Below are 51,398 nucleotides of genomic sequence, written 5' to 3' on the forward strand. Positions count from 1 at the left end.
AGTCTTTTTGTTTCTCAAATCTCATATTTCTTCATTATAGGAATGCTGCCCGTTAGTTTAACGCCACTGCCCTGGTCTACAACTTTATTTTTACGGTCTAATACTTTTCTCAAGACAGGAAGTCCGTCAGGAAGTCCGTCAATTAAGCATTGCATAATGGTAAAAAAATAACCCCGATACGTAAAAGTACCGGAGTTATTCGTTATGGTTCATGGAACGGTTCTGGCGGCAAAAGGAGTTTACTGGGCGGTTGCCCGATCCAGCATATGCTCCAGTCGTGAACATAGCTCGTCCTCTTCTTCCATATGAGACCAATACAGCTTCATTTCATTGCGCATCCGATCGATTTCATCAGATCGCAGCCGCAGCTCGCTAAAAAAGCGGAACGATGGAATGATTTCACGGTACATCGAAAACCGGCTCGGACGGATCAATATATCTGTGCCACTCCATTCTGCCGCCTTCTTATGGGCGGGTATGCTGAACGTATTCTTTCGAATCGTTAATTGCGCTGAATAGGAGAGCAAATAGTCGACTAACGTCTTGGCCGCTTCCTTCGCTTTCGATTTCCGGCCAACCATAAGTCCAATCGCGAGCAGCAATGTTTTCGCTTCGTTCAAATAAGGCAGCGGCGCCACATCGAACGAGAACTGGACGTCTTTCAGATGGTTCAAGCTAAAATAGGTCGACATAATCATCGAGACCTTCCCTTGCCGGAAGAGCTCCTCCGCATCCGCGTCGCTCTCTGACATATAGTTGGGAAAAATATGCTGGTGACCCAATAAGTCACGTGACAATCGTATCCCTTCCATCAGCTTCGAATCACCCAGCTGCACTCGTCCTTGCTCGTCACGCTCCACCACCGAACCGCTCTGAAGCAAAAATACAGGCCAGCGATTATTAGACAGCAAATGAAAGTAAAATCCGTATCTGTCTTGCTCGTTGCCAAGCTGCGCGGCCGCCTCCATTAGATCGGACCAGCGCCAGCTACTGTCCGGCTCGGCAATATCTTTCTCTGCGAAATGATCCCGGTTATAGCAGAGGATGACCGGAGAGAAGATAAGAGGCAGCGCCAATATATGATTTTGATAGCTAAAAGAATCAGATATAAAAGGATACTGTCCGGAAGGACTCATGATCGGTTCGAGCAAATGATGATGCCCCTCATGAACAAACATTTGAAAATCGCTATAATTTACGGTCGCGATATCAAGCATGTCCCGTTCAATATACTCCGACACGGTATCACTATAATTTTCATAAGGAAGGGGAATCATCTGCACTCGGATATGCGGATACTGTTGTTGGAAGTCGGACAACAATTGTTCCATCGCCGCCTCTTCGACTACCGATTTATAGTATCCGAACCGAAGCTCTACGGTTCCTTCTCGCCCCGGGTTCAATACCCGGTTGCCGATACGCGGCACTTTTTCGATCAATTGCTCGGATACGAGTATATCCAAGCCTTTGCGCACAGAATTTTTACTCAATTGAAACTGTTCGCCCAATGCTAACTCGGAGGGCAAGTATTCCCCAATGATACGCTTGCCGGTCACAATCTCTTCCCTTAATACGGAGACCATTTCGTCCAGACGCTTTCTGAATGTGGTGCGGCTCGGTTTGCTTGTCATTCTATAATCCCCTTCACCCATAACTACTCCGCTCTAATCTAGTATATATCTAGTTTACATAATAATGATATCGACATATATAGGAAAAGTCAACGCTGCCTCAACGAACGAGACGGCTCAGAAATGACATCCGGTAAATTTGCCGCGGGCGGCCTTTATACCTGCCTTTCGTATCACCGACGACGTCCACCAGCCCTGCATCAGACCAAGCCAACAAGAAGCGATGCGCGCTTCGCACCGTCACACTCAACGTGTCAGCAAGCTCCTGCGCATAGAAGTCGATCTGCCCGCTCCGAGTAATATGCGCCACGAGACGGCTCAAATACACTGTCGTGCAGCCCGCCGCCGTCGCTTCTGCGAGAATGTCCGTATCGATTAGCGATAAATCGACCTCATGGGGCTGCGTCATCTCCAATGGTCCGATGACACTTCGATCCTCGCGAATGATGAACCCAATATTGCCGCCGGCGTCCTTCGCATGGCGAAGCGCCATACGAGCATGGATGCCTGCTTCATTCGCCGTCTTGCCGAACCCGATGCCGACACTCAACGTCAAGCCGAATTGCTGCTCCAATTCTTTTGCAAGCGGAAGCGTCTTGTACCCACCCGTCTGCTGTTCAAAAATCCCCCGTGTCGTCACGAACAAATACTCATCACCGCTAAACGGAGTTAAATACCCTTCCAATGATTCGACATAACCAAGCAGCGTGCGATGAATGTCCAGCTTCAAGCGCTGCACCTCATGATCCAGCATTTTGCTCTCCACCAGCCGCGCAAAACCGTCAAGATGAATCATGCCGACAACAATTTGCGCTTCTTTGCTTCGGCGCGTTTCGGTCGACAGCAGCGCGCGCTCCAATGCAACCACGACGTCTTGCTCGGTCGGTGCAATCAAGTGATTGGGGATGCCCGCCTCCGTAAGCGCTTCGGCAACCCCGTGAATCCCGGTCAAGGCCGCTGCAGCCAATCCCTGGTTGTAGTGGTAGCGATGAAATGCAATAACGCCCTCTAGCTCCGTTCCGATTGCTTCCTCGAAATACATCACCTCGACTGGCTGCTCGTTCAGCTCTACCTTGGTTTTCGCCATATCTTTCTCTGTGACAGAATCGACGGAAAGCGACGTCAAGCCGAATTGCTTATTAATATGATAAAAGGCCCGGTACAGCCCGCCTCTGGTAAGCGGGACGAAGTGCACCGGAATTGTAAAGCGCTGTTCCTCTGTCGCTATTTTAAAAGGGAGAGGACCGGAAAACAAAATCACTTCCACCCGGTTCAGACATTGTTCCACCAGCTTGGGCACTTCCGCCTCATTGCTGTACGTTGCGATTACCGGAACAAATGACGGAAAGCGCTTCACCGCTGTCTGCATAATTGGAATGACAGCTTCTGAACCGATTAAGCCAATCGGAATGCCTTTATCCAGTGTTCTCTGTGCCGTTTTCACCTCGAATGCCCCCTCCCGGAAATAAATCGTTCAAAACAGCAGCTATGGCTTATGGCTTCAGCCAAGTCGATACATGCCTGCTAACAAACTCGTCATCCGTCAAATGAGGATAGTCACGATAAATGCGGTCCAATTCTTCCGCCTGCCCCGGCGACAACCCTTCTTCCTCATTCAGACACCATATTCCGCCTAATAGGCCTTGTCTGTACAACACTTCATGGATACCAGCAATACAGCCTTTGAATCCATTCGCCGTGTCGAACAATGCTGCGTTAGAGTCGGTCACCTGCCCGTTCAGCGTAAGCCACTCGGCGGAAATCTGTTCGCTATCGCGCGCCTGCTTCACGCGCTCCAGCAATTCGACCGCCCGTTTCGTCCATACAGCCCAATGACCAAGCATCCCGCCGACGATCCGTTTCTCGACCGGCTTGCCGTCGACCGTAAACCGGTACACGGTCAGCAAGTCATTGACAATATTGTCGTCATTGCCGGTATATAGCGCAATCTCGTCCTTGCGCTGCGAATGACATACCGCGCGCACGACGTCGATTGTCTGATAACGGTTGAACGGCGCCATTTTAATAGCAACTACACCGGGGATATCTGCGAATTCCCGCCAGAAAGCATAACTGAACACCCGCCCGCCGACAGAAGGCTGCAAATAAAACCCGAATACAGGAATGATGTCCGCAATCGCCTTGATCCGTTCCAAATGCTCGGTTTCTGACCAACCCTTTAATCCGCCCATGCTCACTAAGCCGATATCATAGCCGAGGGATACAGCCACACGTGCTTCCGCGGTCGCTTGTTCCGTAGTTCCGCATATCCCCGCTATCTTAAGAAACGGATGTTCGAGAGTAGCCCGTTCCACTTCCTCCGCCGCCATCTGCAGCACCGGCTCATACAGACCGACATCGCGAATTTCGAATTGGGTCGAATGGACGCCGACCGCAATCCCTCCGGAGCCCGACGCCATGTAATACCGGGTGAGCGCCCGCTGTCTCATCTCATCAAGCTCGCGTTCCGCCGTGAGCGCCAGCGGATGAGCCGGAATGACGACGCCTTCATGCAGCGCCCGCCGTTTCGCGGCTGATAACGGTAGATAAGCAGTCATGCTAGTAATTCCCCTTTCTTTCTTGGAAGTGAGTCGGCTTATTCCATACTTCTCCGCCCTGCTTCAGCCACTCGGCAATCCAGTCGATCATTTGCATCAACGACACGCGAGGGTATCCGAACAGCTGGAACGACTTCGCCGCGTTGTTGAGCAGCGCCGTATCCGCTTCCTTGCCTTCGATGATCGGCGGCTGCCCGAACCGCATTCCGAATTGCTCTGCCACCCAGCGCAACGAAATCGTCTCCGGTCCGGTCACGTTAATAATGTTCGGGGGCGTGCTGCATGCCAGCAGCGAGCGAATGGCAATCTCATTGGCATCCCCCTGCCAAATGCAGTTCGCATGCCCCATGCTGATATCAATCGGACGGTGCTCCTGCACCGACTTCGCAATCTCAAGCAGAACGCCATAGCGCATATCAATAGCATAGTTCAGACGATAAATACTCATTGGAATGGAATACTCCTTCGAGTAATACTCGAATACCCGCTCCCGACCCAAGCAGGATTGCGCGTACTCCCCGACGGGTCCCGTATCCGACAGCTCGCTAGCACCGCCCTGGAGCACCGGAGTTAACGGATATACGTTCCCCGTCGAGAACACAACGATGCGGGAATTGCGGAACTTCTGCGCCACCTGTCCCGGCAAGTAGGTGTTCATCGCCCACGTAAACCCTTCGTTGCCTTTCGTCCCGAACTTGTTGCCCGCCATGTAGATGACGTTCTTCACATCCGGCAGCTGCTCTAGGTCATTCGGATTGAGCAGGTCGGCTGCAATCGTTTTCACGCCGTCGCGCTCCAATTCATCCTTCAGACTTGCAGAAGAGAATCTCGATGCGCCGTACACTTGCTTGTTGGCTCCGGCTTTCTGAATCGCATTCATCGCCAAGCGCGCCAGACTCGGCCCCATTTTTCCCCCGACGCCCAGCAGCATAATATCCCCTTCGATATTGGCCATATCCTGAACCAATGCATCTGACGGCTCCGCTAATTTCACTTCCAGCTCTTCAATTGTTCTCATCCCATTTCCCTTCCTTCTGCTTTAGTGGTGATGCACCGTTCCTAATTTCATGTTAGAAGAAGGGAAATGATTAAGACAAGGAGATTAAATTGTCTTTAAGTGCGGGCCCATAAAATAATTCCGTTAGATATAAACAAGTTATATACCAGATATACAATAACTTCGGCAAGATATCAACTTTTGTCAATTAACAAAACAAAAAAGAAACTTATTTATAGTAAATATATAAGGTATTATTAGGTTTAATCGTATTTAGGGACTTTTATATTCTGGTTCAAATCTAGTTTTTTAGACTGATGACCCCCGTATCAATCCCGAATATATAATAGTGATTACTTGGCAACTAGCTAGCCGACCACGCTCATGATGTCCTTCAATGGTACGTCCTTCCTTGTCAGCATCTCCTTCACTTTCTCCATCCGCTTCATGTCGACGTAACACATGAGTAATTGACCGGTTCACTCTTTGAATACGCGGGTGACATCGGATGGAGACAATAGCAAGTGGTTGGCAATGATCTCAAGCGAAATAGAGCTGTCCAGATAATGATCGGCGACATAGTCCATAATCTTGTCTGACAGTCCTATGTTCTAATAACTAATATGCTCATCCACTTAGTTGCACATCTCTTGGCACAGTCCTACAATTCGAAGCTTCCAATTCTTCCATCGTTTCATATTCAGTCGTGGCGAGCGGGAGTAATGTGCAAAGCGTAGCGCTTTGATTATATGGAATACGTCGTCGTGCTGCTCTATGTCGATGACTATGCCCGGTTCCAGCAGCTTCATTCTACCTCGAAGCATCATATTCTCAAGTGCAGTGTATCCAATATGTTGAAGTAGCTATCTCAAAAAAAAGTAGTAGTTGGATATAAAGTTGAGCTACCGAATAACCGCACCATTGCCTTGCTGCTTAATCAGGGAGATGTTACCCTTCATGAGCTTCTCCTTCTGATTTTCCCCGAATACCCATTCGCGAACACGGAAGCTGTTCTGTACTTACCATGACGTGTTTGATGGCTGAGAGCAGGATATTATCGTGAGACTCGTAAAGCGACCACACGTCTCGTTACAGAGTTCCACTAGGTGCTCTCGATTGCGGCGATAGAAGTCGGGAACCATGGATAAAAATAAAAGAACTCGCGATTGGCGAGTTCTTTACGGGCGTAACGTTTTTGCATTATCCATTGTCTATCAGCTTCCTCAACTCATCCGTGCTAAACGTTGACGTCACCGCTGTGCTGCACCTTATCCGGGAACATATCAAATGCCGACCTATCTTCTCCAGTGTCGCGTTGAGTTTAAAGGCTTCACCTTCCCAATTACGCTTTCTCAGAAATCACGGCCCCATCGGGCTTTAGCTCTATCACGTTCTGGTATCCAAATACGGGAACTGACTCACCATCAACAAATTCCATAGCCAACTTCACCGTGCACTGTCTGGAACGAAAGGTAGTGCTTGATATCCGCGAAACCACTCTTTGCCAGCTACTGTGAACGGTTTGTAGTTTGAATTCACTGTCGTACTTTTTCATCATGTTGGACACCTCGATTATTAATGCTTTTTATTGTTACACTGTCGTTCTCCGTGTCCAAGGTAAAGTCTAGCATTGGTGTTAACCTCTTATATTTCGTTCACTAGGCAATTCTAATACAAGTCCTGAAATATTTAACTTATCGTAATTAATGGAACTTATTTTCTTTTTTATTCTCAATTTTTCTATATATAGCCGCAATTACACCAATACATATCAATAAAGAACCACCTATAAATGTGTAATTAGTGATTGACCAAATGTAGCCTGGAACAAGAATAAATAAAGTATCCATTTTGCTACCAGCTTGATCAGCGAAGTTCAAATAGATGATAATTTTCTCTAAACCACTTAAAGCCATAAGTAAGATACCAAATATAATAAAAATCAATGGCAACTTAGATACCTCCTCATTGAAATAAATTAATATAGGATTGAGCAATTACTCAATCCTATATTATCAAATTAGTTTACATATGCTATTGCAAACTCTCCATCAACATGATCGCCGGCCACTTTTGCAGGAGAAGCTCCCCATACATCTGTCTTAGTGCCCATAGTCTGACATCCAGTCACAGGGTAACACCCCATATAAGTAATATTTCCTTTAGTAAAATTGTACCTAGGAGCAAAAGTTAAATATCCTGTTCTTCCGATTTTTACATAAAGAGTATAAGTTAGATTAGAAGCCGAAGATGTTGACCATTGAAAACTAGCATTTGCCTTAATATAAGATTTATCTCCCGCTGTTAATCCCGCGCCCCAATTTTCAGTTGATGTGATAGTTTCCCCTTAGAAATTGGACAAGGTAGTGCTGATCCAGTGCAGTTTAGATCCGCACTGGCTTTACGAGGAGTCATTAATTCAGACCATTTTTGTTTTTCAGAGTAATATGACATGTCAACAACATTTAGTGGATTGACAAGTTCTTCAGCGTCGGTGTTTTTGTAAAGATTACTTTTTGAGGAAATCTGGGCGGCTAAAATACGACCTTTTTTCAGACTTTCCATATATTTTTCCAAAGGAACGGGGGTGCCATCAGCCTTAAATACTTCATAGTATTTTACATTATCTTTTTCATCAATCAGAACCTTTTCTCCGTTTTCATAAATAATCTTCAAACCATAATCATCGTTTGAGGCTAATTTTTCTCGGGAATAATGTACCATATTTGATTTATTTTGTGTATATTTTCTCTTAAAACGAGAAATTAGTCCTACTCACAAGGTGAATATCAAAAAGTCGGATATTGTATGTATTCTCTATTTTTTACCAGTTTGATGTCGTATATTTTTTATCTATTTTCATGAGAGTGTTTTCCCTTGCGTTATTACCTCCAATCAAAGAGTTCCAGACTTACTTGTATGGATATATACAGTCCGAAACTACCGATTATCTCACCATTCTCTACAAAATAAAAAGCCACTGAATAAGCAGCGATTCAGTTATATTGATAAAGCGACACGCCTTTCACGTTCTGCCTTTTCTGAAAGTTGACAATGTAGTGCTTTAGGGATACGAACATTAAATTTACCACTGAATGCATCTGCTGCGGCCATCGCCAATGTCCCCCCGTATTTAAGCTTCACTTCAACACGCTCGGATACCCGACACCCGGCCACACCGAATATTGCGTTTCTGAGTGATCCTGCATCAATCCGTTGGATTATGTTTGATTTCCTACAAGCGCAATAAATCATTGACAGCGCCGGACTTCTCCCCTCGCAACCGCCCAAAATTGCATTTTTTTGTTGCGCTCCCGTCTTATGGTTACTATAATAGTAGTAACTCTTTAACTTAAAGGAAGGATTGTTCCCCTTGGATTTTCGTGTATATATTTTAGCGCTGGCGGCCTTTGTTGTTGGCACCGTGGAATTGATTATCGGCGGAATTCTTGATCAGATTGCGTCTGATCTGCACATCTCTGTCAGTGCGGCAGGACAGTTGATTACGATCTTCTCGATCGCCTTCGCCGTGTCTGCACCGATTCTGATGAACGCAACAGCGCGATTTGAACGCAAGAAGCTGTATCTGGTCTTTTTGTTCGTGTTTCTTATTTCCAATCTTATCGTCGCCTTCAGTTCGAACTATGTGACCTTGCTGGCGGCACGAGCCTTGTCCGCATCAAGCGGCTCATTGCTTATCGTCTTGTCCATCACGATTGCATCGAAGCTCGTTCAACCTGAATACAAAGGGCGGGCCATCGGCGTCATCTATATGGGCATTAGCGGATCGCTCGTCTTGGGCGTGCCGATTGGCATGGTGCTTGGCAATGCGTTTGGATGGAGAGCGCCGTTTCTCTTCGTGGCGCTGCTTACGGTGATGGCCATGGGCGGAATTTATGTCTTCTTGTCGAATGTGCCGCCATCCGCGGTAACATCGCTTCGCAAGCAATTGTCCTCGTTGAAGAACGCTAAGCTCGTGAGCGGACATCTCATATCATACTTGATGCTAACGGGACATTTAACGCTGTATGCTTATTTCACCCCGTATTTGCAGACGACCTTTCAACTGAGTCCGGGGGCAACAAGCCTCGTCTACTTCCTGTTCGGTCTAGCTGCCGTCTCTGGAGGAGGGCTTGGAGGATTGTTTGCGGACAAATGGGGCACGAGCCGATCGATGCTGCTGATCGTATCGTGCTTCGCCGTGGCGATGTTCATCCTGCCTTTGGCCGCGCAAGTATCGTTCTATGTCTTTATGGCGGCGGTCATGCTCTGGAGTGCGCTCAGTTGGGCACTGTCTCCGGCGCAGCAGAGCTACCTTATGCAGACCGCACCCGAGACGTCAGATATTCAGCTTAGCTTGAATACGTCGGTACTGCATTTGGGCATTGCCAGCGGCTCAATCGTCGGCGGCATCGTCATTGAACAGAGCTCTGTAGCGCATAATGCGTGGGTAGGCTGCATCTTTGTGCTATTGGCGCTTGGCAGCACGGTGTATTCCCTTACCCGCCCTGCTCTCGTCAAGTCTGCTGCTCCTGCCGCACACTCCGCAATGACAAAATAAATGAGGAAACCCGGGGCAGCTGCCTCGGGTTTTGTTATGTGACGCATATATTTTTGGGATTTTTGCGCTTCAAGAGTATGTCTTCGTCCTGCTCTTTGCTCCACTATCCCCCTTCATCAGAAAAAAAATAATATAACTCCGCGATTCCCTGCAACGTACCGGACGATCGATATCCTCGCTTAATCTGTAGCATCGTACACGACTTGATTTTCATTGCGAAACTGTTCTTCATTTTCCACTTGATATCCATATCGAAACAAGTTGAACTCTTGAACCTCGTTGCAATTTGTTTAAGGCGTACTGATATATTTCATCTAATGTGACAAAGGAGGATACCATCAAGGATAAAACGCGCTTCTACACTTGGCCTACATTTTCGCCCATAATGAGCATCCATATTTGTCCTGCACTTTCTCTCATGTAATGTTATCGATACCTGAACAGGCAGCACATCACATAAAGTGCGTTCATGTTCAGATTAAGTGCGCTCATGTCCAGATTTTCCACCGCTGCGCCGCTTCTGAGAGATTGGGAGAGTGGGCAAATAGGCCAATCTATAGAACACCGCAGCCCGAATGACCCCATTTAACCCAATCTCTTCAACCAACTCACCACGAAAAAAAACTCTCGCACGGTTCGGTCTGTGCGAGAGTGTTCTGGATTCAATAGCGCAGCTGCATGAGCAATGATTTCATTTCCTCGTCCTGCATCAGCTCCGCATAATATTTTTGCGATATTTTTGCCAAGGCGACATCATGATAGAAAAATTCGATGAAAAACTTAACGAACGGTTGCGCTCCCGTCCGCATCGCCTGCCAGTACCCGTTCTCCATCCCCGCGAACATGAGCTGTTCCGAATCGGCCACGACGAGCGTAAATCGCTCCAGCGTCTGGTGTTCCTCCGTCGGGGAGAGTGTATGCAGCTTCGATACCTTTGCCTGCGGCACGTCCGTTCCCGTCACAAACGCCTCGACGCGGACGCCCTCCCGCTCCTTCCGTTCCAGTAGCGGAACGCATTCCTTGAACTCATCATTCCACATCGAGACGATAATGGAGTGCGCTGCCTCTTCGATCAAATGCTTGCAGTACGCTTCGATGGAGGTGTCCGACTTCAAGCTCCACACTTGGTTATCGGCATAAATTTTACGTTTGTTCAGCTGCTTCAATTGCTCGATGCTATTTTCGAATTCCTTGGACAGCTTATCGATGACGACCTGCAGCGGCAGCGCCAGGTACGTTTTTTTCTTGTCGGAAATGGAGTCTGATACCAGCCCTTTATCACTCAACCGTGACAAAACTTCATATATCTTTGCCTTCGGCACGCCCGAGTGCTTCACCACGGTCGAGGCATCCATCGGGTCTTCACTCGCAACCAACGTCTCATATACTTTGCTCTCGTACTGTGAGAATCCGAATTTCTGAAGCATTGCTCCTCCTTCTGTTCCCTATCCATTCATCCGTATCGGAACGGTGTTCCGCGTTCGCGTTACGACTATCTTACTCCAGCCGTTGCAAAATGAAAAGCGCCTCCCTTAATCCTGTCCGCCTTCTTTCAAAATGAATTATAATGTACTAATGAAGGAGATGGTATGTGATGAATCGCCAACGGACAGTAGGAATCGTTCTGTTTGAAGATGTGGAAGTGCTTGATTTTGCAGGACCATTTGAAGTGTTTTCAGTAACATCCTATCCGCAGGAGCATGCGAATGCCGCAGAAGGAGGAGCTCCGTTCAAGGTCATGACGATATCGGAAACGGGCGGCATGATCCATGCGCGAAATGGCTTGAAGGTCGTGCCGGATTATAGCTTTCAGAATGCTCCGCATTTCGATATTGTCGTAGTTCCAGGCGGGCTTGGAGCGCGTGTGCGCGAGGTGCATAACGAGGCGATGATTCGCTGGATTAAGGACTGCATGGAGTCGGTCGAGCTTATGACCTCGGTCTGCACAGGGGCTCTGCTGCTGGCGCAGGCCGGCCTGCTGGACGGGAAGCAAGCGACGACGCATTGGGCCAGCTATGATCGGCTGCAGGATGAATATCCGGCCGTGAAGGTAGTGCGCGGCGGCAAATATGTCGACACGGGAAGCATCGTCACCTCGGGCGGCATCTCGGCAGGCATCCATATGGCCTTTCACGTCGTGCGGCGGCTGCTTGGGGCGGACATTGCCCGCGCGACCGCGAAGCAGATGGAATACGACATCGTGTTGGAAGATTGAATAGATAGGAGATAGATAACGTTGAATTCTCAACCTAGAGTCGGCGTGGGTGCCGTCATTATTAATGATTCGAACGAAATATTGCTCGTCCTGCGGGCCCGTCATCCAGAGAAGGATACATGGAGCATTCCCGGGGGCAAGGTCGACTTGTACGAGACACTGGAGGATACCGTCGTCCGTGAAGTCATGGAGGAAGTGGGGCTTCAAGTGCAGGTGCAGCGGCTGCTCTGTACAGCAGAAACGATAGACGCAGGGCGGGAAGATCATTGGATATCCGTCATCTACGAGACTAGAGTCGTCGCGGGCGAAGCCCGCAATATGGAGGAAGGCGGAGCGCTCCATGAAGTAAAGTGGTTCTCGTTGGATCAATTGCCGCCGAACCTGGCTTCCTTCACCTTGCCGGCTATTGACACCCTGCGCTCTTAATCGGATAAGCTTGAAAAAGGCCAGAAACAATCAACGTTTCTGGCCAGCTCCATTCAAGGAATCAGTCTCGTTAAAACCATTGCGCTCTCCGTTGGATCTTGGTTTGGATTTGGATTCTTTAATCGTTATCCGATTTTGGGAATGGCTGATCATTTCAATCGCATCGCCAACGATGTCCTACTCATATGAAGCATCGCTAACGGGAATAAAATAACCATTTTCGAAGTAACTTTTCAACGTTATCGTTTTTTCATTAGATGGTGCAGAGAAGAAATGATAACCACCGCGCCAAGAAAAAGTTTCGCCCTTCCTCAGTTCCGGCGCAGTATCCACAATCTGCAAAAAGTAAGTTTTGCCATAATTTTGAGTAAAGACAACCGGGCGCTCATCCGCAAGATACTGTAATTTACCCAGACCATAATCGCGATCGAGCCAGACGAGCAAATGATGCTGTCCCGCTTCCTGCTTGCTGGAGCGAAGCACATATTTATCAACTTCCGGATGCTCCGCTTTCGTTCCGGAATCACTATAGCCTACGGCTGAACTGCGGGCTGTAAGCTTATCCCCGGCATAATAACATATCTCGTCATTCCAAGCGCCATTGACCGACTGTAGCCCGTAATATTTGTAAAAGGTGACGTCTTCCAAGGCTTCGATTTCGTTATTTACCCGAACTTGACCGCCTGCAATGTCGTAGGTGACCGTTTCTTTCAATATTTCACGACCGCCGCCGTCCTGTTGCTTCGTATTGTATCCTTGAATATAGTTAACGACTTGAATCGTCACCTTGCTGTTCGGAATCACTTGACCGTCTTTGACTTCCACTCCGTCGGCCCACACTTTATATTGAACCGTTCTCGCTGTCGGGGAACTATCCATGCCCCCGTCGTAGTTGTGATTTCCCCCTGTAAAATCTTGCCCGTTCGCGTTGCCGGACTCATTTGCTTTCACGATATAGGGCCCAATCCAATCCGAGCCTTCCCCTTGCAGCACGCTTGACGCCCGGTTCAAATCCGGACTGACCTCCTTGCCCTCGTTCATGCTTAACCGCCATTCATAAAAGCTGTGCAGCTTATTCGCCCCGAAATGGTCGAATACGAGCCACATATCATAGCGCTCGTTGTACTTATGAGCCACTTTGATGTTACTTCCATCCTTAACTACGTATTGCTTCCCTCCCTGTAAAGGATCGCGAATGACCGGATTCTTTAACCCCGGATCCATTTCGATGATGGAATCCGCTCCTTTCAGTTGGTTGAATCGCCAGGGCGACACTTCGACAACCTTGGATTCCCCCTCGATATTTCCAACTGCAGCCCGAATAACGGCTTTACCGGCCTGAAGCGCTTTCAATGTTCCCTCTGGCGTAATCTCGATGACGCTCGGCTCCGAACTCGAAAATACCGCTTCTACTGTGACCAGCTGGCCTTGGACATCCTTTTCGCTTTTATTTTCGACGGCAAAATAATCTTCCGCCACGCCCTGTTCATTCAAGTAACCAACATAGGGCAGAAATTGATCTTTGTTATAGTCTCCGACCTTCACGCCATCATAATTGCCGGGGTTATAATATCCTGTATAGATCGAGGCGATATTCGAAGCGTAATTTGATTTTTCATCATTTTTAGGGAAGTAATCGGCAAAAGCAGTTGGAGATAAGACCGATGTCATCAGAAATGCAGCTATCAGCAAGCTTAAACCTTGTTTCCACATCTTCATTCACGATTTCACTCCTTCATCTGATCAAAATAAAGCGTTTACATATATATTGAAATAAAAAACCTCCCTTCTGCGCACAACTTTCTTGTGGCCTTAACAATGCGGTGGTTTATTCCCCCTTTTAATTATATTTTAAAGGATATATTATTCAATAACATCTACATCATGTTTCGCAAATGAATCGAAAGAAGCATGCGCCTTCCTCCCCTATACCTATAAGCGTCGAAACCATCATAAATTATCGCACTTGATATGAAGAAAAATAAATTGGCCTCGCTCGTATCCTTTGGTATAACATAACTTAGTAAGAGGCGATACTCTCTCCGTTCGGCGTTTCCGCTCAATCTCCCCTTCGGTCAGTAACAACGATTCCCGCATGTCTCAGACGCTAGGCGGTGTGATCTACGGTGATGTTGCTGCATCGTCAGAGAAGCAATATTACTAGGGACATGTACACCAAAGTTAACTCACCCTGCGGAGGGAGGCCTCTTCTGAACGAGAGGGAGAATGGAGAGAAGTGCTTGGCAGCGTATCCTTATTGCTGGAAATGTGATCGTTTCTTATAGAATATTTCATTGCAAAAACTTCGTATGATAGCCTAATCAAAAGTTAACATTCTGAGGGAAACCGGAGATGATAAGAAATGAAAATAGATCGCTTGTTGTCCATCGTCATTCTGCTCATTAACCGGAAAATGGTGCAGGCCAAGGAGCTCGCTGACATGTTCGAAGTGTCGGTGCGCACCATTTACCGCGATATCGAGGCCATCAATCAGGCTGGCATTCCGATTGTCACCTTTCAAGGGGCGAATGGCGGCATCAGACTGGCGGAAGGCTACCGGCTCGATCGCAATCTGCTGACGAACGACGAGCTCGCCGCTATCGTCACGGCGCTGCATAGCATCTCCTCCTCCTACCGCAGTCAGGAGAACGACATGCTGCTGGAGAAGATAAGCAGCATAGTCCCGCCTGCCGATTCGGAGCAATTCAACATTAAGACGAAGCAGTTCATGGTTGATTTCTCGCCGTGGGGCAATCATAGCCGGATTGAGGAGAAGCTGGTGAAGCTAAAGCAAGCCATCGAGCAACAGCAACTGGTATCCTTCACCTATTGCAGCGCGGAAGGCAAAGTGACGACACGCTGTGTCGAACCGTACACACTGGTATTGAAGCGGCAGCGATGGTACTTGTACGGCTACTGTACGCTGCGGGAGCAGTTTCGATTTTTCAAGCTATTCCGTATCAAGGATATGGTGACGGAAGCGCGGCAATTCGAGCGGCAGGATATACCGATCAATCAGCTTCCATGGGAACGGGACTGGAATGCGCCGCATCAGACGGTCCGAATCGTGCTGCGCTTTGAACCGCACGTCAAGCATCTGGCCGAGGAATGGTTCGGCATCGAAGAACTGCAGGAAGACGAGGAAGGCAAATTTGTCGTATCCGTTCCCTTCCCAGAGGATAATTGGCTGTATGGCTTCATTCTTAGCTTCGGCGAAGGCGTGGAGGTTATCGAGCCGGAGCATATTCGCAGCAAGATTCGCAGCATCGCCTCCAATATCGCAACCAAATATTAAGAAGCTGTTCTGTTTATTTATTTTAAACCTGACAGAAGGTTGTCAAGTTCGCTCTTGTATACTGAAGACAAAACGAAACAGGAGTGATACCAATGACTCAACAACAATTGCAACGCGAATGCCAAAGCTGCGGAATGCCGCTGCAGACCGAGGAGCAGCTCGGAACGGACAAGGATAACAATAAAGTACAAGATTATTGCATTCACTGCTACCAGAATGGCGCGTTCACGCAGCCGGACATGACACTGGATGAAATGATCGACCTCTGCGTGCCATTCGTCGTGGAGAACGGCATGGAAGAGCAAGCTGCCCGCACGATGCTGCAGGGATACTTGCCCAATCTGAAGCGCTGGGCCGCCCAACACGGCAATGACACGCCGTCCTTGCAGCCGGTCGCGATTGTGGAGCGGGAGGAACTGAAGCTTATCGGCGTTTCCGCGCGCACGACGAATGCGCGGGAATTCACGCCGGAAGGGGTTATACCGCAGCTGTGGGAGCAATTCTGGCAGGATCAGGTGCAAGCGAAGATTCCGAATCCGGCTGAACCGGGCGTCATCTATGGCTGCTATCACGATTATGAGAACGGCGCCGTGGGCGAATACTCGATTCTCATCGGTTCTAGCGCAAGCTCGCTTGATTCCGTTCCAGAAGGCATGGCTGCCACAGTCGTACCCGCGGCTAAGTACGCCGTGTTCACCACAGAGCGCGGCCCGTTCGTCAAGGTCGTCACCGAAGCGTGGCAGGCCATCTGGAAATGGTCCGCAACCTCCGGCATGGAGCGCACATTTACCGGCGACTTCGAGCGCTATGATGAGCGGAGCGTAAACCCTGAGGACGCGCAGGTCGATATTTATATCGCAATTAAATAGAGAACGCATTCAAGGCACCGGGACGAATTCCGGTGCCTTGTTCTCTCTGACGTGCAGGTAAACAATACATCCCCTGTTGCAAATACAGCATTTTTAATGTGGTTGGGATATCGCCTAATGAGTTCTAACATATAACTACCGCCGCAATTGGGTGTTACAGAAGAAACAGTTGGAATTAACATTCTTTCGAAGTTACTTAAACTTTTTTCAAACTTATTCTTGAAACTCTACCTACGTCACCTTTTAAGCTGATAATTGAGAAATAAATAAAGAAAGGTGACTAAAATGAATAAACCAACAAAAAAAGAATTCTTTTTCGTACAATTAATGCTTGGAATTTCACTGTTGCTTGGTGTCTTACCACCACTTATTATGTTTTTAGTGTCAAGAAAAAAACACAGGTATTATCGTGAAGCAAGTCGCAAAGCACTTAACTTTCACTTAACGATCTTTCCGCTGTTTGTAACTAGTAGTTTTTTACCATCATGGTATAAGTATGCTTTTTTAGCTATAGAAACATTGATCATTTTGTATGCTATGATACGCATTGCTTTTCAAAAGCCATATCATTATCCAGCAATCCCCTACATTAAAAATAAGGAAACAAAATATAAAAAAAAGGGGTACTCACATGTTCAATAACATGTTGACAATCGGGCAACTGGCTAAACGAACGGGTGTAACGATCCGGACTCTTAGATATTCAAGCATTCATTAAGAAGTTTGTAGCTCTCTACATACAAACGCTATCAAAGATAGAAAACATGAAAATAGAGTCAACAAATCAATCTGAGCAACCAAATATACTCGATCCTTTTACTGAAGAAGAACGGATATTTCTTAAGGGCGCTTTCGATTTTGTGTCAAAGTTACAGGAATGATAAATTTTAAAAGAGGGTACAGAGGGACATTGAAAGAAAGGTGTAATTTCCGTTTCGTTTGATTTAGCGGATTAAAGTGGTGTCGCCCTAATTATTCCTTTGTAATTGCTCGTGTAGACCAACCAAACTAGTTGAGAAGTTTACTAATTGTACGCGTTCTGTTGTGCAAAAATGGGTGTAGATCATATTGAGTTTCGTATAAAATGATTCGTTATGGTGACTACCATTTTATACGAAACTAACATGTTCGCAAATGTTCAAGTTAAATTTCATAATCTATTGGAAGGGAGCTATAATTTTAATGAAAAAAATTTATTTATTTTCCATCTGTATTTTAATGTTTTTACTGAGTGCTTGCGGAAATACTTTTGATGATGCGATTAAGACAGCAAGCGAATACAAAAAGATTCAATTTGAAGTTCATGACCATAACAATCTTCCAAGTATTGAAGAAATTAAGGAGAAATTAACACCATTTCTAAAGGAAATTTTTTTGGAAACGGAGATCGCTAATCGGACAATAGCCTTGTCAATAAATGTTGCAAAAACAAAACAGGTTAATATCAATCCAGAAAAAATTGAATTTATAGTAAATGATAAAAGTAGAAATTGAATTAACATACAGCATGAATCTGGTCCTTACTGACGTGAAAAATAGTAAGAGCAAAATCAAATTAGAAGGAACAATGGATCTGGAGAAAATAAATGATCAGTGGAGTATCAGATATGATAATTATAATAAAGAGGAACTTCTAAAACTCGTCGACCAGTAAACATGCATTGTTAACTACCCCCACCTATACTTTGCGATCATACTAACAATCGTAGCCCTTCGTTTATTATAAATTTAGTACTTAAATTAACTCTTCACTCTCCATCGTTTTGTTTTCTTCGTTTGTGAAATTCCAAAAGATACACATCCAACTGCTGACTTAGCATGACAATCTCAACATCTGTGAAACTTTTCTTCTCAGCCACCGCTTGTATCAATTGCTGACGGACACTTTCTATTTTATCAAGCAAGTCGTCACATTTTTCGTAACAAAAGTAAAAAGGCTCAATTGCCGGGACACCCTTTCGTAATTAATGACAGTGTATGATGGGGTTCGCCTCATCCATAAACTGTATCTTTGACTTGATTATAGATGTCGTTGGGCAAAAATACCTTTTTTATGTTTTTTTATGCAACATTTTTTATAAAATATATAAAAAAGATGCCCTTCCGGGACATCCGTGTCGTGATTCCTATATTTCACTAAGGTTCGGGTATCTACTGGATTGAGGTACCGTCCATTAGAAAAGCAACCCCCTCATCTGACATATCCGTAGAAATCAGTACTAATGCGAATAAAAGAATCGGCAAGACCGATTTGTGCATACTCTAAAATACTCTGGGTATAGTAGCCAAATGCCTTCTCCTTATCTTCGTTTTGGAATAAACGACTTGCTAGCACGTAAAAATATGCAAATTTCGCTCGTTTAAAAGGAGTTGTACGTTTATCCTGCAGGGACTTCACCATTTGTTTTTCATAATTAAGCAGCATTTTTGCTGAATGAAAATCACTTTTTCGAATATATAAATCAAGTAATTCTGTCACTGCAAAAACAATATTATACTCAGATGCATCCTTTAAGTAAGATTCTAACTGAGAAATGGCAACGTCTAAGTTACCGCTTTTTCCTTTTAGACAAGCCGTCATAAACTTAACATTATCTTCGATATACGGAAAGGAATACTTACTATATTCAGCTAGATAAGTCTTGCAATTTTCGTATTCACCTGCGTAGTAAGAAGAATTACACAGACTAAAAAAAGCATGGGCTTTAAACTCACCTTCTGCTATATCATCATTTTCAATGATAAACTGCATGTATTGTTTAGAGTCGTTCATGCACATCAAACTATAGGCATGGATACCCAGACAGTAATAAAGATTAATTTGCTCCTGATTACTCAGAAAATTGGCGTAAACCAATGTGTATTTCCCTAATTGGTACGTTTCATTTAATTTGCTGAAATCATTACGTTCAATTATGTATTTCTTATATAGACCTTTAGCAATATAAGGCATGATTCCATGAGCACGCGAATAGTCGATGATGAGGCTGTACAAAGATAATTGAATGGAGGTCTCCTCTACGGCTCCAATAGCTTGATACAACTTTTCTATCAAATCCAAGCTGTCTTCATTAGGTGCTTCAAGAAACTTAGAGGCTATCTTGGTTATTAAAGATTCATTGCTTCGCGCTACGAGAGCTTTTTGCAAAAAGGAGTAAGTTACATCTGATTTGTGCCCAATATCTATGTACAGTTCTATGACTTCGTCACTGGGGATGTCCAATACGGCTGCAATGGATTGTATAATTTTAAAATCAGGGCGTTTAACCTCCCCGTTTTCAATTCTCGACAAGCTGCTTTTATCAATGCCAACTAATTCTTGCAGCTTTGCTAAACTGATTTTATTTCTTTGACGATAATTCTTAATTAAGTCCCCTAATGTTGTAGGCTTCGCAGCAACGGTACGCATAACCTCACCTTCCTTTATGATGCAATAAATGAACCACCTATATTCTACCACCCCTTTCAAAAAATTAAAAATTTTTGCCCGCTCGCCCTCTTGCTCAGCCCGCGGCGCCCAAGCATCAAGCTGCGCCTTGGAATAATCACGTACATTGAACGTATGAACAGTGTCATAGAACAGTTCCACTATATGCCGCACGTCCGGCGGCGGAATTCACGGAGCATCATCATTGGAGTACTCTTGGCGTGAACGACGATGGGCCGCAGGGTGATGCACCCCCGGCCCGTCTCATTCATTGTTTCGTTATGTGTCTAGTCTAATTCATGCTCCGCCCTGCAATGAGTAAAGGAGAACTAGTAGCTCTAAAGGAGCTTAAGTATCTATTATCCAAGGGGCTCCACCGCCTAAGAGTACAACTACACCTATTGAGAAGAGTGTTGCGACAATATAAACCGCTGTCCCTGACAACCAATTCTTCATGTCAACCAGTCCTTTTCTTTGAATTATTGACTTAAAAAATTGAACGCAGTACTTAATTTACGAATCGCTTTTTGATTTAAATGAGGACTTCCATCCATTGCATTAGTCATCAAATATAACATCTCAAAAGCTTTGCCATGAAGGGAGATCTTCATATACTCCAACGCACTTTTCATGTAACAATCAAAAGCCTCTTCTATGTTTTCGTCCAACAACAAGTCTCCTTTTAACTTATAGAAAAGTGCTAGCTTTGAGCGTTTATCCGGAGTTGTACGATTATTTTGAAGGGATGTCTCCATTTCAGCTTCATATTTCAGCAGTAATTTGGCCGAACAATAATTCCGCTTCATGAGATATAAGTCCATCAGCATAGTTACAGCATATATAAGATTGTATTCAGATGGATTATTTAATTAGTTCCCCGAGTGTTGCAGGCTTCGCAGCAACGGCACTCACAAACTCACCTTCCTTTGTCTTGCATGTAATTTACCACCTATATATTACCATCTTTATCATGATATGAAAACAATGCTTATGCATTAACCAATCTATATCATGAATTTCAGCAAAATAATACATTCATGAAAAGCATTCAAGGCGCTCATCATTCGGGCACATAATCCCCTTGCAATTCCTTCTCCATCCTTATATTCGTGAGCATAACGCCCTTCCGTTCCACGCTCTGGGTACGAATTACCGCATACCCTTGCTTCTCGAAGAATGGTCTCGCGGTCAAGCTTGCATCGGTGTGCACCCTTCGGACACCCGCTCTTCCCGCATCCCGTTCAAGAGCGGCAACGAGAGCCGAAGCGATTCCTTGCCCTTGATAGTCTTTGTGGACGTAGAGCCGATCCAAATAGCCGTCAGCTGCCATATCGCCGAACCCGACTATTTCGCCCTCGCATTCGGCAACATATGCGAATCGATCGCGGAACGAGCTCTGCCATTGGCCCGCTCGCGCCTCTTGCTCAGCCCGCGGCGCCCAAGCCTCAAGCTGGGCCTTGGAATAATCGCGCGCATTTACCGTATGAACAGTGTCATAGAACAGCTCCACCATCTGTTGGACATCCGGCGGGCAGAATTCACGGATCGTTATCATTGGAATCCTCCTTGCGTGAACGACGATGGGCCGCAGGTTGCTGCACCCCCGGCCCGTCTCATTCATTGTTTTGTGATGTGTCTAATCCATGCGTAGCATTATCATCTCATGCAGTATGAGCAACAGGCAGAATAAAGAGCGTCGCAACGCTGTGCAAATACGGTGTTATCTGATGGCGGTGCCTTTCTGAATGGCTTACAAAATATGCTCTTCTTTCTTCAAGTAAGGTTTTGTCAGTGATATAATGGTTATAATTAGTTTGGAAAGGAGCTGTTAATCTTGGCGGTTAGTAAAGATCGAATTAACTACCTCATAACTCGTCTGTCAAATAAAGATCTTGAACTAATAACAGATTTGATGGAACGACTGATTCAACACAATCAAACTGAAATTCCAATTGATGATGAACCCACTACCCAAGATGACTTAAATGCTATTCAAGCGGCTCACGAAGCAATGTGTAAAGGAGAACTAGTAGCTCTAAAGGATATTGAACATGAGTTACGAAATTAAGTTCTACAAAGAAGCAATAAAGAATCTCCGTAAATTAGACAAAACAACCCGAAATCGGATTCTTGATCACATTAATATACTCTCTGAGAATCCAAGTCCATACGTAACTCCATCGATACATTCCTTGATAGTCTTTGTCCACATACAACTGATTCATATAAGCTTCATATGCGTCTAATTCATGCGCCGCCCCGATTTGTTTTGTAAAAAGCTGAGCTTCGTTTCTGCCGTCACGATCGCTATAAGTATCAAGATGCTGCCGGCGATCATGCGAGGCGTCATCATCTCGTTAAGGATGAGTACGGAGAAAAGAGTGCCGAACAACGCTTCCGTCGATAAAATGATGGCCGCTTTCGTTTCGGTCGTATATTTCTGCGCTATCGTCTGCAGGAGGAAAGCAATCGTCGTGCTGAAAATGCCCAAATACGATGCTGCTAGCAGCCCCTTCGTATTCATATTGATATCAAGCGCCTCCCCCCGGAACACGACGACGAGGAAAGACAGCAGGAAGGCCACGATCATTTGAACGATGGTAAGTTCTATCGGATGATGCTTCTTAACGAATTCGCATGTAAAAAAAATGTGAAGCGCAAAGAAAACAGCGCAAAGCAGCGTCAAGCCATCCCCGATATTGAAGTTAAAATTGAATTCCAGAGACAAGACGCCGACACCGATCGCGGCCAGAACCGCACCCATTAATCCGTACTTGTCCAGCTTTCTCCGATATAAGAAATAACCGATAAACGGTACGATTACGACGTTGATGGCCGTCAAGAAGGCGTTCTTTGACGGAGTCGTATATTGCAAGCCGACCGTCTGCAGCGTAAAGGCAAGATACAGGAACACGCCCAACACGATACCTGCGCCGATCGTTGATTTGGTCAAAGTTCGGAAATACTTGCTGAAACAAACGGAAATCAGCACTGCGGCAATGAAAAAGCGGATGGCCATCACTTGATAAGGAGTTAACGATTCCAATGAGACCGCTCCGGCAACAAATCCGGTTCCCCAGATGATGGCAACTAGCAGCAGGCCAATTTCACCTGAATATTTTCTCATGATGTTCCTCCGGCGGTTGGATGGACTCTCTGGCCAGCATAAGGAATACACTTGATGTCCATGTAAAGGCCGGATCGACCAAGCCTTGCCCGCTGAACGGATCGAAGTTCTCCGCCATGTCGCCGACCAGCGTCAAATCCATAAATTTGTCAGCTAATCGAGATGCAAATTCATTATATCCATTATGCCGCAAGGCATCAATGAATAAGTAGGTGACAGGCGCCCAGATCGGCCCCAGCCAGTAGCCATTGTCCCGGTACAAGGGGCTGTGATAGCTTTCCGTACATAAGCCATATCGCGCTTCGAATCTCTCGGCCAAGCCGTTCACGAGCGCTGCGGTCACTTCACTAGGCAGCCGGTAGCCGATTATGAGCGGCATATATAGAATCAAGCTGTCTTGATGCGCAATAATCCGGTCCTCTGGCGTATATCTCGCCACGAAGCGGCCGCCCCGATATAATCGCTCCATCAGCAGTCCGTACAGCTCATCCGCCTTGTCCGTCCATGCCTTGGCTTCATCCTCCCGCTGCAACTCAGCAGCCATGCTGCTCAAAATATCCAGCTGGCGAATCAAATGCGCCGCCAGATCGGGCGCTTCCACCGGGATGCCGTCATGGAAGATGGAGGCGTTATCCCAGCCCGAATCGTTCCCATGGTTGTAGACCGGCAGCCGGGAAGCCACGGAGCGGCGATGGTCGAGCCAATAGTTCGTCGCCCTCGCCAAGCTGTCATACATGCGGGCCACGATCTCCCGCTCATTGAACCATGCATTCCGCTCTCTCATGCGCGCGAAGGCCCATGCATGAATAGGCGGCTTGCAGCAATTGAAGGACAGGAACTTGTCGTTGATGAAATCGGCATATATGCCGCTCTCATCCTGATGCGCCATGAAGATGTCGAGTTGAGCCAAGGCAAGCTGCGGGTCGTGATCGCTCAGCATCATCGCATTGAAGCAGTTGTCCCAGCTCCAAATGTTGAACATCCAATTTTTCGACATGTACATCGCGTAGTCCTTAAGCTGTCCCTCAGGGTGAACGACACACGACCAGGTGATATAGGCCGCCAGCCTGCGGGAAGGCTCATATCGCTCTGGAACCGCCTGCATCTGCCGCAGCCACTGCTCATAATGGCGCTCCACCCGTTCGCGCGCCTGTTCGTAATCTTCATACTCCTTCTTCCGCCATACCGTTTTATAGCTTTCAATGACGAAGACGCACCCTTCATCCTGATCGCCGTCTGGATTCATGATAAGCTCGATGCTGTCATTGCCGACCATCTTCCATGGAGCTTGGATGCAGGCATGCCCCTGGAGCAAGGTGAACATCAGCTTGATTTCCTTCGAATACAGATGATATTCCCATTGCTTCGGCCCGTAGGGCATGAGACTATCATAGCGCGTTTTCACGGCCGTCAGCTTCAGAGACACCCCAACAAGTCGGCAATGAATGATGTCTTCATCGCTGATGCACAGCTCGGCATACTCCGATTGGTTGTGCCGATGGATGATGCGCAGCCTCGTCTCCGTCACGTCGAGATCATAGGCGGCGGCCTGGCCGTCCTTCATAAGCTCCAGCACAAAGATGCTGCTCGGCGCTTCGTCTCCCCCATGCAAGTCTCTTAGAATCAATCGATTCGTGTCCCTCTCGATGGACACTGCGAAATAAGAACCAAACCGGCTGAAGGGAATTCTGGAAATATCCAATTGCACAACCCCACCCCTTTTCTGCTATTTAATGGCGCCGCTAATTCCTTCCACAATATACTTCTGCGCATACAGGAAGGCAATGACAGGCGGGATAATCATCAAAATCGTAATCGACATGATCGGCAGAATCTGCAGTTCATGCACGCCCTTGAACGAGGCGAGGCCGAGCGCCAACGTATACTTGGTCCGATCCTGCAAGAAGATAAGAGGGCCCAAATAATCATTCCAGACGGACAGCATGTTCAATACGGCAATGAGCGTCAGCGGAGCCTGCATAATCGGCACGAATATTTTCCAATACGTCTGAAAGTCGTTCGCACCGTCGATCTTGGCCGCATGCTCCAGCTCCTTCGGAACGTTCATGAGGAACTGCCGCAGCAAAAACACATAGTAGGCCGAGCCAAAAAAGGCGGGCACGATAAGCGGCTTCAACGTATTGATCCAGCCGAACAGATTGAACTGCATATATAACGGAATCATCGTTACGTCCCAAGGAATCATCATCGTAGCCAGCAGCAGGATGAACAGGCCATTTTTGAATTTAAAATGGTATCTGGCGAAGCCGTAAGCGATTAACGAACAGGAGATCAATTGTCCGATCGTCGTCAGCACAGTGATCGTGACGGAATTCATGAGATACAGACCGAACGGTTGGGCTTTCCAAGCGTTCACGAAGTTAACGAATTGCGGCATGCCTGGAAAAATAGCCGGCGGATATTGATGGACTTCAGCTTCCGTCTTCAGAGCGGTCAGTACGATCCAGACAAAAGGAAGCAAGAAGTAAATCGCAAATCCGATTAAAAAAAGATAGACGATTGCTTTATGCCATTTGGACACTTTCATTTCTTCTTGCCCCCTCGTTTCCGTTCATGCTTGACTTCATTCTCATAGAACACCCATGCGGAAGAAGACTTGAAGATAAGCGCCGTCAACAGCAGGATGATGATGAACATGAACCAGGCGTTCGCACTGGCATATCCAAGCTTGTGATGCTTGAACGCATTATTGTACACGAACAATCCGTAGAAGTACGTCGATTTCAACGGGCCGCCGTTCGTCAGCAGCAAGACGAGCGTTAATTGCTGCAACGCGGATATCGTTGACGTTATCAAGTTAAAGAAAAGGGTCGGCGTAATGAGCGGAAGCGTAATGCTCGTAAATTGGCGGATGGAGCCCGCTCCGTCTATCGCTGCCGATTCATACAAATCCGGCGAGATGCCTTTAATATTTGTGTAGAAGATGAGCATCATCGTGCCGACGCCCCATGCGCTGGCAATGACGATCGTGACGATGGCGCTGGCGGGATCGATCAGCCACTTTGGCCCTTCAATGCCGAGCAACGACAAGGCATAATTCAAAATGCCGTATTTGCTGTTGAAAATCCAGCCCCAAATAATCGATACGGCCACACCGGACACGACAGCGGGCAAATAAAAGATCGTCCGGAAAATTTTAACCCCTTTGACAGGCTGCGATATGAGCATCGCGAGAATCAACGAAGTGATTAAGCTCAGCGGCACATACAGGACCGCGAACTTCAGCGTGATAGCCAGCGACTTATAGAATTGGGGGTCATTCGTGAACATCTTCGTATAGTTTTCGAGTCCGACAAACTTGGGAGCAGACGTTACCGGCCAATCAAAAAAACTCATGACGAGCGAAAAAACTAACGGCCCGATCGTAAATAACAATAAACCGACGATCCAAGGTGAAATAAACAAATACGGAGTCAATTTTCCTATTATGCGGACTCTTTTATGTCGAGCAACTGCCTGTTCCATAGTGAACCTCCCGATAAGGATGGTATATTGAAGGAAAAAGGGGTGCGCACACCCCTTTTACCGCAACAACTTATTGTGCCGCCTCATCTAGAGCAGCCTTCGGATCCGTCATCGTGCTCGGATTGAAGATTTGCTCGAACACGAGTCCCAGCCGATCTGAGATTTCACTCCAGTTCTCTACTTTATACGAGGCTGGCGTATAATCCTGGCTTTGCTCCAGCATGTTGTAGAACACTTGCTTCCGTTCATCCTGCTGCAGCTTCTCGCTCTCGACCACGCTCTTTAATACAGGCAGCTCGTAATCGATGCGCGCCTTGTTCGCTTCTTCGCTCGTCCAAAATTTGATGAACTCCCAAGCGGCTTCTTTCTTCTTTGAATCCTTCGACATCGAAATACCGGAGGAGGATACGATGCTGACAGCGCTTCCATCGTGGAAAGCAGGCAGTTCGACAACGCCGAAGTTAATCCCGGCCTCTTTCAAGCTTCCGATTGACCAAGCTCCGTTACTGAACATGGCGACTTTACCGGATTTCATTTCGGTCGAGCCTGAACCTTCGGTCGTAATCGCATAGCCTTCTTTCAGCATGTTTTGGAACATCGTCAATACTTCAATCGATTTCTCGCTGTTGACGCTGCCTTGCAGATTACCTTCCTTATCGACGTAAGCGGTTCCATTTCCCCATAAAAACATTTCAAAATCGTACGGATCCGGCTTACCCGAGAAGGCGAAGCCACTGATGCTCTCCTCCGGATTGTTCAGCTTCTTGGCCGATGCCTGAAGATCATCCCATGTCCAGCCGCCCTTCGGGTAAGGCACCCCAGCCTTGTCGAACAAGTCCTTGTTGTAGTAAATAACATGTGTCGTGTAGCCTACAGGCAAGCCTAAAATCTTCCCGTTGGCAGAGTTGTAATTCCACAGCGTTTCATAGTAATTGTTTTTGAACTCGGCGCCCTCTTTCCCGATATATTCATCAAGCGGCTCCAGAGCGTCCTTGTAGGTCGGGTAATTCCACATGTACATCACATCTGGAGCGTCTTTGGCGCCCATTCCCGCCGCGATCTTCGTATCGTATTCGCTGCCGTATGCCTCCAGGCTGACGTTGATGTCAGGATGGGCTTCATTGAACTTGTCGATCAATTGCTGCTGGAGCGACAAATTCTCTTCCGAATCCCAAGTCGCGAAGCGAACGGTCACTTTCCCGGCCGACTTGCCGTCTTGCGCTGGTTCCGCCGTTCCTCCTCCCCCGCATGCCGACAGAAATAAAGAAGCAAGAATGACAACAATGAACCATGACTTGCCTTTCGCCTTTTGCATGAAAAGCACCCCTTACTTGTATTTGATTGCCTAACTACATTCATGCCATATCAGGATGTTGAACAAGCTGCGGATTCTAGAGAAACATGCACTGTACAATAAAAAATCCAATTACTACGTGAGTTGATCTAGGAGGTTGTATGCAAGATGCTAGATAAGACCACACCATCTGATGTACAGGGCCAGTCGGAATGGAGAAGATGTTGTTTCTCATTATATTTTTTACCATAGTAAAAAGTCAATATGTTTTACTTAAATAAATCGATTTAAAACACAATACCAGCTCTATTTTGCCCTTTATTTGCTAAAATCAGTTTATTTACCATCTTTATCACGGTTTTGTCTCTTTTTTTACTACAATAATCCTAGTTAAAACAAAATTTTTACTAAAGTATTTCAGTCCTCACATTCCCTTTTCACAAGTAAAAAGTAAAACAAAACGAAAAACATTTCAAAGCATGTCTGTCTGCCTTCAACCATGGAAAAATCTATGATAGGATATTTCTAGTTTGCGAAAAAAAGTGAGAGGAGCAGATAGAATGAAAATCAATGTGCTTGATCGCGGCTACGTCCGGCTCGTGGATCATATGGGCAGCGACTTGTCGGTCGTGAACAGCGCCCGAGTGTCCTATGCGAAGCAATCCAAGGAGCTGTCCCCCAATGACACGAAGCTCATCCAATTTCTCGCTAGGGAGGGGCATACGTCCCCATTCCGCCACACAACCGTGCAATTGGAATTCTACGCGCCGCTCATGGTTGCCAGACAGCATTGGAAATATGTCGTCGGCAGTGATCATACGATGGACGCTTGGAATGAAGCATCGCGCAGATACATAACGATCGACGTCGAGAACTATGTGCCACAGCCGCTGCAATGGCGCAGCAAGCCGGAGCATTCCAAGCAGGGCAGCGGTGAACCGATGCGGGAAGACATCGGACGCGAAGCGACGGAACGGCTGATGCGCCAAATCGAGCAAGGAATGAAGGACTATGAGTGGGCACTGGAGCAGGGCATCGCGCCGGAGCAAGCGCGTCTGCTCATTCCATCGGCATACGGTATGTACACCGCCTACTATTGGACCGCATCCTTGCAATCGGTGAGCCACTTCTTGAATCAGCGGCTCGCGCACGATTCCCAGTACGAAATTCAGCAATACGCCCAGGCTGTCTATGATCTCGTGCAGCCCCTGTTCCCTGTCTCGCTTGGACAGCTTCTTCATACGCCTTAAAAACGGGAATAACGTGAATACCTTTTTGATAAAAATCGGTGCATCCGTTGCAAGATCAAACGGGGTGTGCCGATTTTTTCGTTCATGCACACCAATCGATTTTTTCGCAGCACGTGAATTTTCCCCAACCATTTCTGACCCTAACCGTAATATCTTATAACTACCGCCAAATAACGGCGCTTTAGTAAAGGAGCTTGGACATGAGCACGAAAAATCTGTTTCAGGAATTCCCCTTGCTGCAGACTGAGCGCTTGCGCCTCAGGCAAGTGACAGAACGGGATGCGCCGTCCATTCTTGAACTGTTCTCTGACCAAGAGGTCATCCGGTATGTTCCGCTGTCCCGCTTTACGACGACGGAACACGCGCTGCAGGAAATCGCATGGTATACGACCATTTTCCAAGAGCACACAGGACTTAGATGGGGCATCGAAATAAAGGATACGGGAAAGCTTATCGGAACGTGCGGCTTCCTAGACTACAAGCCGGATCATCGCCGGGCGGAGCTTGGCTACGACTTATCCCGCCCCTATTGGGGACACGGGATTATGCCAGAGGCCGCGCAAGCGGTCATCGACTTCGGCTTCGGCGTCATGGAGTTGAACAAAATTGCGGCCAGCATCGTTCCCGAAAATACCGCCTCAGGCAAGGTGCTGTCCAAGCTCGGATTCCGGCAAGAAGGACTGTTGAGACAGCATGAGTTCGAGCATGGCTACTTCGTCGACCTTGCCATCTACGCCATACTGCGCGAAGAGTACGAGGTTCATGAACGAGAACGGAGTTCTCGTCATGCATGACCGCATCCCACCATCCATCCACCCGCTGCTGCTGCAATATGCCGAACTGCTGCAGATCGAGCTGCCCGATGCATTCCACGGCGTGCACCTGTACGGTTCGATTGCGCTCGGGGCCTATGACGATCAGAAAAGCGATATCGACTTCGTCACGACCATCAATCGAAGCTTGACCGCTGACGAGCTGTCGCGCCTGAAGAATGTTCACCGACGTCTTCTGCGCTCGTCCCCGTTAGCCAAACGAATGGACGGGATGTACATTCGTCTGGAGGATGTGGGCAAAGTCAATGGCGAATTGCAGCCATACCCTTGCTGCGCCAGTGGAACGTTCAAGCCATCCGCTTATTGGGATGTGAACCATATTACGTGGTGGACATTGAAGCATCACGCCATTCCCGTAGCCGGCCGGGAACTGCAGCCTTTGATACGGACGGACTGGCGCGACGTATCGGATACGCTGAAATATAACATCGAGGACTACTGGGCACAGAAGGCGGAGAAGCGGCTCTGCTTTTTGCTCGACGAATGGGTGGAAAGCGCGGTGCTCACCCTGTGCCGGATCGAATATACGCTGCAGGAACAACATATCATTTCCAAGACTGGCGCCGGAGAGCATGCCCTTGCCGTCCTGCCGGAGCAATGGCATCCTCAGGTGCATGAAGCGCTGCGCATCCGCACTGGCAGCGGCATCCCGGCTTTTTCCTCCCGCTTAAGGCGGGCCGCGGCGATCCAGCACTTCCTGAAGGAACGAATCCGCTTCTGCCAAGAGCATTATTTTTCGTAACCGAAGGCAGGGCAAAGACAGGCTATCCTGAATACACTGTCATTTTTTTCATGAATATGCCAGGCCAATAAAGGGTGTATACTTGTATTCGAATATATGTACATATAGATATGGGTTAACTAGATGAAGAAAAAAGTCATATCCGCGGCGCTCGCCGCCGTGCTTGCCGATGTCCGTCATGGCGCAGGAGCAAGCTGCGCCATGGTACAAGAGCGGAGTCAATGCGCTCATATCGAAAGGGATTATCGCTGAAAATGCGGATGTTACGGCAACCGTCTCAGTCGGCGACTTCGTCCGTTATTCCGTAACGGATCTCACTTACCAGCATGGCATCGATCCGATGAAGGCTGCCATGGGAGAGGGCTGGATCGCCGATGGAGAATTCGTATCGACGGACGCGCCGATCAAGCGCGGCGAGCTCGCCCGTATCCTGGTGCGTGCTCTCGGCCAAGAGCAAGGCGAGATGAGCTTGGCTGAATACCGGAGCGCGCGAAAGCGCTCGGCCTGATGAAAGGCTTCCCGGACGGCAAGCTGCACGAACAGGAGACGGCGACATCCGTGAAGCCGCTTCGGCTCTGGATCATTACAAGCAGCTCAGCCTGTCCAAGATCGACAATAAAGGGATGCCGCAGATTTCCGTAGAAGAACGCGAAAGATTAAGAGCTTTCAGACTGTCAAAAGGCTAGAAAGGTTTGATGATATGAAAAGAAAAATAATAGCAAGTATACTAATTTTTACCCTACTATATCCCTGTTCGCTTGCGGATCGAAACAAGATGGTATATCAGGTGAAAGTAAAGATAGTTCCACGACAATGTCAAGCGACACTTTATATCGGGATATGATCCTTACAAAAGAACAGATGCTGGAAGATTATGATGCGATGTGGGAGAGTTTTGAGGAAAACTATCCTTTTTATGGAGTGCTTGACCGGCTGTATGTCTTAAATAATATGGAGCCTGACTATTACAAGGCTACCAAAACAAAATACCGCAAGCAGATTGAAAATATGGAACTTGAAGGCGATAAGGCTATGTTTGAGTTTGCCAATATTATTGCAATTTCTGTGAATGATGTGTACGGCACGGTTGGGCATGTGAGCATTGTAAACCCTAACATGTTGCGTTCATTGGAAGTATACAAAGAGCATGTAAATGAAAGTCCGGAAGTGCAGCCATGGGTCGATGTGATAGAAGATCCGCAAGTAATCGCTTTTTATGAGTATCTCGATTATTTGCTGGGACTCCAACAAGCAGATAAAGGAGGAAGTGCTCCTACCCCTGAGGAGATAAACGCGCAGCAGGAAGAAGAACTCAACAAAATGAAAGCGACAAATCTTACGATGAAAATACTGGAAAAAGGAAAAATAGCGTATATCAATGTTGAATCCTTTGATGATGTATTCATTGAAGGCGATATGCCTAAAATACGTGCATTTTTAGAAGAAGTCAAGGATTACGAGCATTTGATTATAGATATTCAAAATAACGGTGGCGGCAATACCACGTACTGGGAAGAGGCATTTGTCCGTCCAAATATTTCCGAACCTGCCACCACATCTCTTGTAAGGCTTATGAAAAATACCGAATTGACCCAAAGATTTTATGGCGTTGATTATAAAGGCTCTGCTCTAACCACAAAAGATGTGAAAAACGACCCTAATTTTACATCTCTTCACAAAGAGGATTTAGAAGATTTGACATTGGTAAGAGAGATTTCATATACCCTAGAGCCTAAATTCAGCGAAAAATTGTTTAAAGGTGAAATATCGGTGCTAGTTGGCCCTGCGGTGTATTCCTCTGCCGAATCATTTGCGGTATTTTGTAAATCAACACATTTTGCTACATTAGTAGGTAAAACAACAGGTGGTTCTAACAGTGGCGGTCCTATTCTGTTTGAACTGCCAATTAGTCACCTCTTAATACAGTTTGATGTGGAGTATGGCCTCAATCCAGACGGAAGCTCTAGTCAAGAAGTGGGCACTACGCCGGATATTGAATCGGAAGATGCTTTAAAAACTGTGCTTGATTTGATCGGCAAACATTAAAAGATATATAAAATAGCGAGAGAACCCACATAAAGCAAGGCTGTTTTTTGAGCCTTGCTTTATGTTTTGCACAATCTCTTAACCTTAGAAACGAAAAAAGTCGGCCCCCGTTTCAAGCATGAACGCGGTGTGCCGATTTTTTTGCTCGCAGGCAGCGGCCGTGTTGCGCAACAAGGGACATTTCTCAACCTTTTTTTGCCCCCGCCCGTAATATCCTTATAACAAACTTATTTCGTTCAAATTTCCACCTAAGGCTATGAAAAGGAGCTTGCGCATGAGCACAACACAACTGTTTCAGGAATTCCCCCTGCTGAAGACTGAGCGCTTGCGTCTTAGACAAGAAGGACTGCTCCGGCAGCATGAGTTCGAGCACGGCCAATACATCGATCTCGCCGTCTTCGCCCTGCTGCGCCAAGAATATGCTAGCCGGGAACAAGAAGGGAGCTCTCGCCATGAATGACCGCATACCTCCAAGGAGCAATAGAACTCGTAAAGTGATATGGAATCGCGTGAGATAAGTTCATTGCGGTTCCAAGATTCTACCGGCGAACGCCGTTTCGAACTCGTTATGGCTCCCATTTTGATTGATCAAGTATAGATTGGCATAACACCCGTTCCGACTCAACAAGGTTTTGTGATCGCCTTCTTCTGCGATTTCGCCATCCGCCAGCACGAATATTCGGTCTGCGCCTACGATTGTGCTCAATCGGTGAGCAATAATAATTCGAGTGCAGGATAGCCGAGAAATGTGATTGTCCACGATTTTCTCCGAAATATTGTCTAACGCGCTGGTCGCTTCATCCAAGATCAAAATGGACTTTTTGCCTATCAAAGCTCTGGCCAGCAGCAACCGTTGACGTTGCCCTTCGGAGAAATTCGTTCCTTTTTCCGAAACGATCGTGTCAAATTGCAGGGGCAGTCTCATGATATCTTCATAGATGTAAGCTTGTTTGCAAGCTTCAACAACATCCTGTTTGCTAATATGCTCTTGCATCATGCTGACATTTTCATAAATGGTCCGGTTGAATAATTTAGATTCCTGCATGACAGCCCCTATTTGTTGGCGCAGAAGCGTCAGATTGCAATCATCAATCAAGATGCCATCGTACCGGATCTCTCCTTCAGCGGGCGCATAAAATCCGAGAATTAATTTCGCCAACGTGCTCTTCCCGGAGCCGGAAGCTCCGACTATCGCAACGGTCTCGCCTGGATTTATCGTCAAGGACACCTTCTTAATGACTTCGGCGCCATAGCGGTTATATTTGAAGCTGACGTCCTTCAACTCAATTTTGCCTTGTAAACAGTTGTCCGCTCCCTCATTGCATGGCTCCTGTTTTGTTCTAACGACATCCAAAATTCGTTGCAAATAAGATTTGGTTACAATAATTTCGGAATAGCTGCCGCTCAGCGACACAATTGGATGAATAAAAGAGGCTGATATCGTGCTGAAGGCGATTAATGTTCCGATCGTAATTTGGTTATTGAGCACATACAGACTGCCTAACCACAGCATGAATAAGGGAACGACAAATTGAATTGCGCTTGTAACCGCTTGAAAGGCGCTGCTCCATACGTTTAGCTTTTCTGTGCTCTTTAGCTGCGCCTTGAACTTTTCCCGCCAAATATCCAACATTTTTTGTTCCAAACCCAACATTTTAATGTCGGAAATGCCTTGGATGCTATCAGATAGAACGGACTGCACGCCTACTTGGTCCGTGATTGTCTTGTCAGACAACCTGCGAATGATGGCCGTATTCAACATCAACATGATGACGATGACCGCAGCTATCGCCAGCAAAGTCAAGCTCAACGGCACGGAATAGGTGAACATCAACGCGGTATAGGTAAACACCAACAGGGTATCAATGAATAAAGACACTGCTGTCGAGGATAAGATCTGACGAATATGTATATTGGAGTTTGCTCTAAAAAGAATATCCCCGCTCGAACGATTCTCAAAAAATACAAACGGTAGCTTAAATAGCGTGCTCATGAATCTGGTCATAATGAGCGAGTCTAGATTCGTCTGAAATCTGGAAATCAGCCACCCGCGCACGACGGAAAAGATAAGGAAGGACAGAAACAGCACGAAAATGAGCACGCCTGTGACCGATAAATAATCCCCGTTGCCGTTCCCTAGCACTTCATCCGTATACCCTTTGGTTATCATCGGTATGGCCACGGCAAAAAGTTGCAGCAATACGGTGATGAAAAGAATGGACGACAGCATTTTTTTCTCTTTCTTTATATCTTGGTAAAACAAATTTGATTTCGTTTTTTTCTTCGTTTTAAAGGTCTTGTCCGGCTCCAAATACAACACGCTTCCGGAGAAGTGGTCCGCGAATTGTTCTTGCCGCAGCTTTTTTCTTCCAAAAGCGGGATCGAGAATGTAAAATGTGCCGTTCTTTATTTTTTCCAATACAACGAAGTGATTGTTCTCCCAATGGAGTATGGATGGCCATTTCATGCTTTTCACATCTTCGGCGCTAGCTTTATAAGCAGCGGCTTTCATATGCTTGTGCTTCGCTATCGCAAATAAATGATAAAAAGAATATCCATCGTTTGACGAACCGATTTCGTCCCTCAGCTCCGATAAACTGATATCGTATTTATAATATTTTAAAATCATGGTCAAGCAAGCCAACCCGCATTCCCGATATTCCATCTGCTCAACATAAGGGACTTTTTTTGAAAATGACATAATGAGTTTCTTGACCTCCGCCAACATACATATATTATCATTAATGGTAGTTCCAGAAGCTATTGATAGTCAAGATTATTATTTCATTATTTTGGAATGATTAATTATATTTATTGAAATCTTTTGATTAAGAAAAAAAGAAATGTAATTTCTAGTTTTACAAATGAAAGAAGTATTGTACTATATAATGGTAATGGATAATTAAACCAAAAGGAGGATTGATTGTGACAAACGAACAGATTATTGCTGCGTGGAAAAATCCGGAGTTAAGAGCAGATATGCAGTTGCCGCCGCATCCATCCGGAAGAGGGTTTCAGGAGTTATCGTTCGAGGAAATGATGGGCATTCACGGTGCAGCCGAAGTTGGCACCAATGCGACGCCTACGATTTCCGCTGTGGTGATTTCCGCGATTCGAACCAGTTCCAAGGTATGCATCGGCTTATCGGCTGGAGCAATTAGCGGCATCATATCACGCAGGAAGACATGTCTGGGTTAATAATCAAGTCATGTAAAGAACATTGAAAGCGGGTGCATGCGATGTCTAATGAACAAATCATTAGTCTGTGGAAAAATCCAGAATTGAGAAACAAAGCTTCAGCTATGCCAAGTCATCCATCCGGTACTAGTTTTCAAGAGCTCTCTGTAGAAGAAATGTCTAATTTATATGGAGCTGGCGAAGTAAAACCTATGTCCTCACTCGCCTGTGGCGTATTGATTTCGTTTGTCGGCTCTTATTTAGCTTCTGCCGCATTTAAATGCTAACATGACGCGAAAGCATCTTTCTTCTTTTCATTTAGAAGAAAGATGCTTTCCTCTATCTGTTTATATCCTGTGCAAAGGATGGGTGAAATGCAAAAAACGCATATTCAGCTTCTTCCCGATTATAGTGTCAAGGGATTATGGATACGTGAAAGATATAATGTATTGCAGCAGCTGGCCGAACAGAAGAACGAAGATTTATCCCCATTACATAGATGGCGCGATCGGACAAGTCTAGTATCGGATGAAAATTTTGTAGTCATGCTTGACAAGATGGGCTTTGACAAGAAAAGTTTTGCCCATAGCGTTGACGATGAGATTCTGAACGCGGAGCTTTCTCATTTTAAACATAAAGTTGAAGATTCAAAATGGTTTCAAAACTATAAGAATAGCTTTGAGATACTGAATATTTTCGATTTTGATTACAAGCCAGAGATGGGATTTTCCTATATGGTGAGGCCGTTTCTTCTTTTAGCGGAAAAAGAACTGGCAAAGTTCACGGATGAACATCAGGAGCAATTGCGGATATCCGAGGAAGTGATAACGAATTTAGTGAAATCTCTTGCGGCCCACCTACCGCAGATTGCCCATAAGACCTTCATTTTAGAGCTTAACGTGTCCCGCTTGAGAGGGGAATTAACCGGCGATACTCCGACAGAAAGGTTTCATTCGTTTGTCCGTCTGTTCCGCGAAAAGGAGCGATTGCTGGACTTCTATCAAGAATATGCAACGCTTGCGCGCATGTTAGTCACCGCGACTCATTTTTTTATCCAAAATAGTGTAGAACTATTGGAAAGATGGATGGCGAACCGGAACAAGATTTGTGATTTTTTCAAGATCGGCCGGGACGCCGTCATTACCGACATCATTCCCGGAGAAGGAGATACCCACCAACAAGGAAGAACGGTAATGAAGCTGAACTTCTCTTCAGGCGATATTATCGTGTATAAACCGCGCGCTTTGGAAGTGGCAACTGCTTATTGCAAATTTATAGATTGGTTGAACCGTAAAAACAGGGTTCTATATATGCCATATCATCGCATTCTTGCTTTCTCTGATTATGCGTTTGAGGAGTTCATTCCCAAAAAAAGCTGCGCCAACGAGGACGAGGTCCAAAATTATTATATCCGGTTCGGCCAGCTTATCGCTATCATGCACGTTCTTCATGGAAGTGATTTTCACATGGAGAACTTAATCGCTAACGGTCAATATCCTTATATTGTCGATTTGGAAACTCTAGTACAAAACAATATTAAATATAACTTTCCGCAATCCGCTCATATTCAAGCAAGCTACGAGCTGCTTAACTTGGTCAGCAGTACGGCGCTGCTGCCGGAGAAATCATTTAAAGTGAATGTAAACAACAGGGAAGGAATCGATTTAAGTGCTCTTGACGGGCAAGGCCAAAAGCTTCCTTACAAAGTGTTGGGTCCAGTTAACCCGATGACGGATGAAGCTCGATATGATCTGATAGAAGGCGAATTGCCCGACTCTAATAACATCCCTCAATTTAACGGCATTCCTGTAAGCTATAAAGCTTATGTTGAATACATTATTTCCGGCTTCAAAGAAGCAAGCGCTCTGATTATCGATAATAAAGCTGAACTGTTGGATCCTGACGGAGTGCTTTCTGCTTTTAAGCAAGTAAAAGTAAGAATTTTGTTGCGCAATACATCACAGTATGCCGGCATGCTTGATAGCGCCTGCCATCCTGATTATATGAGAGATGCTATACGCCGCGAACAATTGTTGGAGAACATATGGTCCTTTCCGTTTTCTGCAAAAGAAGCTATTAAAAGCGAATATGAAGATATGATTGACAATGACATTCCGATCTTCTTCAACTATACGGATTCATGCGATTTAATTGATAGCCGCGGCAACGCACACCCTCATTTTTTCGATAGGTCAGGCTATGACATCATGATTGAGCAATTGCAACATTTAAAGCAGGAGGACATCGAGAAACAAGTTTCAGTCATTCTGGTTCATACTGGCGGGTATGATCCGACTAAACTTGAAATCATTAAGCCTTTGAAATTCGATGACATCATAAAATCACAACCACATGCGGATCAAAACATTTTTGTGAGTGAAGCTGCACACATAGGCGACCGAATCATGGATAGTGCGATTGCCTCTGATGACCGGAAGACGGTTTCATGGTTATGCGTCAATAGCGATCCCGTGAAGATTTGGTCGATAGGGCCCATTAATGCAGACTTTTACGATGGATTATCCGGATTGGTGTTATTTTATTACTATTTACATAAAATGACGAAAACCGAAAAATACAAACATTTTTACGAGCTTCTCATTTCCTCCGTCGAAGCCAGAAGCACGGATGATTTAGATAGCATCTCTAGTCTGACGGGAAAATCTTCGTTGCTGTATCCCTTAATGAACATCGCAAAAGAGGAAAAGAATAAAAAATACGAAGATTTAATCCAAAAAATTGTAGACAACTGCGATGAGCATGTTAACAAGACGGAAGACTCTAGCTGGTTAAACGGCATCACTAGCTTCATACACCTCATGTTAGACATGTTCAAGCGCACAAACGATCTCCAATATTTAACATTATCGATTAAGTATGGCCATTATGGACTGAATTTATTGGAAAAACAACAAGGCGCGTTATTAGGCGGCTTTTCCCACGGCGCGAGTTCCGCAGCTTGGGTATTTATGCGTTTGGGACACGTATGCAGGGTGAGGAAGTTTACAGATAAAGCTAAGGAGCTCCTGGAGTTCGATCGCGCTTTGTTCAGCCATAAGCATCAAGGATGGTTGGACAAAAGGGAAGACTCCCCTATATGCAAGCATCATTGGTGTCACGGCACGGTAGGAATTGCGCTAAGCCGAATGAGGCTGAAGGAATGGCATGAAGATAGCCGCTTCGAGCAAGAAATAGAACAAGCTCTTCATTTCGTATTGCACAGTGATTATTATGCTGACGACACGCTGTGCCACGGGAATATGGGGACGGCAGAGTTGTTCTTATCCTTGTACGAGCATACGAATAATGAACAATATTTGTATATGGCAACTGCCATAGCCGCTCATGTCATTGACACCTCTAAGCACCGAGGCGACTATCAGAGTCGTTCACTATCAGGTTTTCCATCTATCGGCATGTTTACGGGATTAGCAGGAATCGGGTATCAACTGTTAAGAATGGCTGATGTTAAGAGTATCCCTTCCGTCCTAACCCTTGCATCGCAATGATAATGAATGGACATGGGGGAATCGCATGAACACGAAAAAGGTGTTTGCTTATGTCGGAAGCAGGAACGCGTCATCGCAACTCACGTTGTACGTAAAGGATTTTCTGTCCAAGCTTGCGGTCAAATCCAATGGCACGATTCAATATGATTTATATACGGCGTCTGATATGAATATTAACCATTCGACCGGCTGCAGAAATTGCTTTGATCAAGGAACATGCGAATTAGATAATAAACCAGACGACCATATGAAATTACTGAAGCAAAATATGCTGGAAGCGGATTTTATCATACTCGCAAGTCCGGTATATTCGCATAATGTATCTGGAGATATGAAGGCATTCATCGATCGAATCAGTTATTGGTGCCATCTAATGAGGTTGGCAGGAAAGCCCGGGATCGCAATCGCTTCCGCTCATAGCAATGGCGTTCATCATGTATTGAACTATTTAGGGAAAATATTAACTTTTTTGGGGGTTGCGCCGGTTGAGAAAATCGGCATCGTAAAAATCGAAAACAGCAGCGAAGAGCAGTTGGATATGTACGTGAATCAAGCTTATGAGTATGTGGCGGGCTCCAAGAAAGTCGAAAGCAATGAAGAGCTGGAATCGGCCTTCCAGACGATGAAATGGGTCATTGGCAATCAACCGCCAACCTATACCGAACACATCTATTGGACGAAGAACGGGCTGTTTGATTGCGACAGCTTTCAAGATTTGCTTCATAAAAACGAATCAAACAAGCTCCTGAATCCCGTTGAGGCTTGATCGCTTGTTGAAAAGGAGTGTATGAATGCCGGACATATTGCGGAGGCCCGTTATCGGAGTTGCGGGCGCATTAATCGCTACGATTCTCCTTATTTCCTTGGATCCAAGCTGGAAAGCGGATGTATTGCTAGCCTGGAAGTTAGCCGGCGTTTTACTCGTTGTTCTTTTTGTTCATGAGTTGGGCCATGTTGTATTTGGGTCTCTAACCGGCATGAAGCTGCACTTTTTTACATTTGGCCCCTTTTCCATTACTATGAAGGACGGACGTTTGACATTTAATGAGAACAAACAGTGGCTGTTTTTTGGCGGTGTGGCGTCGTTGATTCCCTATCCTTGGAATACACCCGATTTAAAACGAAAACTGCTGTTATATACCGTTGGAGGACCTGTCTTTAGTTTCCTCGGCGCCATTATCGCATTTGGATGCTGGAGGTTGACGGTTCAAGATTGGCTCTCTTGGCTTGCTATTTTGAACCTTGTTATTTTTTTTGCTACCGCGCCGCCCCTGCCCAATGGCATGTTTAGGACCGATGGCACAATTGCGCTGCTCCTGCTCGGCAATAATGGCAGAGCGGCGGAACACTTGCATTTGACACAAGTCACGGCAGAAATGATGAGCGGCAAACGGCCCAAGACTTGGGATACGGCGCTCGTCGAAAGCTGTGAAGCGCGAATCCGAGGCGAGCATGATAAAATGCAAAGCATTGGTTTATATCTTTTTCTATTCTATTATTATAGTGACAAAAATGGTTTGCTGCCAAGCATCTCTTATATTGAACCGATCGTTCGCGAGCCAGTCACCCAGCAAAACTCTGTCTTCAAATCTTCGTTTCACAGCTCCTATATGATGTATAGAATATTATACGAAGGCGAAGATGTTACAGCAGCAGAAATGAAGGCGCTCTTCCAGCCGGTGTCGCTACTTGACTTGTATAGCTATTATCGCTCTTTGGCCATTGTGAAATATACGGAGCATCGCACTGCGGATATGCGCAAAGCATTGCACAAAGCGGAAAAACAGCTTAAGCAAGAAACGGCTTCCGGTTATATGGAGTTGGAACGGGAATGGTTCGATAGGTTAAAACGACGTTTGACGTGCTGAATAATTTACATCAAAGACACCAGGATTAACATCCCCGGTGTCTTTTTGCTGCATCCATTGAAGGTAGACGGACTGGGGCGGTTGCCTCAATCGGGGTCAGACGATTCGAGCTTACTGTAAAGATTTTCATGAATATGCTAGGCAAAAATAGTTGTATACTTGTATGTGAATAGATGTGCATCAGAGAGGGGTCAATTAGATGAAGAAAAAAGTCATATCCGCGGCGCTCGCCGCTGTGCTCGTCGCATCCGTTCCGATGTCCGTGATGGCGCAGGAGCAGACCGCTGCCACGCCATGGTACAAGACTGGAGTCAACGCGCTTGTGTCGAAAGGGATTATCGGTGAAAATGCCGATCTCACCGCGACCGTGACAGTCAGCGACTTCGTACGCTATACCGTAACGGCGCTCACTTACCAGCATGGTGTCGATCCGATGAAGGCAGCCGCTGCAGAGGGATGGATTGCCGATGGGGAATTTGCATCGGTTAACGCACCGGTTAAGCGCGGCGAAGTCGCTCGCATCTTGGTGCGTGCTTTCGATCAGGAGCAAGGTGAGACGAGCTTGGCTGAATATGCAGAGCGCGCGAAAGCATTCGGCCTGATGAAGGGCTACCCGGATGGAAAGCTGCATGAGCAAGAAACAGCAACGATTCGTGAAATCGCCTCGGCTCTGGATAACTACAAGAAGCTCGGCCTGTCCAAGATCGACAATAAAGGAGTGCCGCAGATTTCCGTAGAGGATTTCATGCGCAACCCGGGCAGCTTCGCCTACCAGCTTTCGACGGACGGCAACTATATTTCCTATGCCGCTCCATGGGAGAACCGCGCGAATATCTTCGTACAGAAGATGGACGGCTCCAGCGAGCCTGTCCGCGTCACTAGCTCGAAGGATCGCGACATTGCCGGATTCCTCTGGAAAGGCGATCATGTATTGTATTTGAAGGATAAGGGCGGAGATGAGAACTACCACCTGTATTCCGCAGCCTTCAACGGCAACGAAGAGAAGGACTTGACGCCGTTTGATAAGGTCCGCGTCGGTCTCGTCAGCATGCTGTCCGGGGTGAAGGACGAAATCCTCATCACGATGAACAAAGACGATGCGAAAGTGTTCGACGTATACAAGCTGAACGTGAAAACGGGCGCAACCAAGCTCGTGGCCAAAAACCCGGGCAACATCCAAGCCTGGATTCCCGATCATGAAGGCAAAATCCGGCTCGCCGTAGCGTCAGACGGCATCGAAGGCGCCGTGCTGTACCGGAATACGGAAGCGGAGGAATTCAAACCGTTCATCACGATGGGAGCCGGAGATACCGTGAATCCGCTCGCGTTCTCCAAAGACAACAAGACCATCTATGCGGTATCCAACAAGGGCCGTGACAAAGCGGCGCTCGTTACGTACGATTTGCAGGGCAAGGAGAACGTGATGTATTCACATCCAGATGTGGATCTGGCAGGCGCAATGTACGACGCGAAGCAAGACAAATTGCTAATGACTGCTTATATGACGGATAAAGTTCATGTGAAATTTTTCGATGATAAATTTGAAGCCTTGTACAAGAAGCTGCAGGACAAATTGAACGTATCGGAAAGCGAAATCGGCCTCAATGATTACAATCAAGATATGACCAAATTCATCGTCAGCATGTCCAACGATAAAACATATGGCATGTACTATTACTATGATTCCACAACCGATCAGTTGACGCCGCTTGCCAATTTGAGCGAATGGCTCAAATCCGACAATATGGCCGATATGCAACCGATCTCGTATAAGAGCAGAGATGGATTGACGATTCATGGATACTTGACGCTGCCGAAGAACAAGACGCCGGAACAGCTGCCGCTCATCGTCAACCCGCACGGCGGTCCTTGGGCGCGCGACATGTGGGGCTTCAATCCGGAAGTGCAGCTGCTTGCGAACCGCGGTTATGCCGTGCTGCAAGTCAATTTCCGCTCTTCGACTGGTTATGGCAAAGCGTTCCTGGATGCCGGCAACAAGCAATGGGGACGGAAAATTCAAAATGACATCACCGACGGCGTACAGTGGGCCATCAAGCAAGGTATTGCTGATCCCGATCGCGTCGGCATCTATGGAGCATCGTTCGGCGGATATGCAACTCTCGCAGGCATCACCTTCACGCCTGACATGTACGCGGCCGCTGTGGACTACGTAGGCGTGTCCAACATCTTCACGCTGCTTGATACGCTGCCTCCATATTGGGAGACGAACCGCAACATGTTCTATGAGCGTGTCGGCCATCCAGAGAAGGACAAGGAACTGCTCAAAGAGGTGTCGCCGGTATTCCATGCGGACAAAATCGTAACGCCGCTCTTCGTGGCTCAGGGCGCCAACGATCCGCGGGTGAACAAGGCGGAATCCGATCAAATCGTCGAGGCGCTGAAAAAGAGAGGCATCGATGTGGAGTACATGGTCAAAGACAATGAAGGCCACGGCTTCAACAACGAAGAGAACCGCATCGAGTTCTACAATGCCATGCTCAAGTTTCTGGATACGCATCTGAAAAAATAAGAAAATAAGACCAAAGACACCGGGAATCATGTGCCCGGTGTCTTTTTTGCCTATCTTTGCGTTCGCTCTGCCAGCTCGGTAATCCAATACGCCAAAAATTCCTTCACCCGTTCGTCTTCCTCAATGTGCAGCACACGTTGAAAGAGCCACCTCACACGCTCCTTCAGCGTCCGGTCGCGCTGGCTGCATAAGCCAAGCAGATCGACGCAATGCAGCCGTTCGGTCCCGGTTCCATATTCGAGCCAATCCACGTAAACCGCCGTACCACGGGCAATCTCACGCATACATTGCTCGTTCAGCCGCGAATGGCCGCTCTCCATGCTGACTTCCGCCGGTTCCCCGGACGCAATTTGAACGAGCAGTTCCAATATGAATGGCCGTGCCGCATCCGTCGCGCGCTGTATGATGCCTAGCAAGCAGATGACAGTTGGAATGGCGGCTTCATACAACGCCCCTTGCACGACGACCGTATTCTCAATCTGCCAGCAGGCTTGTTCCGCTTGTTGCACAGTGGCGGCTTGTTGCACTTGAAGCAGGGCGTTCGGCAGATGCTCTGTCGTGCCCGCCGCCCGGTACTCCGACCACGGGATGCGAATGATGTCCCAAGCCATAGCATTTGGCACCTCTTTTACAGAAGATTTCTTCATGCATAATCTACCTAACCTATCTATAACAATCCGATTCGAAGAAGACATTAGCCTAGGGACAGCATATGCCTTTTGGCCGCAAGAAGTTCCTCGCAACGATGTCGCTGCCAAACGGTTGTGTCCGTGTTCAGTCATATGATAGAATAATTAGAACATGCGTTCTTTGATCTGTATGCCCGTTTATGATTGTGAATAGAGGACAATCTATATTAATATTGGACGAAAAAGGGTGATGATGAATGATTAAGCAAATTTCTACGGTAGCCGTATATGTGGAAGATCAGCAAAGAGCGAAGCAATTCTGGACGGAGCAGGTCGGCTTTGCCGTTACGGCCGAATTCCCGATGGGACCGAACACCTTCTGGCTGGAAGTCGGGCCTGAAGGCGCGCAATCTCGCCTCGTCCTTTACCCGAAATCGATGATGAGCAACTGGGAGGAGCAGAAGGCGTCCATCGTCTTCGAATCCGATGACGTGCTTGGCGCGTACGAGACGATGAAGGCTAAGGGCGTCGAATTTGCCGGTGAACCGCAGCAGATGCAGTGGGGCAACTACGTAAGCTTTAGAGACCTGGACGGCAATGAATTTCTGCTGAAGGGATAACCAAGAGAACACGAAGAGCCGCACCTCGGATTAACCACGGGCTGCGGCCCTTTTCTTCACTCATTCTGAATGTTACAGCGGTGTCGGTTCCGATACCTGTTCGTCAAAGTTAAGGTGCACAAGCTGCCCTGCATGAACCAACCCGGCGCCAAAACCGTACATAAGCGCCCGATCTCCATTTTGAACCTTGCCATTACGGATACCCAGATCTAGCGATAAGGGAATAGATGCAGCCGAGGTGTTCCCGAAGTTGACCAAGCTATATAATGTTTTTTCCATTGGGTAATTCAACTTCTCGCAAATCGGCTCGATCAAACGCAAATTAGCACTATGAGGGATGAACCAGTCTACTTGATCCAAATCGGAGTGAGCTTTATCCAACAGCTGATGAATACCGGAAGGCACCGTTCGAGCAACCCACCGCAGCACCTCTCTCCCATTTTGAACAAGACATTGAGTATCCACTAATTCAATCTCATTTATTTTGTTGGCTAGACCTGTGCGATATACGTGCTGTGCCCCTTTCCCATTGCTCCCCAAATGGAATCCGATGAAGCTCTGGAATTGATCATCTCTTTCAACCAGCACAGCGCCAGCGCCATCACCAAATAATATGCAAGTGCTTCGGTCCGAATAATCCGTAATCTTTGAAAGCGTATCTGCTCCAAGCACTAATATTTTCCGATGCAATCCAGACGCAATGTAACTGTGTGCCGTATGCAATGCATATACAAATCCTGCACAGGCCGCACTGATGTCAATCGCCCCAGCCGTCTGGGAAATTTGTAAACGTTCCTGTATCAGACACGCTACTGAGGGAAATGAAAAGTTAGGTGTGCTTGTTGCAACTATAATCATATCTACATCTTCAACGTTTTTATTGTATCTTTTGATCAAATCTTTCACAGCAGCCGCACATAGATCGCTTGTAAATTCATCAGGTTGACTAATTCTGCGCTCCTGAATGCCCGTTCTTTGCAAAATCCACTCATTGCTCGTTTCAACCATGCCCTCAAGCTCCACATTGGTTAGCTTTTTGTGTGGCACATAAGTTCCGATAGCCGTAATTCTTGCTTTTATCACCATTTCCACCTCGCCATGTCTGGTAATTGGTATTAATACTTGGTACTAATATTAACAGTAACTTTTGTCATAATCAATTGGATGATTCCAAATATGTCCATAATGTAGATATCTTGGATCTGAAAAGTTGCTTTATTAAACAAGCACTTCCATACATGTTATGCAAGTTTCCAACTTGGCAGGAATATAGTCTTACTAAGCATGATTTAAAACGATTCCAATATAAAACGGAGGCGTTTGCGATGAATGTGTTGAGCGCGCTCGGGTATCAAGCGACGGATCGGCTGCTCATAGTCAATGCGGATGATTTCGGCATGTGCCACGCTACGAATGAAGCCATCAAGCAGCTTCTCGACGAAGGCGCCGTATCGTCCGCTACGGTGATGATGCCGTGCGGATGGGCTCAGGACGCGGCGGTCTGGAGTGCCGCCCATCCACAGGCCGATGTCGGGATACACCTGACATTTACAAGCGAATGGGAAGGCTTCAAATGGGGGCCGGTTAACCGCCGCGGCGACACCTCATCACTCGTCACGGCAGAGGGGTATTTTCCAAGCGACTGCCTAGCGTTCGAACAGCAAGCCGACCTAGAACAAGTTCGCGCCGAAATCATCGCCCAGCTCGAGATGGCGTACGCTATCGGAATGAATCCTACGCATCTCGACAATCATATGGGCAGCTTGTACGGACTCGCGACAGGCCGGGACTTTCTTGACATCGTGTTCGATGTTTGCGCAGAATACGGCTTGCCCTTCCGCCTGCCGAAGTCGATTGAAGGCATGCAGCTTCCTCCAGAGATGGGGCCGTTAGCACTGCAGCGGGCCGAACAGGCCGCAGCCAAGGGCGTCGTCATTCTGGATGAACTGCTTAGTCTCCCCTATGCAAGTCAGGAAGGGCAGAGCGAGGAACAAATGAAAGCAGCGATGATCGCGCTGCTCCGCAGCTTGAAGCCGGGGCTGTCCGAAATCATCATCCATCCTTCGTTCATCACTGGGGAATTGCAGGCGATTACACCGCATTGGGAGCGGCGCGGTATGGAGTTCCAGCTCTTGCTTGATCCAGACATGAAGCAGGTTATCGCCGATGAAGGCATTCATCTGATACGCTGGGCCGATCTGCGGGACGTGCAGCAGGGCATGCCGCCGCAGCGTCAATAGGAGGCGGAAGCATATGGGCATTCAAATCACTCCAGCCCGCAAAACGGCGTTTACGGCCGGGAACTTATCCTCCAACCTAATGGCGCAGATGTTCTCGGCTTACATCGTGTATTATTACGTCGACGTGCTCGGCGTCCGTCCTGGCCTTATCGGAATAGCGATGGTCATCCATGGCATATTAGGGGCCATTCTCAATCCTCTCTTCGGTTATGTATCCGATCGATTCCGCACGCGCTGGGGGCGCCGTGTCCCTTATATCGCGTTTGGCATGATTCCGCTGGCGGCGGTATTTACGCTGCTATGGTTCCCGCTCTCCTCCGGCATGGGTCTGTTCTGGTACTTCCTCTTCATCGTTCTGCTCTACGACGTGCTCTACGTGCTTGTCATTCTGAACTACTCCGCCTTGTTTCCCGAAATGTTCGTTACCATGAAAGAACGCGCCTCTGCCTCGTCCTGGAAGCAGATGTTCGGCATCATCGGCATGATTGCCGGCGTGGCTGTGCCGCCGCTCATCTACGACCGTTACGGTTGGGGAGCGATGGGAATTATATTCGGTATCACTGCCGCACTATTCATGGGTGCGATGGTCTGGGGTTCAAGAGAAAACGAACAGGCGGCCCCGGACACATTCGGCTTATGGCAATCGGTCGTGCATACCTTTTCCAACCGCTTCTTCGTCATTTACGTCCTCGGCGGCTTCTTCGTGCAGTTGACCTTCGCCCTCCTGCCCGCGGCAATTCCGTTCTTCACCAAATATGCGCTCCATGCAGAGGAAAGCGCCAATTCAATTCTGCTCGGTCTCGTCTTCGTCACCGCCATTCCATGCGTCTATGTATGGGCGCGTTGGACGAACCGTTTCGGTCCGCGCAAGACGATGCTGGCCGCCATCGTATGCTACGCTGTGGCGCTAGCCCCGCTCTTGTTCGTCATCTCCCCGGCTGCTGCCTATGTGACGGGAGCGGCCATCGGCTTCGGTCTGGCAGGCATCATCATGCTGCTTGACGTCCTGCTTGCCGAAGTCATCGACGAGGATGAACGCAGAACGGGAGCGCGCCGTGAAGGCATGTATTTCGGCATGAACGGCTTCATCATCCGCTTCGGCGTGTCGCTGCAGGCAGTCGTTATGAGCCTTGTGCTGGAACAGAGCGGTTATGTCGCCAACGCCCCGACCCAGCCTGAAGCGGCGATTATCGGCATCCGCTTAATGTTGGCGGGCATTCCGATTCTATCCCTCGTATTAGCCTTCATCTGCTTCTGCTGCTATCGCCTTGGCGCAGCACGACCGTCGAATGGGCATCCTCGCGAATAATACCATAATCATCCATTTGTGAAATGAAGACATTCTCCCCGGGGAACGGCACGCCTTGACCGAAACGATCGAATAGCAGACAATGGAAGCAACAACTACTGATAACCTTTTGAATCGGAGCGTGAAAGGAACTATGGAACGCATCGGCGCACTCAAAGAAATCGTAAGACACCCGGTGAAATCCTTCCGGGGAGAGCGAGTTCAACACACGAAGTTGATGGATTATGGCTTATACGGGGATCGAAGCCACGTCTTCCTGGATGACACGCGGCCAGGGAAGTATGTAACGATTACCCAGTGTCCGAAAATGGCACAATATGAAGCCCGCTTTGCAGGACTGGACAATACGGAGCAATATCCGCGCGTAGAGGTTCGTTCACCGAATGGCATCGTATATGATTGGGAGGATGAGGCGCTGAAGCTGGAGCTGGAACAGGAGTCAAAGCGAGCCATCTCGCCGCATAGCTATACGCCGCAGCACATCCCGTTCGGCGCCCTTGAGGAAGCTCACATCCTCCTCGTGACCGATGCATCGGTTAGAGAGCTGGAACAGCTGTGGGGAGGCCACATCGATTACAATCGTTTTCGGCCGAATCTATTCATCCAATTGGATGACCCCGTTCCATTCGTCGAAGAACAATGGCTCGGCAGAAGGCTGCGCATTGGAGCTGCAGAGTTAGAATTGAACAGCTTGTGCGAACGGTGCATGATCATTACGGTCGATCCGGACAGCGGGGAACGGGATGCTTCACTGCTGAAGACCGTCGTGCAGGAGCGGAGCAGCAACTTCGGCGTGTACGCCTCAGTCTTGAAGACCGGTGACATCGAAGTAGGACAGCCTATATATTTAATATAGAAGAAGCGGGATAAATGACATCGTTCATCTATCCCGCTTCTTCTATCGATGGGCTCTCGATTGTCGCGCCGCCTGCTCCAGCAGGCCTTCATCCGCTTCGAGCAGCTCGTCCGGCAACTTTTTCAAATCGAGACTTAACCTTCGCTGCTGCCGAATCGCTTCTCCAGCTTTTCTATATGCGCCTGCGCTATTTCACTCAGCTCGATGTCGTATTTTTCCGACAAAACAATAAGATTGGCAAGCACGTCGCCCAATTCCTCCACAAGCTCTTGCCGCAGTTCCTCACCGCTCTTCTCGCCTTCATCCGGACGATCGCGCCCGATCTCAAGCGCCCGTACGACCCTCGCCACTTCCCCGACCTCTTCCATCAGGAAGCCCACGCGGATAAACGGATTGTACTGCGACCACTCCCGCGCACGGTAAAATTGCTGCACCCATTCTTGGAACGGCTTCATCTCCATCGTTTTTTAACTTCCTTTCCCCTTCCATGATGTCTATACTTAGAACAGTATAGCAGATAAAGGAGGCACTCTATCATGAAAAAAATATGCGTTTATGCCGGCTCGAATCTAGGCAACCACCCAGACTTTGCAGTGAAGTCGCAGCAGTTGGGACGTCTGATGGCCGAACGGCAGCTGGAGCTTGTATACGGTGGTTCCAATGTCGGATTGATGGGCGAGGTCGCCAATGAAATGCTCCGACTCGGCGGTAAAGTGACAGGCGTCATGCCACGCGGACTGTTCCGCGGCGAGATCGTTCATACGCAGCTGACGGAACTGATTGAAGTGAAAGACATGCGCGAACGCAAAGCGACGATGAGCGATCTGGCCGACGCCTTCATCGCCCTGCCGGGCGGCTTCGGCACGTTCGAGGAGCTGTTCGAGATGATTAGCTGGGGGCAGCTCGGCATTCATAAAAAACCGATCGGCGTGCTCAATATCGAAGGCTACTATACACCGATGATGGAAATGGTGCGTCATTCGATTCAAGCCGGATTCGTAAAGGCGGAACATGAGCAATTAATATTGAACTCGCCAGAACCTGCCGAGCTGCTGGATCAATTGAGCAGCTACGTGCCGCCAGTGTTCGGGAATAAGTGGAATCAATTGGACTAATTCCTGATTTCACCACTGCAAGCTATGCTAGTTCATCTGTGGAGGCCTTCGGATCATCATCCACCAAGCTTCTCCACAGATAGAACGCCGCATATGCTTCCCATCCGCTCCAGCCTCGCTGCCATCCGTTCGATTCCTGACTCCTTCGACAGCCCTCCGCTAACCGTTCTCTTAGCCGCCTCAATCCCCCAATGACATGCTCCGTTTTTTTGACCACAATTTCAGCGCCATTATGTCGTCTACAGACAGCCCCGCCGATTGTGATCCGTCATGACTAATCCGGTCTCTAGAAAGAACGTATGCTCTCACCGAAATTTTGCCGCACCATCGATGTATCTACGCTCTTAGCACCACTATCCCCGTTACTCATATTCACCTTTCACTTCAAGCATATCGTTTGACCAGTACCTAGCAGCTTTTTTATTATGGGTTTGGAAAATGCCGATATCCGTAATAATGGCGTGACTGAGCCCGGGGGAGAGTGACTATAAGCGCCTGCATTCAAGATACTCTCCAGCAAAAAAGTTAAAACTCCTTACGTTAATTATGGGTGCAGAATATATGCGACATCAGTGTTGACGACATACCTGAACCGGGGGGAGAATGACTATAAGAGTCTGCATTCAAGATGATGCCCCCACACCTTTGCCGTTCCTGCGCGAACGGGAGAGTGTGCATAAGCACTTAAAGAATAGGATCAGGCAGTCCCTCGCAATTTCATCCTTTTTCTCATAATCGAGTAGGAGGCTACCCATTAACTGAGTAGCCGACCTCTCACACCACCGTAC

Annotated in this window: 49 protein-coding genes; 26 read left to right on the forward strand and 23 right to left on the reverse strand. The window is 47.2% G+C overall.

Annotated features, from left to right (window positions below; translation table 11 throughout):
* Positions 1–239 precede the first annotated feature (239 nt).
* The 7 genes from LQV63_RS27115 to LQV63_RS27145 all read right to left on the reverse strand — a co-directional run bounded on the left by LQV63_RS27115 (position 240) and on the right by LQV63_RS27145 (position 8,300).
* Entirely contained in the window at positions 240–1,631 is a 1,392-nt protein-coding gene (locus tag LQV63_RS27115; protein WP_233699024.1) for an extracellular solute-binding protein, read from the reverse strand.
* Positions 1,632–1,731: 100 nt separating this feature from the next.
* Positions 1,732–3,075, reverse strand: coding sequence for a GGDEF domain-containing protein (locus LQV63_RS27120; RefSeq protein ID WP_019419620.1), 1,344 nt, complete (start codon positions 3,073–3,075; stop codon positions 1,732–1,734).
* A 49-nt stretch (positions 3,076–3,124) separates the two neighbouring features.
* Positions 3,125–4,189, reverse strand: coding sequence for a dihydrodipicolinate synthase family protein (locus tag LQV63_RS27125; protein ID WP_233699025.1), 1,065 nt, complete (start codon positions 4,187–4,189; stop codon positions 3,125–3,127).
* 1 nt (position 4,190) lies between these two features.
* The gene (locus tag LQV63_RS27130) at positions 4,191–5,207 is read right to left on the reverse strand and encodes an NAD-dependent epimerase/dehydratase family protein (protein ID WP_233699026.1); all 1,017 of its coding nucleotides are present in this window, start codon (positions 5,205–5,207) and stop codon (positions 4,191–4,193) included.
* A gap of 1,682 nt (positions 5,208–6,889) precedes the next feature.
* Entirely contained in the window at positions 6,890–7,138 is a 249-nt protein-coding gene (locus LQV63_RS27135) for a hypothetical protein (protein ID WP_233699027.1), read from the reverse strand.
* A gap of 352 nt (positions 7,139–7,490) precedes the next feature.
* Positions 7,491–7,862 carry a hypothetical protein gene (locus tag LQV63_RS27140; protein WP_233699028.1) on the reverse strand — a complete coding sequence of 124 codons (372 nt, stop codon included), beginning with the start codon at positions 7,860–7,862 and terminating at the stop codon, positions 7,491–7,493.
* A gap of 324 nt (positions 7,863–8,186) precedes the next feature.
* On the reverse strand, positions 8,187–8,300 hold the full coding sequence (locus LQV63_RS27145) for a toxin-antitoxin system HicB family antitoxin (protein ID WP_157259431.1): 114 nt from the start codon (positions 8,298–8,300) through the stop codon (positions 8,187–8,189).
* Positions 8,301–8,559: 259 nt separating this feature from the next.
* On the opposite strand from LQV63_RS27145, the gene LQV63_RS27150 reads away from it, so the two are divergent.
* Positions 8,560–9,747, forward strand: a complete 1,188-nt coding sequence (locus LQV63_RS27150) for an MFS transporter (RefSeq protein ID WP_233699029.1) — start codon at positions 8,560–8,562, stop codon at positions 9,745–9,747.
* Between the two features lie 662 nt (positions 9,748–10,409).
* On the opposite strand, the gene LQV63_RS27155 is transcribed toward LQV63_RS27150, so the two are convergent.
* Positions 10,410–11,174 carry a TrmB family transcriptional regulator gene (locus LQV63_RS27155; RefSeq protein WP_233699030.1) on the reverse strand — a complete coding sequence of 255 codons (765 nt, stop codon included), beginning with the start codon at positions 11,172–11,174 and terminating at the stop codon, positions 10,410–10,412.
* 167 nt (positions 11,175–11,341) lie between these two features.
* Between LQV63_RS27155 and LQV63_RS27160 the strand changes: the two genes are divergently transcribed.
* Together LQV63_RS27160 and LQV63_RS27165 are read left to right on the forward strand one after the other, a co-directional pair.
* Positions 11,342–11,962, forward strand: coding sequence for a DJ-1/PfpI family protein (locus tag LQV63_RS27160; protein ID WP_233699031.1), 621 nt, complete (start codon positions 11,342–11,344; stop codon positions 11,960–11,962).
* A gap of 21 nt (positions 11,963–11,983) precedes the next feature.
* A complete protein-coding gene (locus tag LQV63_RS27165; RefSeq protein WP_233699032.1) occupies positions 11,984–12,388 on the forward strand; it encodes an NUDIX domain-containing protein in 405 nt (134 codons plus the stop codon).
* Positions 12,389–12,565: 177 nt separating this feature from the next.
* Here LQV63_RS27165 and LQV63_RS27170 read toward each other — a convergent pair whose 3' ends face one another.
* Positions 12,566–14,107, reverse strand: a complete 1,542-nt coding sequence (locus LQV63_RS27170; RefSeq protein ID WP_233699033.1) for a hypothetical protein — start codon at positions 14,105–14,107, stop codon at positions 12,566–12,568.
* Positions 14,108–14,750: 643 nt separating this feature from the next.
* Here LQV63_RS27170 and LQV63_RS27175 point away from each other — a divergent pair.
* The 5 genes from LQV63_RS27175 to LQV63_RS27190 all read left to right on the forward strand — a co-directional run bounded on the left by LQV63_RS27175 (position 14,751) and on the right by LQV63_RS27190 (position 18,046).
* Entirely contained in the window at positions 14,751–15,683 is a 933-nt protein-coding gene (locus tag LQV63_RS27175) for a helix-turn-helix transcriptional regulator (protein WP_233699034.1), read from the forward strand.
* Between the two features lie 92 nt (positions 15,684–15,775).
* The gene (locus LQV63_RS27180; RefSeq protein ID WP_233699035.1) at positions 15,776–16,552 is read left to right on the forward strand and encodes an effector binding domain-containing protein; all 777 of its coding nucleotides are present in this window, start codon (positions 15,776–15,778) and stop codon (positions 16,550–16,552) included.
* A gap of 285 nt (positions 16,553–16,837) precedes the next feature.
* Complete coding sequence (locus LQV63_RS27185) at positions 16,838–17,194, forward strand: DUF4870 domain-containing protein (protein WP_233699036.1); 357 nt, start codon at positions 16,838–16,840, stop codon at positions 17,192–17,194.
* Between the two features lies 1 nt (position 17,195).
* Entirely contained in the window at positions 17,196–17,270 is a 75-nt protein-coding gene (locus LQV63_RS32190) for a MerR family DNA-binding transcriptional regulator (protein WP_407672971.1), read from the forward strand.
* A 464-nt stretch (positions 17,271–17,734) separates the two neighbouring features.
* A complete protein-coding gene (locus LQV63_RS27190; protein WP_233699037.1) occupies positions 17,735–18,046 on the forward strand; it encodes a hypothetical protein in 312 nt (103 codons plus the stop codon).
* Between the two features lie 254 nt (positions 18,047–18,300).
* On the opposite strand, the gene LQV63_RS27195 is transcribed toward LQV63_RS27190, so the two are convergent.
* From LQV63_RS27195 to LQV63_RS27210, 4 genes are all read right to left on the reverse strand, one after another.
* Positions 18,301–18,456 (reverse strand): aspartyl-phosphate phosphatase Spo0E family protein, encoded by a 156-nt coding sequence (locus tag LQV63_RS27195; RefSeq protein ID WP_267934220.1) that lies wholly within the window; start codon positions 18,454–18,456, stop codon positions 18,301–18,303.
* Between the two features lie 287 nt (positions 18,457–18,743).
* Positions 18,744–20,141 (reverse strand): helix-turn-helix domain-containing protein, encoded by a 1,398-nt coding sequence (locus LQV63_RS27200; protein ID WP_233699038.1) that lies wholly within the window; start codon positions 20,139–20,141, stop codon positions 18,744–18,746.
* A gap of 317 nt (positions 20,142–20,458) precedes the next feature.
* Positions 20,459–20,785 (reverse strand): hypothetical protein, encoded by a 327-nt coding sequence (locus tag LQV63_RS27205; RefSeq protein WP_233699039.1) that lies wholly within the window; start codon positions 20,783–20,785, stop codon positions 20,459–20,461.
* Positions 20,786–21,039: 254 nt separating this feature from the next.
* The gene (locus LQV63_RS27210; protein WP_233699040.1) at positions 21,040–21,534 is read right to left on the reverse strand and encodes a GNAT family N-acetyltransferase; all 495 of its coding nucleotides are present in this window, start codon (positions 21,532–21,534) and stop codon (positions 21,040–21,042) included.
* A 279-nt stretch (positions 21,535–21,813) separates the two neighbouring features.
* Between LQV63_RS27210 and LQV63_RS27215 the strand changes: the two genes are divergently transcribed.
* Complete coding sequence (locus LQV63_RS27215) at positions 21,814–22,047, forward strand: hypothetical protein (protein WP_233699041.1); 234 nt, start codon at positions 21,814–21,816, stop codon at positions 22,045–22,047.
* 174 nt (positions 22,048–22,221) lie between these two features.
* On the opposite strand, the gene LQV63_RS27220 is transcribed toward LQV63_RS27215, so the two are convergent.
* From LQV63_RS27220 to LQV63_RS27240, 5 genes are all read right to left on the reverse strand, one after another.
* On the reverse strand, positions 22,222–23,106 hold the full coding sequence (locus LQV63_RS27220) for a DMT family transporter (RefSeq protein WP_233699042.1): 885 nt from the start codon (positions 23,104–23,106) through the stop codon (positions 22,222–22,224).
* Positions 23,087–24,814 carry an amylo-alpha-1,6-glucosidase gene (locus tag LQV63_RS27225; RefSeq protein WP_233699043.1) on the reverse strand — a complete coding sequence of 576 codons (1,728 nt, stop codon included), beginning with the start codon at positions 24,812–24,814 and terminating at the stop codon, positions 23,087–23,089. The genes LQV63_RS27220 and LQV63_RS27225 overlap by 20 nt, the downstream gene beginning before the upstream one ends.
* Before the next feature lie 18 nt (positions 24,815–24,832).
* Positions 24,833–25,654, reverse strand: coding sequence for a carbohydrate ABC transporter permease (locus LQV63_RS27230; protein ID WP_233699044.1), 822 nt, complete (start codon positions 25,652–25,654; stop codon positions 24,833–24,835).
* Positions 25,651–26,592: a carbohydrate ABC transporter permease gene (locus tag LQV63_RS27235; protein WP_233699045.1), complete on the reverse strand. Its 942-nt coding sequence runs from the start codon at positions 26,590–26,592 to the stop codon at positions 25,651–25,653. Before LQV63_RS27235 ends, LQV63_RS27230 begins: the two co-directional genes overlap by 4 nt.
* A 70-nt stretch (positions 26,593–26,662) precedes the next feature.
* Positions 26,663–27,907, reverse strand: coding sequence for an ABC transporter substrate-binding protein (locus LQV63_RS27240; RefSeq protein WP_233699046.1), 1,245 nt, complete (start codon positions 27,905–27,907; stop codon positions 26,663–26,665).
* Positions 27,908–28,446: 539 nt separating this feature from the next.
* Here LQV63_RS27240 and thyX point away from each other — a divergent pair.
* The 6 genes from thyX to LQV63_RS27270 all read left to right on the forward strand — a co-directional run bounded on the left by thyX (position 28,447) and on the right by LQV63_RS27270 (position 33,217).
* The gene (gene thyX / locus LQV63_RS27245) at positions 28,447–29,136 is read left to right on the forward strand and encodes an FAD-dependent thymidylate synthase (RefSeq protein WP_233699047.1); all 690 of its coding nucleotides are present in this window, start codon (positions 28,447–28,449) and stop codon (positions 29,134–29,136) included.
* A gap of 200 nt (positions 29,137–29,336) precedes the next feature.
* A complete protein-coding gene (locus LQV63_RS27250; protein ID WP_233699048.1) occupies positions 29,337–29,930 on the forward strand; it encodes a GNAT family N-acetyltransferase in 594 nt (197 codons plus the stop codon).
* Complete coding sequence (locus tag LQV63_RS27255) at positions 29,899–30,711, forward strand: aminoglycoside adenylyltransferase domain-containing protein (protein WP_325175924.1); 813 nt, start codon at positions 29,899–29,901, stop codon at positions 30,709–30,711. The genes LQV63_RS27250 and LQV63_RS27255 overlap by 32 nt, the downstream gene beginning before the upstream one ends.
* A gap of 163 nt (positions 30,712–30,874) precedes the next feature.
* Positions 30,875–31,219 (forward strand): hypothetical protein, encoded by a 345-nt coding sequence (locus tag LQV63_RS27260; RefSeq protein ID WP_233699049.1) that lies wholly within the window; start codon positions 30,875–30,877, stop codon positions 31,217–31,219.
* A 305-nt stretch (positions 31,220–31,524) separates the two neighbouring features.
* Positions 31,525–32,757, forward strand: a complete 1,233-nt coding sequence (locus tag LQV63_RS27265; RefSeq protein WP_233699050.1) for a S41 family peptidase — start codon at positions 31,525–31,527, stop codon at positions 32,755–32,757.
* 274 nt (positions 32,758–33,031) lie between these two features.
* Complete coding sequence (locus tag LQV63_RS27270) at positions 33,032–33,217, forward strand: hypothetical protein (protein WP_233699051.1); 186 nt, start codon at positions 33,032–33,034, stop codon at positions 33,215–33,217.
* A 60-nt stretch (positions 33,218–33,277) separates the two neighbouring features.
* Here LQV63_RS27270 and LQV63_RS27275 read toward each other — a convergent pair whose 3' ends face one another.
* On the reverse strand, positions 33,278–35,458 hold the full coding sequence (locus LQV63_RS27275; protein WP_233699052.1) for a peptidase domain-containing ABC transporter: 2,181 nt from the start codon (positions 35,456–35,458) through the stop codon (positions 33,278–33,280).
* Between the two features lie 224 nt (positions 35,459–35,682).
* Between LQV63_RS27275 and LQV63_RS27280 the strand changes: the two genes are divergently transcribed.
* The 6 genes from LQV63_RS27280 (at position 35,683) to LQV63_RS27305 (ending at position 43,841) form a co-directional block, all read left to right on the forward strand.
* A complete protein-coding gene (locus LQV63_RS27280) occupies positions 35,683–35,955 on the forward strand; it encodes a mersacidin/lichenicidin family type 2 lantibiotic (RefSeq protein ID WP_233699053.1) in 273 nt (90 codons plus the stop codon).
* A 41-nt stretch (positions 35,956–35,996) separates the two neighbouring features.
* The gene (locus LQV63_RS27285; RefSeq protein WP_233699054.1) at positions 35,997–36,221 is read left to right on the forward strand and encodes a lichenicidin A2 family type 2 lantibiotic; all 225 of its coding nucleotides are present in this window, start codon (positions 35,997–35,999) and stop codon (positions 36,219–36,221) included.
* Positions 36,222–36,308: 87 nt separating this feature from the next.
* Positions 36,309–39,443 (forward strand): type 2 lanthipeptide synthetase LanM family protein, encoded by a 3,135-nt coding sequence (locus LQV63_RS27290; RefSeq protein ID WP_233699055.1) that lies wholly within the window; start codon positions 36,309–36,311, stop codon positions 39,441–39,443.
* A gap of 25 nt (positions 39,444–39,468) precedes the next feature.
* The gene (locus LQV63_RS27295; RefSeq protein WP_233699056.1) at positions 39,469–40,209 is read left to right on the forward strand and encodes a flavodoxin family protein; all 741 of its coding nucleotides are present in this window, start codon (positions 39,469–39,471) and stop codon (positions 40,207–40,209) included.
* 25 nt (positions 40,210–40,234) lie between these two features.
* A complete protein-coding gene (locus LQV63_RS27300; protein WP_233699057.1) occupies positions 40,235–41,311 on the forward strand; it encodes a M50 family metallopeptidase in 1,077 nt (358 codons plus the stop codon).
* Positions 41,312–41,510: 199 nt separating this feature from the next.
* A complete protein-coding gene (locus LQV63_RS27305) occupies positions 41,511–43,841 on the forward strand; it encodes a prolyl oligopeptidase family serine peptidase (protein WP_233699058.1) in 2,331 nt (776 codons plus the stop codon).
* Between the two features lie 50 nt (positions 43,842–43,891).
* Here the strand turns inward: LQV63_RS27305 and LQV63_RS27310 are convergent, their stop codons facing one another.
* Entirely contained in the window at positions 43,892–44,488 is a 597-nt protein-coding gene (locus LQV63_RS27310; RefSeq protein WP_233699059.1) for a hypothetical protein, read from the reverse strand.
* Between the two features lie 239 nt (positions 44,489–44,727).
* Between LQV63_RS27310 and LQV63_RS27315 the strand changes: the two genes are divergently transcribed.
* Positions 44,728–45,090 (forward strand): VOC family protein, encoded by a 363-nt coding sequence (locus tag LQV63_RS27315; RefSeq protein ID WP_233699060.1) that lies wholly within the window; start codon positions 44,728–44,730, stop codon positions 45,088–45,090.
* A gap of 72 nt (positions 45,091–45,162) precedes the next feature.
* Here LQV63_RS27315 and LQV63_RS27320 read toward each other — a convergent pair whose 3' ends face one another.
* A complete protein-coding gene (locus LQV63_RS27320) occupies positions 45,163–46,176 on the reverse strand; it encodes a ketoacyl-ACP synthase III (RefSeq protein WP_267934222.1) in 1,014 nt (337 codons plus the stop codon).
* A gap of 239 nt (positions 46,177–46,415) precedes the next feature.
* On the opposite strand from LQV63_RS27320, the gene LQV63_RS27325 reads away from it, so the two are divergent.
* The 3 genes from LQV63_RS27325 to LQV63_RS27335 all read left to right on the forward strand — a co-directional run bounded on the left by LQV63_RS27325 (position 46,416) and on the right by LQV63_RS27335 (position 49,495).
* A complete protein-coding gene (locus LQV63_RS27325) occupies positions 46,416–47,330 on the forward strand; it encodes a polysaccharide deacetylase family protein (RefSeq protein ID WP_233699062.1) in 915 nt (304 codons plus the stop codon).
* Between the two features lie 13 nt (positions 47,331–47,343).
* The gene (locus LQV63_RS27330; RefSeq protein WP_233699063.1) at positions 47,344–48,639 is read left to right on the forward strand and encodes an MFS transporter; all 1,296 of its coding nucleotides are present in this window, start codon (positions 47,344–47,346) and stop codon (positions 48,637–48,639) included.
* Between the two features lie 133 nt (positions 48,640–48,772).
* Positions 48,773–49,495: an MOSC domain-containing protein gene (locus tag LQV63_RS27335; protein ID WP_233699064.1), complete on the forward strand. Its 723-nt coding sequence runs from the start codon at positions 48,773–48,775 to the stop codon at positions 49,493–49,495.
* A 134-nt stretch (positions 49,496–49,629) separates the two neighbouring features.
* On the opposite strand, the gene LQV63_RS27340 is transcribed toward LQV63_RS27335, so the two are convergent.
* Entirely contained in the window at positions 49,630–49,956 is a 327-nt protein-coding gene (locus LQV63_RS27340; protein ID WP_233699065.1) for a MazG-like family protein, read from the reverse strand.
* A 75-nt stretch (positions 49,957–50,031) separates the two neighbouring features.
* Between LQV63_RS27340 and LQV63_RS27345 the strand changes: the two genes are divergently transcribed.
* A complete protein-coding gene (locus tag LQV63_RS27345; protein WP_019423086.1) occupies positions 50,032–50,610 on the forward strand; it encodes an LOG family protein in 579 nt (192 codons plus the stop codon).
* A gap of 22 nt (positions 50,611–50,632) precedes the next feature.
* Here the strand turns inward: LQV63_RS27345 and LQV63_RS27350 are convergent, their stop codons facing one another.
* Positions 50,633–50,827, reverse strand: coding sequence for a hypothetical protein (locus LQV63_RS27350; RefSeq protein WP_233699066.1), 195 nt, complete (start codon positions 50,825–50,827; stop codon positions 50,633–50,635).
* Positions 50,828–51,398: the final 571 nt, after the last annotated feature.

It is taken from the genome of Paenibacillus profundus (genome assembly GCF_021369635.1).
In the GTDB taxonomy this organism is placed as follows: domain Bacteria; phylum Bacillota; class Bacilli; order Paenibacillales; family Paenibacillaceae; genus Paenibacillus_B; species Paenibacillus_B profundus.

Bases quoted from the DNA above. Each gene is read 5' to 3' on its own strand.
- LQV63_RS27115 (WP_233699024.1), bottom strand. From the start codon at position 1,631: ATGACAAGCAAACCGAGCCGCACCACATTCAGAAAGCGTCTGGACGAA.
- LQV63_RS27125 (WP_233699025.1), bottom strand. From the start codon at position 4,189: ATGACTGCTTATCTACCGTTATCAGCCGCGAAACGGCGGGCGCTGCAT.
- LQV63_RS27130 (WP_233699026.1), bottom strand. From the start codon at position 5,207: ATGAGAACAATTGAAGAGCTGGAAGTGAAATTAGCGGAGCCGTCAGAT.
- LQV63_RS27145 (WP_157259431.1), bottom strand. From the start codon at position 8,300: ATGGCCGCAGCAGATGCATTCAGTGGTAAATTTAATGTTCGTATCCCT.
- LQV63_RS27155 (WP_233699030.1), bottom strand. From the start codon at position 11,174: ATGCTTCAGAAATTCGGATTCTCACAGTACGAGAGCAAAGTATATGAG.
- LQV63_RS27160 (WP_233699031.1), top strand. From the start codon at position 11,342: ATGAATCGCCAACGGACAGTAGGAATCGTTCTGTTTGAAGATGTGGAA.
- LQV63_RS27170 (WP_233699033.1), bottom strand. From the start codon at position 14,107: ATGAAGATGTGGAAACAAGGTTTAAGCTTGCTGATAGCTGCATTTCTG.
- LQV63_RS27175 (WP_233699034.1), top strand. From the start codon at position 14,751: ATGAAAATAGATCGCTTGTTGTCCATCGTCATTCTGCTCATTAACCGG.
- LQV63_RS27180 (WP_233699035.1), top strand. From the start codon at position 15,776: ATGACTCAACAACAATTGCAACGCGAATGCCAAAGCTGCGGAATGCCG.
- LQV63_RS27185 (WP_233699036.1), top strand. From the start codon at position 16,838: ATGAATAAACCAACAAAAAAAGAATTCTTTTTCGTACAATTAATGCTT.
- LQV63_RS27190 (WP_233699037.1), top strand. From the start codon at position 17,735: ATGAAAAAAATTTATTTATTTTCCATCTGTATTTTAATGTTTTTACTG.
- LQV63_RS27205 (WP_233699039.1), bottom strand. From the start codon at position 20,785: ATGAAGCGGAATTATTGTTCGGCCAAATTACTGCTGAAATATGAAGCT.
- LQV63_RS27210 (WP_233699040.1), bottom strand. From the start codon at position 21,534: ATGATAACGATCCGTGAATTCTGCCCGCCGGATGTCCAACAGATGGTG.
- LQV63_RS27220 (WP_233699042.1), bottom strand. From the start codon at position 23,106: ATGAGAAAATATTCAGGTGAAATTGGCCTGCTGCTAGTTGCCATCATC.
- LQV63_RS27230 (WP_233699044.1), bottom strand. From the start codon at position 25,654: ATGAAAGTGTCCAAATGGCATAAAGCAATCGTCTATCTTTTTTTAATC.
- LQV63_RS27235 (WP_233699045.1), bottom strand. From the start codon at position 26,592: ATGGAACAGGCAGTTGCTCGACATAAAAGAGTCCGCATAATAGGAAAA.
- LQV63_RS27240 (WP_233699046.1), bottom strand. From the start codon at position 27,907: ATGCAAAAGGCGAAAGGCAAGTCATGGTTCATTGTTGTCATTCTTGCT.
- thyX (WP_233699047.1), top strand. From the start codon at position 28,447: ATGAAAATCAATGTGCTTGATCGCGGCTACGTCCGGCTCGTGGATCAT.
- LQV63_RS27250 (WP_233699048.1), top strand. From the start codon at position 29,337: ATGAGCACGAAAAATCTGTTTCAGGAATTCCCCTTGCTGCAGACTGAG.
- LQV63_RS27255 (WP_325175924.1), top strand. From the start codon at position 29,899: ATGAACGAGAACGGAGTTCTCGTCATGCATGACCGCATCCCACCATCC.
- LQV63_RS27265 (WP_233699050.1), top strand. From the start codon at position 31,525: ATGTCAAGCGACACTTTATATCGGGATATGATCCTTACAAAAGAACAG.
- LQV63_RS27270 (WP_233699051.1), top strand. From the start codon at position 33,032: ATGAGCACAACACAACTGTTTCAGGAATTCCCCCTGCTGAAGACTGAG.
- LQV63_RS27275 (WP_233699052.1), bottom strand. From the start codon at position 35,458: ATGTCATTTTCAAAAAAAGTCCCTTATGTTGAGCAGATGGAATATCGG.
- LQV63_RS27285 (WP_233699054.1), top strand. From the start codon at position 35,997: ATGTCTAATGAACAAATCATTAGTCTGTGGAAAAATCCAGAATTGAGA.
- LQV63_RS27290 (WP_233699055.1), top strand. From the start codon at position 36,309: ATGCAAAAAACGCATATTCAGCTTCTTCCCGATTATAGTGTCAAGGGA.
- LQV63_RS27295 (WP_233699056.1), top strand. From the start codon at position 39,469: ATGAACACGAAAAAGGTGTTTGCTTATGTCGGAAGCAGGAACGCGTCA.
- LQV63_RS27300 (WP_233699057.1), top strand. From the start codon at position 40,235: ATGCCGGACATATTGCGGAGGCCCGTTATCGGAGTTGCGGGCGCATTA.
- LQV63_RS27305 (WP_233699058.1), top strand. From the start codon at position 41,511: ATGAAGAAAAAAGTCATATCCGCGGCGCTCGCCGCTGTGCTCGTCGCA.
- LQV63_RS27310 (WP_233699059.1), bottom strand. From the start codon at position 44,488: ATGAAGAAATCTTCTGTAAAAGAGGTGCCAAATGCTATGGCTTGGGAC.
- LQV63_RS27315 (WP_233699060.1), top strand. From the start codon at position 44,728: ATGATTAAGCAAATTTCTACGGTAGCCGTATATGTGGAAGATCAGCAA.
- LQV63_RS27320 (WP_267934222.1), bottom strand. From the start codon at position 46,176: ATGGTGATAAAAGCAAGAATTACGGCTATCGGAACTTATGTGCCACAC.
- LQV63_RS27325 (WP_233699062.1), top strand. From the start codon at position 46,416: ATGAATGTGTTGAGCGCGCTCGGGTATCAAGCGACGGATCGGCTGCTC.
- LQV63_RS27330 (WP_233699063.1), top strand. From the start codon at position 47,344: ATGGGCATTCAAATCACTCCAGCCCGCAAAACGGCGTTTACGGCCGGG.
- LQV63_RS27335 (WP_233699064.1), top strand. From the start codon at position 48,773: ATGGAACGCATCGGCGCACTCAAAGAAATCGTAAGACACCCGGTGAAA.
- LQV63_RS27340 (WP_233699065.1), bottom strand. From the start codon at position 49,956: ATGGAGATGAAGCCGTTCCAAGAATGGGTGCAGCAATTTTACCGTGCG.
- LQV63_RS27345 (WP_019423086.1), top strand. From the start codon at position 50,032: ATGAAAAAAATATGCGTTTATGCCGGCTCGAATCTAGGCAACCACCCA.